43 protein-coding genes and 3 rRNA genes (1 of these 46 cut by a window edge) are annotated in these 57,671 nt (G+C 32.6%); 32 read left to right on the forward strand and 14 right to left on the reverse strand.

Going from position 1 to position 57,671, the window contains the following annotated elements:
- Nucleotides 1-97: 97 nt before the first annotated feature.
- The 4 genes from DTL3_RS06000 to DTL3_RS06015 all read right to left on the reverse strand — a co-directional run bounded on the left by DTL3_RS06000 (nt 98) and on the right by DTL3_RS06015 (nt 5,721).
- Nucleotides 98-586: a peroxiredoxin gene (locus DTL3_RS06000; RefSeq protein ID WP_045087940.1), complete on the reverse strand. Its 489-nt coding sequence runs from the start codon at nt 584-586 to the stop codon at nt 98-100.
- Between the two features lie 27 nt (nt 587-613).
- The gene (locus DTL3_RS06005; RefSeq protein WP_045087941.1) at nt 614-1,324 is read right to left on the reverse strand and encodes a hypothetical protein; all 711 of its coding nucleotides are present in this window, start codon (nt 1,322-1,324) and stop codon (nt 614-616) included.
- A gap of 83 nt (nt 1,325-1,407) precedes the next feature.
- Nucleotides 1,408-2,064: a class II aldolase/adducin family protein gene (locus tag DTL3_RS06010; protein WP_231853943.1), complete on the reverse strand. Its 657-nt coding sequence runs from the start codon at nt 2,062-2,064 to the stop codon at nt 1,408-1,410.
- Nucleotides 2,065-2,607: 543 nt separating this feature from the next.
- Nucleotides 2,608-5,721: a type 1 glutamine amidotransferase family protein gene (locus DTL3_RS06015; RefSeq protein ID WP_045087942.1), complete on the reverse strand. Its 3,114-nt coding sequence runs from the start codon at nt 5,719-5,721 to the stop codon at nt 2,608-2,610.
- Nucleotides 5,722-6,257: 536 nt separating this feature from the next.
- Here DTL3_RS06015 and DTL3_RS06020 point away from each other — a divergent pair.
- Nucleotides 6,258-7,007, forward strand: coding sequence for a DeoR/GlpR family DNA-binding transcription regulator (locus DTL3_RS06020; protein WP_045087943.1), 750 nt, complete (start codon nt 6,258-6,260; stop codon nt 7,005-7,007).
- 47 nt (nt 7,008-7,054) lie between these two features.
- Here the strand turns inward: DTL3_RS06020 and aglA are convergent, their stop codons facing one another.
- The 3 genes from aglA to DTL3_RS06035 form a co-directional block, all read right to left on the reverse strand.
- The gene (gene aglA, locus DTL3_RS06025) at nt 7,055-8,512 is read right to left on the reverse strand and encodes an alpha-glucosidase AglA (protein ID WP_045087944.1); all 1,458 of its coding nucleotides are present in this window, start codon (nt 8,510-8,512) and stop codon (nt 7,055-7,057) included.
- Nucleotides 8,513-8,997: 485 nt separating this feature from the next.
- Nucleotides 8,998-13,416, reverse strand: a complete 4,419-nt coding sequence (locus DTL3_RS06030) for an acyl-CoA dehydratase activase-related protein (RefSeq protein ID WP_052670404.1) — start codon at nt 13,414-13,416, stop codon at nt 8,998-9,000.
- A 63-nt stretch (nt 13,417-13,479) separates the two neighbouring features.
- Nucleotides 13,480-14,457 carry an alcohol dehydrogenase catalytic domain-containing protein gene (locus tag DTL3_RS06035; RefSeq protein WP_045087945.1) on the reverse strand — a complete coding sequence of 326 codons (978 nt, stop codon included), beginning with the start codon at nt 14,455-14,457 and terminating at the stop codon, nt 13,480-13,482.
- A gap of 218 nt (nt 14,458-14,675) precedes the next feature.
- Here DTL3_RS06035 and DTL3_RS06040 point away from each other — a divergent pair, with 218 nt between their 5' ends.
- From DTL3_RS06040 to DTL3_RS06175, 28 genes are all read left to right on the forward strand, one after another.
- The gene (locus DTL3_RS06040) at nt 14,676-16,430 is read left to right on the forward strand and encodes a M3 family oligoendopeptidase (protein ID WP_045087946.1); all 1,755 of its coding nucleotides are present in this window, start codon (nt 14,676-14,678) and stop codon (nt 16,428-16,430) included.
- A 34-nt stretch (nt 16,431-16,464) separates the two neighbouring features.
- Complete coding sequence (locus tag DTL3_RS06045; protein WP_045087947.1) at nt 16,465-17,037, forward strand: MBL fold metallo-hydrolase; 573 nt, start codon at nt 16,465-16,467, stop codon at nt 17,035-17,037.
- A gap of 364 nt (nt 17,038-17,401) precedes the next feature.
- Nucleotides 17,402-18,571 carry a sulfate adenylyltransferase gene (sat, locus tag DTL3_RS06050; protein WP_084217212.1) on the forward strand — a complete coding sequence of 390 codons (1,170 nt, stop codon included), beginning with the start codon at nt 17,402-17,404 and terminating at the stop codon, nt 18,569-18,571.
- Nucleotides 18,561-19,457 carry a phospholipase D-like domain-containing protein gene (locus DTL3_RS06055; protein WP_231853944.1) on the forward strand — a complete coding sequence of 299 codons (897 nt, stop codon included), beginning with the start codon at nt 18,561-18,563 and terminating at the stop codon, nt 19,455-19,457. Before sat ends, DTL3_RS06055 begins: the two co-directional genes overlap by 11 nt.
- Nucleotides 19,458-19,601: 144 nt before the next feature.
- Entirely contained in the window at nt 19,602-21,329 is a 1,728-nt protein-coding gene (locus DTL3_RS06060) for an NAD+ synthase (RefSeq protein ID WP_045087950.1), read from the forward strand.
- A 49-nt stretch (nt 21,330-21,378) separates the two neighbouring features.
- Nucleotides 21,379-22,152: a hypothetical protein gene (locus tag DTL3_RS06065; protein WP_045087951.1), complete on the forward strand. Its 774-nt coding sequence runs from the start codon at nt 21,379-21,381 to the stop codon at nt 22,150-22,152.
- A 30-nt stretch (nt 22,153-22,182) separates the two neighbouring features.
- Nucleotides 22,183-24,750: an alpha-glucan family phosphorylase gene (glgP, locus tag DTL3_RS06070; protein WP_045087952.1), complete on the forward strand. Its 2,568-nt coding sequence runs from the start codon at nt 22,183-22,185 to the stop codon at nt 24,748-24,750.
- Nucleotides 24,751-24,857: 107 nt separating this feature from the next.
- Nucleotides 24,858-27,371 (forward strand): adenosylcobalamin-dependent ribonucleoside-diphosphate reductase, encoded by a 2,514-nt coding sequence (locus tag DTL3_RS06075; protein WP_045087953.1) that lies wholly within the window; start codon nt 24,858-24,860, stop codon nt 27,369-27,371.
- A 625-nt stretch (nt 27,372-27,996) separates the two neighbouring features.
- A complete protein-coding gene (locus DTL3_RS06080; RefSeq protein WP_045087954.1) occupies nt 27,997-28,428 on the forward strand; it encodes a hypothetical protein in 432 nt (143 codons plus the stop codon).
- Between the two features lie 55 nt (nt 28,429-28,483).
- Entirely contained in the window at nt 28,484-29,026 is a 543-nt protein-coding gene (locus DTL3_RS06085) for a folate family ECF transporter S component (protein WP_045087955.1), read from the forward strand.
- Entirely contained in the window at nt 29,019-29,873 is an 855-nt protein-coding gene (locus DTL3_RS06090) for a 50S ribosomal protein L11 methyltransferase (protein ID WP_052670405.1), read from the forward strand. Before DTL3_RS06085 ends, DTL3_RS06090 begins: the two co-directional genes overlap by 8 nt.
- On the forward strand, nt 29,840-30,373 hold the full coding sequence (locus DTL3_RS06095) for a DUF501 domain-containing protein (protein ID WP_052670406.1): 534 nt from the start codon (nt 29,840-29,842) through the stop codon (nt 30,371-30,373). The genes DTL3_RS06090 and DTL3_RS06095 overlap by 34 nt, the downstream gene beginning before the upstream one ends.
- 18 nt (nt 30,374-30,391) lie before the next feature.
- Nucleotides 30,392-32,116: an excinuclease ABC subunit UvrC gene (gene uvrC, locus DTL3_RS06100; protein ID WP_052670407.1), complete on the forward strand. Its 1,725-nt coding sequence runs from the start codon at nt 30,392-30,394 to the stop codon at nt 32,114-32,116.
- Between the two features lies 1 nt (nt 32,117).
- Entirely contained in the window at nt 32,118-32,900 is a 783-nt protein-coding gene (locus DTL3_RS06105) for a DUF4895 domain-containing protein (RefSeq protein ID WP_045087957.1), read from the forward strand.
- A 214-nt stretch (nt 32,901-33,114) separates the two neighbouring features.
- Nucleotides 33,115-33,636 (forward strand): hypothetical protein, encoded by a 522-nt coding sequence (locus DTL3_RS06110; protein ID WP_045087958.1) that lies wholly within the window; start codon nt 33,115-33,117, stop codon nt 33,634-33,636.
- Nucleotides 33,637-33,909: 273 nt separating this feature from the next.
- Nucleotides 33,910-35,421: ribosomal RNA gene (locus DTL3_RS06115) — 16S ribosomal RNA — on the forward strand.
- A 127-nt stretch (nt 35,422-35,548) separates the two neighbouring features.
- Nucleotides 35,549-38,474, forward strand: a 23S ribosomal RNA gene (locus DTL3_RS06120).
- A gap of 42 nt (nt 38,475-38,516) precedes the next feature.
- Nucleotides 38,517-38,629 (forward strand): 5S ribosomal RNA (gene rrf, locus DTL3_RS06125).
- The 16S, 23S and 5S rRNA genes sit together here, the layout of an rRNA operon.
- Before the next feature lie 679 nt (nt 38,630-39,308).
- Nucleotides 39,309-39,521, forward strand: a complete 213-nt coding sequence (locus DTL3_RS06130; protein ID WP_045087959.1) for a hypothetical protein — start codon at nt 39,309-39,311, stop codon at nt 39,519-39,521.
- A 367-nt stretch (nt 39,522-39,888) separates the two neighbouring features.
- Nucleotides 39,889-40,848 (forward strand): asparagine synthetase A, encoded by a 960-nt coding sequence (locus tag DTL3_RS06135; protein WP_045087960.1) that lies wholly within the window; start codon nt 39,889-39,891, stop codon nt 40,846-40,848.
- Between the two features lie 57 nt (nt 40,849-40,905).
- Nucleotides 40,906-42,384 carry a hypothetical protein gene (locus DTL3_RS09475; protein ID WP_084217214.1) on the forward strand — a complete coding sequence of 493 codons (1,479 nt, stop codon included), beginning with the start codon at nt 40,906-40,908 and terminating at the stop codon, nt 42,382-42,384.
- A gap of 107 nt (nt 42,385-42,491) precedes the next feature.
- The gene (locus tag DTL3_RS06145) at nt 42,492-43,523 is read left to right on the forward strand and encodes a glycosyltransferase family 2 protein (protein WP_045087961.1); all 1,032 of its coding nucleotides are present in this window, start codon (nt 42,492-42,494) and stop codon (nt 43,521-43,523) included.
- A gap of 40 nt (nt 43,524-43,563) precedes the next feature.
- Nucleotides 43,564-44,484, forward strand: coding sequence for a glycosyltransferase family 4 protein (locus DTL3_RS06150; protein WP_045087962.1), 921 nt, complete (start codon nt 43,564-43,566; stop codon nt 44,482-44,484).
- A 46-nt stretch (nt 44,485-44,530) separates the two neighbouring features.
- Nucleotides 44,531-45,838: a hypothetical protein gene (locus DTL3_RS06155; RefSeq protein WP_045087963.1), complete on the forward strand. Its 1,308-nt coding sequence runs from the start codon at nt 44,531-44,533 to the stop codon at nt 45,836-45,838.
- Nucleotides 45,839-45,868: 30 nt separating this feature from the next.
- Entirely contained in the window at nt 45,869-47,005 is a 1,137-nt protein-coding gene (locus tag DTL3_RS06160) for a sodium ion-translocating decarboxylase subunit beta (RefSeq protein ID WP_045087964.1), read from the forward strand.
- A gap of 15 nt (nt 47,006-47,020) precedes the next feature.
- Nucleotides 47,021-47,230, forward strand: a complete 210-nt coding sequence (locus DTL3_RS06165) for an ATP-binding protein (RefSeq protein ID WP_045087965.1) — start codon at nt 47,021-47,023, stop codon at nt 47,228-47,230.
- A gap of 32 nt (nt 47,231-47,262) precedes the next feature.
- Nucleotides 47,263-48,420: a 2-oxoacid:acceptor oxidoreductase subunit alpha gene (locus tag DTL3_RS06170; protein ID WP_045087966.1), complete on the forward strand. Its 1,158-nt coding sequence runs from the start codon at nt 47,263-47,265 to the stop codon at nt 48,418-48,420.
- Nucleotides 48,421-48,423: 3 nt separating this feature from the next.
- Nucleotides 48,424-49,890, forward strand: coding sequence for a GGDEF domain-containing protein (locus DTL3_RS06175; RefSeq protein ID WP_045087967.1), 1,467 nt, complete (start codon nt 48,424-48,426; stop codon nt 49,888-49,890).
- A 13-nt stretch (nt 49,891-49,903) separates the two neighbouring features.
- On the opposite strand, the gene DTL3_RS06180 is transcribed toward DTL3_RS06175, so the two are convergent.
- On the reverse strand, nt 49,904-50,662 hold the full coding sequence (locus DTL3_RS06180; RefSeq protein ID WP_045087968.1) for a ZIP family metal transporter: 759 nt from the start codon (nt 50,660-50,662) through the stop codon (nt 49,904-49,906).
- Nucleotides 50,663-50,980: 318 nt separating this feature from the next.
- Between DTL3_RS06180 and cysC the strand changes: the two genes are divergently transcribed.
- From cysC to DTL3_RS06195, 3 genes are all read left to right on the forward strand, one after another.
- Nucleotides 50,981-51,586 carry an adenylyl-sulfate kinase gene (gene cysC / locus DTL3_RS06185; RefSeq protein ID WP_231853952.1) on the forward strand — a complete coding sequence of 202 codons (606 nt, stop codon included), beginning with the start codon at nt 50,981-50,983 and terminating at the stop codon, nt 51,584-51,586.
- A gap of 310 nt (nt 51,587-51,896) precedes the next feature.
- Entirely contained in the window at nt 51,897-52,508 is a 612-nt protein-coding gene (locus DTL3_RS06190) for a DUF4897 domain-containing protein (protein WP_045087970.1), read from the forward strand.
- Between the two features lie 29 nt (nt 52,509-52,537).
- Nucleotides 52,538-53,305 (forward strand): translation initiation factor IF-2 N-terminal domain-containing protein, encoded by a 768-nt coding sequence (locus DTL3_RS06195; protein WP_045087971.1) that lies wholly within the window; start codon nt 52,538-52,540, stop codon nt 53,303-53,305.
- Here DTL3_RS06195 and DTL3_RS06200 read toward each other — a convergent pair.
- The 6 genes in view from DTL3_RS06200 to DTL3_RS06225 are tightly spaced (at most 44 nt apart) and all read right to left on the reverse strand, a layout consistent with a single transcriptional unit that may run on beyond the window.
- The gene (locus DTL3_RS06200) at nt 53,292-54,098 is read right to left on the reverse strand and encodes a N5-glutamine methyltransferase family protein (protein WP_045087972.1); all 807 of its coding nucleotides are present in this window, start codon (nt 54,096-54,098) and stop codon (nt 53,292-53,294) included. The genes DTL3_RS06195 and DTL3_RS06200 overlap by 14 nt on opposite strands.
- Before the next feature lie 5 nt (nt 54,099-54,103).
- On the reverse strand, nt 54,104-54,409 hold the full coding sequence (locus DTL3_RS06205; protein ID WP_045087973.1) for a metal-sulfur cluster assembly factor: 306 nt from the start codon (nt 54,407-54,409) through the stop codon (nt 54,104-54,106).
- 11 nt (nt 54,410-54,420) lie between these two features.
- Entirely contained in the window at nt 54,421-55,425 is a 1,005-nt protein-coding gene (locus tag DTL3_RS06210) for a peptidyl-prolyl cis-trans isomerase (protein ID WP_045087974.1), read from the reverse strand.
- Between the two features lie 38 nt (nt 55,426-55,463).
- A complete protein-coding gene (locus tag DTL3_RS06215; RefSeq protein WP_045087975.1) occupies nt 55,464-56,141 on the reverse strand; it encodes a ribonuclease HII in 678 nt (225 codons plus the stop codon).
- A 44-nt stretch (nt 56,142-56,185) separates the two neighbouring features.
- Nucleotides 56,186-57,136 carry an ABC transporter permease gene (locus DTL3_RS06220; RefSeq protein WP_045087976.1) on the reverse strand — a complete coding sequence of 317 codons (951 nt, stop codon included), beginning with the start codon at nt 57,134-57,136 and terminating at the stop codon, nt 56,186-56,188.
- A protein-coding gene (locus DTL3_RS06225) for an ABC transporter permease (protein ID WP_045088657.1) crosses the window boundary here: on the reverse strand, nt 57,133-57,671 show its 3' portion. 523 nt of this gene lie beyond the right edge of the window; only the last 539 of its 1,062 coding nucleotides appear in the window; its start codon lies beyond the right edge, outside the window; its stop codon occupies nt 57,133-57,135. The genes DTL3_RS06220 and DTL3_RS06225 overlap by 4 nt, the downstream gene beginning before the upstream one ends.

The raw sequence follows: 57,671 nt of genomic DNA on the forward strand, positions 1-57,671 counted from the left end.
AATCATTTATATTATATAACAAAAAATGATTATATATAGTAATTAAATATTCCAAAATAGTAAGAATAACAAAATAAAAAGATGAAAAACCCTCTTTTTATTTATTTGAACGTATTAATTCTATTAAACTATGCAAGACATTCGAAGCATGATCTTTAACTTTTACATTCTCCCATATTTTTCTTACGAATCCATCTGGATCAACTAATATGGTTGTTCTAATAACGCCCCAATGTTCCCTACCGTACATTTTCTTTAACTGCCATACACCTAACTTTTCTAGAACAACATGATCAGGGTCACTAAGAAGAAGAATTTTTAAATCATTTTTTTCTATAAATTTTTTATGAGATTCTTCAGAGTCAGGACTAATTCCTATAATTTCACAGTTATATTTTTTAAATTCAGAAAGCTTATTAGAAAAATCAAGTGCTTCCAATAAGCAACCTTTAGAGCCATCTTTTGGATAGAAATATATTACAAGCCATTTGCCTAAGAAATCATTGATATTTATTAATTCACCGTTTGCATCTTTCAAGGAAAATGTTGGTAGTCTATCTCCTTCCTCTAACCTAAAATATTTCATCCATATCAATCCTCCAGGTTTCTATATCTAGAAAGCGAATCCACCACCACCAATTTTAATTGTTATGTATGGACCGGTTGGACCAAATTTAGGAACATTAGAAACAGAAGTGTCAGACAATTTCCATCCGCCAATTGGATCAAATGGTGCAAACACATATCCTGCTGAAATTCCAATTGCAAATCCTCCTGTTGATGAAGAAGCTTTAAAAGTTAATATATAATCTGCTCCAAAACCAATTTTAAAAATAGGAATAGGTCCTGAGATAAATAAATTTTCATGATAATCGGTAAGAAGATCTTCAAATTTTTTAGAATCTGGAAATTCTGATACTTTAAATGTCATTCCTCCAAACCCAACTCCGCCCATTCCATAGACTCTTAAGGATTGTTTTGCATAGATTAAATATCCAATGTCGAAAAGGCCATAACCAACATCTAACTCAACGGTGTAATCATCGGCTTTTTCTGACAAGGTAATTCCATAGCCTTCTCCTCCATATAATGTTTTTCCTATCAGAGCATATCCACCGCCACCTGTATAAAAAGCTGGATTTGAAAATGTTGGTAGATTGTTATCATTCAACGTTTTGTTTAACTCACCAAGATCCATCCACTTTGCTCCAAAATCTCCACCACCCAATCCACCAAATTCTCCACCAGAAAATCCTTGGGAAAATGACAAACTTGCAACGATTATGACAATTAAACTTACTAAGGTTCTTGACAGGTTTTTCATTGTTTGTTACCTCCTTCGTTGCTATTAGATTTTGGTTACTTTAAAAATGCTGAGAGGTACATTTTATAAATTTTTGGATTAAATTATCCTTTTTGCCTGTATGAAGAAAGATATTTTTCTCTTAATTTTTTGGCATCTTGTGGTGACAGCTCTGAAATTTCTCCTATTTTCAATGCTTCTATATAAATTTGGGCAGTCTTTTCTGCAATGATTGAAGTAGTTAAAGCCTCAATTTCATTTTCTCCTATTGTGACTAGTCCATGGTTTTTTAATATAACTGCATAATTCATCTCTAGCGCTTCAACTGCTTTAAGCGCCAAATCTTTTGTTCCAGGTTCGCCATACTTTGCAACATTAATTCTTTCTCCACATATCATTACCCCATCTTCTATCAAGGGAGGGATGTATTCTTTTACAAGAGAAACTACCGAAGAATATATTGGGTGAGAATGTATTATGGCATTAACGTCTTTTCTGTTTTTATATATTTCTAAATGGAGTTGATATTCTGAAGAAGGCTTTCTAAATCCTTCTAAAATATTTCCATCAATGTCAATAACCATGACATCATCTTCGTTCATTTTATCATAAGGATATCCTGAAGGTGTGATGAATATTTTATCTCCATCTTTTATTGAAGCATTTCCCCAGGTACCTTTGACAAGACCATTTTTTTCCATTGAAAGACAAATATTAATTAGTCGCTGTTTTTCATTCATATTATATATTCTTTCTAACAAAACTTAGAAAGAAGGTCAGCCTCCTTTAATTGATATTTTTGCTGTCTTTAGGAATTTTAAAATCTGCATTATACATATGTTTCGTATTTGATTTTTACGAAATACCTCCTTAATTCTAATCGCTATTAACTCTTAATCTCTTTAACTTTTCGGTACTTGTACCGAGGAAGGGGAGAGGGCTCCGCCCTGAACCCATTATAAATTCAAATGCTTTTTTTAGAAAATCTTCCCTTCTAATTCGGTACTTGTACCGAGAAAGGGGAGAGGGCTCCGCCCTGAACCCATTATAAATTCAAATGCTTTTTTTAGAAAATCTTCCCTTCTAATTCGGTACTTGTACCGAGAAAGGGGAGAGGGCTCCGCCATGAACCCATTATAAATTCAAAAAAATGTTATTCGAAAATTCTAATTTATAAACGCATATTATAATATAGTTTAAAAATTATAAAAAAATGTTAATTCAAAATCATTCAATAATAAATCTATTTATATTGTCAATTTTACCAGATAATATAAAAATATTTTTAAAAAGTTCAAAAAAACTTATTGTTTCAGATAAATTTTAGGAGAAACAAGAATACCCATTGGTTTAAGTCTATATTCGTACGACCATCGGCTTCCTGTGGTTCTCCAAGCATCTGGTCCAAACCAAAAGTATGTATCGTCACAATTATGAACAGTTCCAAAGGCGTTTATTCTGTTGCCATATGCTGTTATGTCGATATCATGTTTTCCTTTATTTACTTTACCTAATTCTAATGTGTATGGAGCAAATGCTATCTTTCCTTTTTCTTGACCATCTACACTGATAGATAATAATGGGTTTCTGAATTGAGGAACTTCAATAGTTAGGTTTCCTTCATTGCATTCAATTGTGCAATGATAAGTAACATTGCCTGCATAAAAAGGAAGACCTTGGTTAACCCAATTTCCGAAAGTGAGTGCTTTTTGGGGTTCAACAATCTTTTTGTGTTTACCGCTAACCTTTACACCAAAATCTCCAAGAAGGTAGCACCATTCTACGTTAGTTTTTGAATTAAACGGAATTTCTAAAATTATCTCTGAAATTCCTAGGCGAAGGTTTGGGATCTTGACTTTCTTAATACTTTTATCTACAAACCAACCTACAACTTCTGGTTCTACATGTTTCTTATTCACAAATATTTTTGTGTTTTCAACGTTTTCTAAGGCTAAACACGGATTTTTCAATTCTATATCCGATTCTATACTAAACTTAAGCTTCAATACATGTTCAAAAGGTTCCTCTTTTTTAATTGTCCAAGGTTGAGCTAATTTGTTCATACGTAATGGGTAATTTAAGAGTTCTCTAAACTTATTATCTATTCGAAGTATTTCGTCTACCTGTTGCCAGCCTCTACCATCAAATGAATATTCTGCCATATCAAGTAATAGAACATTTGGTTCTGAAAGAGAATAATTTACTGGATCTTCTAATCTTATTTCTTTTGTTTCTTTCTCTACAATCGATAGGTTTTCTTTCTTCTTTTCACTTTCTGTAAAATTACTTGATTCAAGTTTTAATAGCAAACTATCATGGGGATAAAATTCATAATCAACAATAGTTTCACCGTTTATTATTTTTGCTTCAGTTTCTTTAATACTTCCATTAATTGTGTCGTATATTACTGGGTTGCATTCCCCTTTTATAATAATTTTTATCCTTTCTTTTTCTGCTATGTCTGGATTTTTCATTTTATACACATGAGAAATGAACAACCATTTATTGTTCGCGTCTTTTCTCATTTGATAAAATAGATTATCAGATGGTGATCCATCTTGTTTGATTATTTCTATGTCTCTGTATTGATTTAATTCTTGCATTAATTTACCTTTTGAAAACGGAATAACTGTCGACTTTTCTGCAAGTTTTTTTGCTTTATTTGATTCAACTGCATCAACAAATCGAGGTAGTTCACCTAAAAATATAATCTTTCCCCCTGTCTTTTGAAAGGCTTCTAATCTATCTAATGTAGTAGATCTTAATGTTTCACATCCAGGGACTATTATTACATCGTAGTTCATCGCTCCAACTTGGAAGGTCTTGTTTTCTTGAATTTTCGAGAGAGAAGGTAATAATGATTCTGCTATATAATCAAAATCAATCAATCCAAATAATAACCATTCGGTAATATTTTTAAAGTTATCTTCTAATTCCTCTCTTTTAATAGCAGTCTTATCTTGAGGTCCCCAATATAGCCAGTAAGATTCAATAGGGTGTATAACTCCTACCTTTACTTCTGGTGTCCCCCGAGTTAAAACAGTGTTCAATCGCGCAAAATGGTCTTCAATCAATGAATATTCTTTGTACCAAGGAATTTGATATCCGATGCTTGGAGGATAATCCCTTTTTGCTTCCCCTTGCATTGATACCCAGGTAAGATGGTGTACTCTAACCGTAACTCCTAAAGCAGCTTGCCAATCTCCAGCTAGTTTGTACCCTCTAAAATCGAAATCCCAATTTGTAACACCATATAATTCGCTTAGAACGCCTTCTCTTGCGTATTGATGCGCAGCGCTTTGAGCTTGTTTTGCTGTTGTAAATTCTCTCCTATCACAAAGCATATCAATTCCTGGAAGTTGAAAAGATCGATACGATCTCATTGCTTCACCAACACACGCAGTTTGGGACTCTAACGTTGGTTCTTCCATTAAATGACCTGTTAGCAAGATCCCGTGATTCTCACACCAATCTCCTATAGTATCAGCAAAAGCTTGGGTAAATCTTTCGGTTAAATGGTCGTGATATCTATACCTCACTAAAGAGATTTGGTCGTTTGGTAACTCCCAGATCAATTCTGGCAAATGATCTAATATACTTTGATTGTAGGAGTTAAAATAACTTTCTTCAAAATCATCTGTGAAAGGAAGAATTATCTCACTTTCATCTTCTGAAAATTGTAGATAACTTTTGCGTGTAAATTGCGGCTCATCTGTAAAAATCGCAGGAATAGATTTACCAAAATCTTCTCCTAATTCTTGAAAATATTTTTCGTGAGTTATTTCCACAAACGTTTCTATCGCTCTTTTATTAAGAGTATCTACGTAAGCTTGATTATTAAACCAAGGATCATCTGCAGCTATTTCAAGGTATGCATACCATATTTTGGAATTGTCTTTTGATTTTTCATTGTCTTTTAACCTTTTGTAACGGGTTAGGTAACCATTTTCCAAAACAATTTCATATCTAGCTAGTAACTTTCTTTTTTTGCCTTGTTCTACTCTTTTGTTTGCTCGTAAATGTTCTACAACTATTTCGGAATCGTTATAATAAATGGGGGTGAAAACAAGAAAGCGTTGTCTATATTGATCATCTTTTGTTACATATCCGCCTGCAAAACCAGAAGGCCATCTGTCTTCATCATACAACCAGCATAGCATATCTTCTTCTTTTGCTTTTTCATTACATAACTTAACTAAACTCATAAACTCATCACTTAAATAATCAACTGCTAAACCTGTTCGTGAATGAATATGAAATCCACCTATTCCCATGATTTTAAAGTTATCTATTTGCTCAAGCAAATCTTCTTTATTTAAACTTGAGTTCCAAGCCCAAAATGGTGCACCTCTGTATTCACTTGTTGGATTTTTAAATAATTCTTGCGATATATCTCGTTTATTTTTTGGATATAACATGTTCTTTGTCTCCTTTCGTTATGTTTACTGTCTTTAAAAATTCTAAAATCAAAGTTATTTTTAATTTTTATAAAAAAGCTCTTTAACTTTTTTGATACTTGTAGCTAAGAAGGGTGAGGGCTGCGCCCTGTTACCCTCATAAATTCAAAAACAATAATTAAATTATGGCTTTTTAATACTTGCAGCTAAGAAGGGAGAGGGCTGCGCCCTGTTACCCTCATAAATTCAAAATTTTATTTTGAGATAATTTTTATTTCTAAAGTACTTATTATGTTTTAATATATTAGAGTTTCATATGTAATTAATTATTGGATTTAAAATAATAGATAGTATTTATTTGTAAAAAGTGGTCAATATATGATGATCTTATGATATAATTTCATCATAATATATCATAATGTCTTTGAAAACTAAAACGAAGCTAACTAAAGGTGTTTTGAGTTATATCAAGTTAGTCGACAATAATTTGATATATTCGAGTTTTTTGAAAGAAACACAATTATTAAAATATTTAAAAGTATAAGGAGTGAGTTGTATTGAACAAAATTATGAGGCAAGATAAAATATTAGAAATTTTACAAAATAGGAATTCTGTTAATTTGGATGATTTAGCAAAAGAACTGAAAGTATCAATGGTGACAATTAGGCGAGATGTTGCAGAGTTATATGAAAGGGGATTAATAGAAAAGTTTTACGGCGGTATAAGAAAAAGGAATCATTTTACTGAAGCATTATTTTTTGAAAGAGTGAAAATTAATCAAGATAAAAAAGAAAAGATTGCAGAATTAGCATTGAGGTTTATAAGTAGAGATAGTACTGTTTTTCTGGATGCAAGTAGCACTTGTTATCTTTTAGCTAGAAAGTTAGCAGAAAGATATGAGTTTTTAAATATAGTTACTAACAACTTATATACAGCCTTAGCACTTGCAGAAAACACGACTCATAATATAATAGTAATTGGTGGAACGTTAGATAACAAAAATGGGGTTACTATGGGAGTTATTCCAGAAAATATGATGAAGGAGATACGAGTAGAAAAAGCATTTTTCTCTTGTAGTGCATTTTCTGTGGATGAAGGAGCTTTTGAAAATCTACCACAAAGTGCTAGCATAAAGAAAATAGTTGGTGAAAATTGTGATGAAATATATATGCTAGTTGATAGTTCAAAATTTGATAAAAGATCGATCATGAAAACTTTCAGTATAGAAGAAATAGATAAGTTTGTTTCTGATTCATTTGATGAAAAGATATATAAAGTTTTCAAAGATAATTTTATATATCAATAAGGGGCTTAAGTCAAGCCCCTTATTTTCATTTAATTTTTCTAATTAAATTACTTTTTACTGTAGTGTTTTCTCATTTCTTCATTTTCTGGTAAAGCTAATATTTCATCTATAACTTTCACTACTTGTTCATAAGATCTGGTTCTAGGATCTCTTATCAAAAATTCCTCTAAAACTCTTCTATCCCCTGTTAAAAAGGCTTCTAGTGCCCATTCCATTCTTAATATTCTTGGCATTAAGTACATCTTTTTGATTCTTTCTGGTATATCGGGATCGATTTTATATGGATGGATTCCATTTTTGTCTGCATATACTGGTATCTCTACTGCCACATCATCTGCAATTCCTGGGATGGTTCCTTTGTTGAGAATATTTAATACTAAGTCAACTTTTTCATCGTTCAATAAGGCGTTTGCTAGTAAAATATGTTGTTCTCCGCTTTTCTTTTCAGGATCTAACAGTTCATAGACTTCCTTGGTATACTCTTTTTTCAAATCATCTTTTGCAGTAGATATTATCGCTTGTTGTGTTTCTTTAGAGAGTAATTTTGCTTTTGGATTTTCTTTAAAATATTTTGCAACTTGTTGGGTTATTATCGCTCTTTCTGCTTGCCTTTCTTGATACCATTTCCAGCCTAATTCTGAGTCAACACCACCCCATGGTTCACCAAACCATTTTTTCTTTGTTTCAAGATTATAATGATATTTCCAACTTCCATTTCTCACAGTATCTCCTATAGGCATCCTTCCATAAAATTCATACATGTCTTTTGCAACAAGCGATATTTGATCATCGAAAGGATTGGTTGGTTTAAAGTTTTTGAGTTCTTTTTCAAGTAATTCATCTATGAGGTGATGAGCATCTTTTCCTTCATATTTAAATCTTGTCAACCAAATCCCATGGTTGACTCCAGCAACTTGCCAATCAACCTTTTGCTTTTCTAATCCCATTTTCTCAATTATATAATCTACACCATGATGACCATGGCATATACCAACCATATTAATTGGAACAACTCTTGAAATTAAGGTTGTTAATTCAAAAACAGGGTTTGCAGCTTGAAGTAACCAAGCTTTGGGAGATAGTTTTTCGATAAGTTTTGCAACATCAAACATAAATTTTATTTGATTGAAATTTGAAATTGTGTAATAGTCAGATACCATGTTGAACTCTTGTGCATCAATCCCCCTATAATAACCATACTTTTCAGAAATTTGTCTAACCTTCTCAAAATAACTATGACCACCAACTAAGGCTGTGTTTACAACAAAGCTCGCATCTTTAATGGAATCTTCTAAGTTCATAGTAGTTTCGAATCTAAGATCAGAACCTAATTCTTCAGCATATTTTTTAGCTAATGTATGAACAGCGTTTAACCTATTTTTATCAATATCCATAAGCGACACAAGGCTTCCTGATAATCCTTTTGTTTTGCATAAGTCTCCTACTAATCTTAGTGAAAAGGATGCACTTCCTGCTCCTATAATACTTATTTTTACTCCTGGCATGTTTTATCTTTCCTCCTTGAGATTTTTTATTGGTACTTTCTAGTTTATTAAGAAAAAATTATTAACAAGATATAATTCATTATTTTCTCCTTTCAAAATGGTTATGCCTTTATTATTAAATTAAATCTCCATATATTACGCCCATTTCTCAAGTGGATTTTCTTTCTACTAATCTTGGTGGAAGTGAAACTTGATCTGAAGAACAATATTATATAGGTATTTATTGGCTTCTTCTTCAAGAGATTCAAGAATTTGTGGGAAGTAAAGGTTTGAAATTTGAGACAATATAAATCCTCTTACATAGCTTTTGTTATTAACAAAGCTTCGAGCTATTTTGTTAGGCTGATAGTTATATTTTTTGATATATTTGAGGACTTTTTTCTGACTTAAGGGTTCACATTCTTTTGTAACTTTGTTAAATATTAAGATCTTTCTTTAGCGGGCGTTCAATTTGCTTTTTAGGTAACACTGTTCTCTAAAAGCTGCTATTTCGGCTTCAAGATTAGTGTTTGCAGATTCGCCAAAAAAGCATGAATTATAGGGACAACTAAAGTTGGATTATGCTTTAACTCTTCTTTTATAATGGCATCAATTTTTGCCATTGCCACTCCCTCTTGCATGCAAGTAAATGGACCAACGTGAAATATACCTGAAACTTTTTGTTGACTATTGGAAAGTTCGCCGTTTAAAAATTTTAGGAAAGTACCGATGACTAAAGGTGATTCACCCATAATGTCGCCATGATAACGTCGGCTGTTTTGCATGTCTTCAATAATTTTTCGTGGTGTGGGGACAATATGGCGTTCTTGTAGATGGTTACCAAATATTGTTTTGAATCGCCAGTCTACGAAAGCCATATATTTTTCAACAAAACCAAATATAAAGCTTGGGTTTCTTCTATTAGTTATGTACATTACATATTCTAACCATTCGGATATAGAACCTCTTATTATTTCTAATCTTTCTTCTTCAATTTTTTGTATGACATAGTCAGCATATGGATCATGCTGTCTAGTATAAATTTCCCCTATATATAATACTAGTGGTAATGAATGTTCATTTGCACTAGGTGCTAATTCAGAGAAAATCTTAGTAGTTTCTCTGACCCATTTTTTCAAAAATTTATAAGATGCACCATGTTTTATAAGAAGGTTTTGTAGACTTTTCCATTGTTGATCACAAACCTCATCAAATTTTTTGAAATCATCACAATAAGGTCTAAATCTTCTTATTAAATCATCTCCCATATCAGCCATTTTAACTGCTCTGAAAATATAGAGAAGTGCACCTACTTTTGAAGTAAGTGTCTTGAATTGTTCTGGTACAACGATATCAAAATAGCCAACATCTGCAGAAGGGCTTATAAGATATATGCCTTCCATTCCTTCTTGTCTCAAGAATATTTTTATTACTTCTCCATATTTTCCAAATCGACATGGCCCAGCAGTGGTGGGTAAAAATAGAACAATATTTTCATTTATCCATTTTTTCCCTTTTTCTTTAGCCATTTCTTCCAATTCTGCCATCACATCTCCTACTACACCACGTAATGGAAAACATACCTCTGTTGTAAGAAATCTATCTGAATATTCCTTTGATTTAGGGGTAGCTGAGGGTATTACTTTTGATTCGATACCGTAATGTCTTAAGATTGAAACGCCCAAATTACTTGCTTCTCCCATGTAAGGAATAAGCCATAGTTTTTTACCTAGTTCAAGTTGTTTATTATGTTTTCCATTTGGAAATAAAACAAAGTTTGTCAAGTCTATATTCGTTTTAGGAGTTGCTTTTTTGACCAACCGTTCATGTGCTTCTGCACGAGTAACAAAAGGAGCATTATTAGTCTGTGCATCAGTTACTAAGTGTAAGAAAGGTTTTTCTACTCTTTTGAATATTTCATCCTCATGATAGAATTTAACTGAATCAGGGCCACATGCGAAATTCATCTGTCTTATTGGAAAAAGTTTTGGATGTTTTGCAACAAATATTGAAGCCTGAAGAATGTGGGAGTTTTGGTACCAGTATTCGTTATAGGACAGATCGTCAATTGGAATATCCTTATAATAGTTCTCTAAAAATGTTTGGGGGATATATCTCATGCCTCTTTGTTTTGTGAACATTGAACCTGATTGAGATGAAGCCTGAGGATCCAGTATAACATAATCGCGACCTAATCCTATATAACCGATTTCCCTGGATTTTTCTAATTCTTTTAAGAATCGTTCACCTTGCTTGTAGAGATCTTCTTTAAATTCAGTAACTTTTTTATCTGCAATATAGATAGCTTTCAAAATATCTTTTTTTGTAATGTTGTAACCAATGCGTGTAAACTCTTCAAAAAGAGATTGAGAAGTTCTTTCATTATCTTTCCAATAAATAATGGGCAAAATTTCTCTTTGTGGTTGAAGACCAATAATATCTTGGATTAAGTATCCCTCAGCTTCGGTATATATACAGAATTTTCTGTATGGTTTTCTTTCTCTTATTTCTTCAATTGGAGCAGGATTAAAAAGATGCTTGATTCTATTATCCTTTGCAAGTAGGTCAGCATGTCCTAAAACCAATTTCATAGCGATACAAAACTCTGTGGGGGCTATATTTATGCCTCTTTGGGCGATTTCTTCATTTGAAACCGGTGTAATAACAGGCATAAAACCTAATTCTCTTAGCAAAGCTCCAGCCCAAATTCCCATTTCTCCAAGAGTTATACCACTTCTGTGAATCCCTACTGTGGGAATACTTTTATCTTCTAATTTATTTAGTTGATCATAAGTTATTCCATTAAAATGCTTTTCAAATATATTATGATATATTTCTACGTAATCTGTTCTTGTAACATTAACCCCTTCACTGTTTCCTCTGGGGCAAAAACCTCCAGTAATTATTTCTTCATCACCGATTGTAAATATTTTTAGTTTGCAATTTCTCATTTTACAGGAAAGTTGGCCATAATGTTCAGAACATAAAATTTCTTTCTTATCAAATGACATGTTTACAAATTCAAATCCTCTAAATGCTGATTGAACAATTTTATCCTTTTTTCTTGCTTCAATTATTTCATCTCTAAGAAAAAGTCCAGCTCCCCAAGCACCAAATAATTCTCTGTGAGGGTAAGCATATATATCTTTACCTGTGACTTGTGCCATAGCAGCCAAAAAAGCCTTACCTAAAGCAGGGCCACCTTGGCATGAGCATTTGTTTTGTACATGTTGAGGCCCACCAACAAATTTATTGAAATAACTCGCTGCAGTAGATCTAACAATTGCAGCAGCAATTTCTTCTTTAGAAAAACCTTCTGAAATCAGTCTATTTTCTTCCATTTCCATGAATACGCCGCACGTGGAATCTATTATTGGTACAATCTCTGCTTTTAATGCAGCCTCTTGTAGAGTACTTTTCACATCTAAATCCAGTATTTGGGCCATATTTTCTAAAGTTTGTCCCGCTCCAGCCTGACAAGAGTAATTCATTCTTGCTTCTTTTATTTGGTCAGTTGCTTTGTTTCCATTAACCCTAAAAGAGGTAAATTTCATGTCCTGACCGCCAATTTCAAAGATAGTGTCTATATCAGGATCATGGAATTTAATGCCTTTAGCGTGACATGTAATTTCATCTACCGCTCCATCTAAAACGAGATAGCCTTCTTTTTCAAGACGTTTCTTCAAGGATTGACTAATCAAAATTCTTTCATATAGTTTTCTTGCCGATCCTGTAGTGCAAATACCTTTGACTAAGTATTTATCCGCATTTTTTGATAGATATCTAAAAACTTCTTTTAAAGCACCTTCCGGATCTCCATGTGTACTAATATAAATCTTATCAAGAAGTTCTCCAGTATTTACATCTACAACTGCAGCTTTTGTAGTGGTAGAGCCTCCGTCAACGCCAATTGTAACTTCTTTTAACTCTTGATGTGGTGATTCGTTAATTTCATGTTCAAATATGTGGACTTTTTCAAGTGACGAATGAAGAGGTCCAGCGAAGAAACGTTTTTCTTTACTGAAATCTGTAATCTTAAAAAGTTGATTGAAATCCATAACAAAGGTATTATTCTTTTCAAGAGCCTTTATTGCTATACCAATCGCTGCGACTGCTGTGTGATGTTTTGGTCTCTTAACATTCACACCACTTAAGTTTTTAACACTATTTAGAATATAGTTGCTGGAAAAAACTCCTCCAGTTGCAATCGCAGTTAAAGAAGAATCCAATTCTCTAGCTCCTAAAACATCATTTTTAAAGTTTCGTGCGACTGTTGTGTATAGTTTGGCTATCAAGTAAGGTTTTTGAGCCCCTTCATTTTGTTCATGAATAAGATCTGATTGAATAATAACTCCACATCTAGCGTTGAAACCAGATAATTTTGTAAATTCAGTAATTTCTGATTCTGCTTTTACAAATAATTGTTCCATCTGTTTTTGTTTTTGATAGGGATCTTCAATGTTGAAAAACTTAAGGTCATCTTTTAAGTATAACCTTCTTAACTGTTTTTCAATTAATATCCCTGAACCTCCACCACATTTGCTATTGGCAGACCATTCTAAAAGGTTTATTTCATCTTCAACTACTGCAAGTCTCAAAAAATAAGAGTCTTTAGCTCCAATATGAAAGACATAAGATGCGTTTGGTTCTAATAAAAAAACACCCTTTGGTATAGTTACACTTTCATAGTCAAATAAAAGATCTGGGAAGACTTTGTTGAAGTGTTGCGCACCTATGCCTGTAAATGAAGTTGAAATAATTTTATCGTCTAAGTTGGTTGTTAAATTATGCCAAATATTAGGAAGCATTTTCAAAGGTGTTCCAAAATGGGGTATGTTTTCCATCACATATACTAAATTCTTTTCCTGGTCAATAGCCGCTATTTGAATAGACGAAGAACCAATATCAATTCCTACATAATACATAAGAGTAAATCTCCTTTCATAGTTAGATATTATTACATACAATATCTAACAGGGTTTATTTAGTTATTTATTAATATATGCGGCTTTCAAGAAAGGATGTTTATTACCGGATATATATTCATTTATATCTTGTAGTGAGGCTTGATCTGTTAGTAACTTATGGAAAGGAAATTCTTTGCTGTTAATAATCTTGACAGCCTTTTGCATCGTAAACGGATTAATATAAGAACCAGTAAGGGTAATTTCTTCACTATATATTTGAAAAGGTTCTAATTCTGTAGTAGTTAATCCTTTAGGGGTTACTCCAAAAACTATAATTTTTCCTCCTTTTTTAACTAATGTATAGGCTAACTCTAGTCCAGATATACTTCCAGAGCATTCAATTACTAGATCAAATTCCTTGAATTTTTTGTATTCTTGGGGGTGTACGATGTCAAAACCGAATTCTTTTTCTATGTAGGTTATTTTATCTTGTGAAATTTCAAATATAAGTTTTATACCAACAGAAAACTTGTTAAACAACATTGCAAAAATTAATCCTATAGCGCCTCCACCTATAATTGCTATATCATCAGTAAAGGAAAAATTTGACAAATCAATTCCGTGGATTATACAAGAAAGAGGTTCAGCAAATAAGGCACTTTTTACATCTATGTTTTCGTTTAAAGGATAGATAAGATCATTTGGTACACTTAACAATTCAGCGAATCCACCATTTCTATTTACACCAACAGCTTTTAAATCATCACATAAGTGTGGTTTACCTTCTCGACAGTATTTACAATATCCACAAGGTTTGTTTGGATCAACCGTTACTTTCGTTCCTTTCTCATATTTAGATGAATTGATTATTTCCCCTACTATTTCATGTCCTGGAATGATAGGGTAAGTTGCTAATGTTTCACCTTTATAGATTTTTAAATCTGTTCCACAAACCCCACAACCTAGTATTTTAAGTAACGATTCATTTTCCCGTATTTCAGGGTCATCTTTTTCAATTAGTTCAATGTGATGAGGTTCTGTTATATATAAAGCTTTCAAAGTATTCCCCCTTTGATTTTAATATAAATAACAAAAATGACAAGACCTGTTTCAAGTTATTTTTAAACTAACACTATTATATTACATTTTTGTCAAAATAAATAGACATGATTTACATAACGAACTAAAAAACTCAAGAATTATGCTATAATGTTAAGGTAAGATCTTCTTTCATTCAAAACTGCTAAATATCAATAAAATAAAAGGGGGCAATTTTAATGCCGATATGGGATTTGACCTTTTTTTATAAATCTCCACATGATGATAAAATAAAAAAGGACTTAGAAGAAGGACTAAATAAGGCAGAACAACTTAGACAAAAATACCATAATAAACTTTCTGATCCTACTTTATCTTCTTCTCAACTTAAAAACTTCTTTGTTGAGTGTGAAGAACTTTTTAACAAAGTTTGGTTAACAATTCAGTATGCTTCTTTAAATTATGCTGCTGATACTTCCAACGAGCTATATCAAAAATTAGCAGCTATATGTGATGATTATGAATCAAAAATTGAAATGGAGCTTTCTTTTTGGAAGCCTGCTATTCTAAAACAATCCGATAGTAAATTAAAAGAGTTCATGGAATCAGAAGAATTGAAGGATTATAAGCATGTTATTGAAAACCTTTTAAAATCAAAAAAGCATGTGTTATCAGCAGATGCAGAAAAAGTTTTGGCTGCGATGTACAATTCTTCAAGAGGCGGATTCCAAGATCTCTACCAGCGCCTGACTAGTTCCTATATATTTGAAATTGAAATTGATGGAATGATTAAAACCTTAACGGAACCTCAAATGAGATCTTTAAGAATGCATCCGGATAAAGATGTTAGAAGAAGAGCTATGAAGATACTTTTTGATAGATACGAAAAAGATCAATTGGTTATTGAGAAAACCTATAATTCGATTGTGAAAAATTATGATACTGAAGCGAGCTTGAGAAATTTTCAAGAGCCGATTTCTATGAGAAATTTGGAAAATGAGGTAGATGACAAGATAGTTAGCACTGTGATTGAGGTTACAACAGAAAATACTCCTCTTGTTCACCAATATTATAATTGGAAAACCAAGAAAATGGGAATACCTTTAACGTTAGCAGATATATATGCACCTTTAGAGAAAGAACAGAAAGAATATTCGTTTGAAGAAGCTAAAAATCTTGTGTTGGAAGCATATTATCATTTTGATGAGGAGTTTGGTGAAATAGTAGATTCTTTTTTCACAGAAAAAAGGATTGATTCTGATATAAGAAAAGGAAAAAGAGGAGGGGCTTTTACTTCCTATGTTGTTCCAAATAAAAAACCCTTTATATTAATGAATTTTACAGGTAATATGAACGATGTAATGACTTTGGCTCATGAATTGGGGCATGGAATACATGGGGTATTGGCGTCTAAGCAAAATGTATGGAACTACCATCCTCCGCTAGTAATGGCGGAAGTAGCTTCAGTGTTTGGAGAAATGTTGGTGATGGATGCAGTTTTACCAACGTTGTCTGAAGAAGAAAGAATTGCTTTTATAGCTTCTAAAATTGAGGATACTTTTGCGACGATGTTCAGACAAAATATGTTTGCAAGATTTGAAATTAGTTCTCATAAAATGATCAGTGATAATGGTAGTGCAACATGGAAAGAACTATCAAATTTATATAGCCAAGAATTAAAAATTATGTTTGGAGATTCTGTAATAATTCCTGATGAATATCATTTTGAATGGTCTAGCATTTCTCACATGTTTCATACACCGTTTTATGTTTATGCATACAATTTTGCAAATTTGTTGGTTCTTGCTTTGTATGAACAATACAAGCAAGAAGGCAGATCTTTTGTTCCTAAATATAAGGAGTTATTAAGTAGTGGGGCAAATGATTCTCCAGATAGGTTATTGAAAAAGGTTGGAATAGATATAAATCAAAAGGCGTTTTGGAAAAGGGGTTTTGAGTTTATTGAAAGAGAGTTTTTAAATAAATTAGATTAATATGTTCTTTTAAAGGGTGAGGAGGAATCAATTTGTGGAAATCCAAAAATTGGTAACTAGCAAAGGATTTCAGACAAATACGTATATTATTAACAATGAGATTATTATAGATCCCGGTGAGGGTGTTGGGCAATTTGTGAGTAAAGACCATGAATTTATTGTGTTGTTGACTCATGGGCATTTCGATCATATTTTGGGACTTTCAGAAATTAAAGTAAAAGAATTATATGTACATCCATTGGATGTCAATTTATTACAAAATCCAAAAGAAAACCTATCTTTTCTCTTAGATAAGCCTTTTTCATGGCTTAAACCATGGAAAAATATTTCTGAAAATTATAGAGTAATACATACCCCAGGTCATACCCCAGGATCTTGTGTTATTCATATTGGTGATTACCTGTTTACGGGAGATACTTTGTTTTTTGATTCTATAGGCAGAACGGACCTTCCAAATTCTTCAACAGATGATATGAAAAATTCTTTAAAGATATTAAAACAATATTTTAAGTCTTTACCAAGAAACACTTTTATAGCTCCTGGTCATATGAGAACGGGAACCTTAGAAGAAGTTTTAGAAAATAACCCTTTTCTTAAAGAGATCTAGCAAGATAACAGCAAGAGAATTTTATTGGTACAAAGACATTAATAGGTTGGTTTGTTTAATAGGTAACAAAAGGATATAAGAAATTGGATCTACAAACTTTAGAAGCAAATATTAAAAAACGATGTTTTTGATTTATATAGGGTCTAGGGCGAAGCCCCCCTTCTACTTTGAGAAAAGTTTCAGATATTAAAAAATGATGTTTTTGATTTATATAGGGTCTAGGGCGAAGCCCCCCTTCTGTTTCTTTGGTAGAATTACCAAAAAGTCAAACTTTCTTTGAAACAGCAAAGTATGAAATATTTATAAATCTTTGTTTTAGAGTTTCTAAAGGCAGTAAAATTGAAATTAGTAGGAGGTTATTATATTGATTGAACCACATGGTGGAAAGTTAATAAACAGAATTGTCTCAGAACAAGAAAAGGATGAATGGTTGAAAAAGTCAAAAGAATTAAAGTCTATAACAGTTTCATATTATGATCTTTCAGAATTAGAAAATATTTCAACAGGACTATTTAGTCCTTTAGAAGGTTTTATGAATAAAAATGATTATGATTCAGTTTTAAATAATATGAGATTAGAAAGTGGAATTGTCTGGTCTATACCTATTGTTTTATCAGTAAAGAAACAAATTGCAGATAATTTAAAAGTTGGAGAAGATATAATAATAAAGTCTGAAGAAGATGGAAAAACCTATGCTGTTCTTCATCTAGAAGATAAATTTATCAGAAGAAAAGAAGAAGAAGCTAAAAAAGTATATAAAACCAATGAAGATAAACATCCTGGGGTAAAGTTTTTATATGAGCAAGGAGAAGTAGCATTAGGAGGCAAGATTACCTTACTTAGCAGAATAAATCACGAGAATTTTCAAGAGTATAGGTTTGATCCGGTAGAAACAAGAAGAATTTTTTCAGAAAACGGATGGAAGACGATTGTTGCTTTTCAAACAAGGAATCCAATTCATAGAGCTCACGAATATCTTCAAAAAACAGCCTTAGAAATAGTCGATGGATTATTTATCAATCCACTTGTGGGAAAGACTCAAGAAGAAGATATCCCTTCAGATGTTCGAATGCATTCATATGAAGTTATTTTAGATAAATATTATCCAAAAAATAGAGTATGTTTGGGAGTTTTTCCTGTCAATATGAGATATGCTGGCCCTAGAGAGGCAGTATTTCATGCTATATGTAGGAAAAATTATGGTTGTTCACACATTATAATTGGAAGGGATCATGCTGGCGTTGGCAATTATTACGGAACTTATGAAGCGCAAGAAATTTTTGATCAATTTAAGCCTGAAGAGATAGGAATTATTCCTTTAAAGTTTGAGCATGCATTTTATTGTAAAAGATGTGAAAACATGGCTACATCCAAAACATGTCCTCATGGGAATGAAGAACATGTTTTTTTGAGCGGTACAAAAGTCAGAGAGATGCTTTCACGCGGTGAAAAACCACCAAAAGAATTTACTAGGCCAGAAGTAGCAGAGATTCTTATGAAATTTTATCAAGAAAAAAATAATGTTGAAAAATAAGTTATGTGCGTTGTTTTTGATTTTACTATTAGCTATTAATATATTTTCATATGAAATATTCTTTTCTGGAGAAGAATTGGTAAGATTTCTTAAAGAGAAGATTCTTGAAAGTAATTCGTTGAGATTGGTGTCTTTTAGTCTTGATGACACCATCTCCAATGAATTATTAAAAGTGAAGAGTGAGATATTCCTGGAATATGAGGGGGGCTATTCTGGTGTACTGTTTTTACCAATTATTTATGATAAAAATATTGAAGGATACCTCCACGAAAAATTCATAGTGTTTGACGATAATTCGGTATTATTTGGGACAGGTAATTTTACAAAAAGTGGTCTTCTAACAGATTTTAATGTTTTTATATATACTGATGATCAAAAGATAGTCAACGTTTTTCTTCAAGAAATTTCGAACTTTAAGAAAGGTAAATATGCTAATGACAAGAGTAAAATAAAAGTTAACTTAAAAAAAACTGATTTAAATAATGTCAAAATAGTTACAGGGCCTTCTGATCAAATTACAAAGGAGATTCTTAATAATATAAAAAAAGCAAAAAAATCAATAAAGGTATTTTCTTATTCTTTTACAGATCCTTACTTTGTAGAAGCCTTGGAAAGGATGTCTTCAAAAGGTGTTGATGTCCAGATTTTATCGGATGATTGGAATAAACTGTATGATTCCCCTATTAAATATCTTTCCAATATTAATGTACGATATAACGATAAAATACATGCCAAAACAATAATAATTGATGAAAAAAAATCTATCATCGGCAGTTACAACTTAACGTATAGAGCCAGAGAAAAAAATGACGAGATTATTATGATTATAGATAATGAAAGCGTTGCCAATATATTGACTAAAAAATTTGATTTATTATTTCAATAATGATAAAATAATATGATTTTTAAAAAATATATACTTTATATATTTTTTGGTTAAAATTGGAGTATGAATCGAAAATTTGCCCAAAATGGGATTTTGAATTTAAAAGGAGGAAAGTACTTTAACTATATTTAAAGTACACATTATATGGAGATACGTGTCGCAATTGCGCAAATGAATTCAATAGTTGGAGATTATTATGGGAACATTAATAAAATTAAAAACAACATTAGGCAAGCATGTAATGATCATGCAGACATAATTGTATTTCCTGAGTTGTGCTTAAATGGATATCCTCCAGAAGATTTGTTATTAAAGACTCAATTTTTAAACGATTCTTTAAAAAGTATAAAAGATGTCAAAGACTTTACTGAAGATAAAGATATAGTAATAATTCTTGGAGCAGTAGAATGTGATGAATATTACAATATCTACAACAGTGCGCAAATTATTTTTAAAGGTAACCTTTTAGGGAAATATAAAAAAAGACTTTTATCCTCTTTTTCATTTTTTGATGAAAGAAGGTATTTTAATCCTTCAGATATTTTAACGCTGATAGAATTGAATGGAAGTAAGATAGGTATTACAATAGGTAATGAGATTTGTTTTCCAAATAGTAGCCTGTATTCGGCAGTTAATAACGAAACTGATTTAATTTTAAACTTGTCTGCTTCTGTATTTTACAAAAATAAGATCAATTCAATTCATAATATCCTAAAGGCAAGGGCACTTGAGCTATCTTCCTGGGTCGTGTATTGTAATATGGTTGGTGGTCAAGATGAATTAGTGTTTGACGGTGGAAGCATGGTTATAGACCCTTATGGGGTTATAGAGATGAATGCACCATTATTTGAAGAAGGAATTTACTTTATTGATATTGATGCTGAAGAAGCTAAACGAGCAAAATTAAAAAACAGTAAAAGTAGTTCTTTATGTCAAGTTAAGAATAATGTTGAGATAATTAATATTAATAAGATTGTTAGTAAAAAAAGAAAGATCAAATCTATCACTAGTAAAATTCCTGATGAAAATGAATTACTTTATTCTGCAATCAAGTTAGGACTAAGAGATTATTTGGTAAAAAATGGTTTTAGTAGCGTTGTTTTAGGTTTAAGTGGTGGAGTTGATTCTGCGTTGGTTGCATCAATAGCTGCAGATTCGATAGGAAACAAAAATGTTTTAGCTTTAATCATGCCTTCAGAATTTACCTCTAAAAAAAGTGTAGAAGATGCAGTGGAACTTTCACTAAATTTAGGGATAGAATATAAAATTATTTCAATTAGTGAATTATATAATACCTATTTAGATACATTAAAAGAAAGTTTTAAAGGAAAGACGTTTGATGAAACAGAAGAAAATTTACAAGCACGAATTAGAGGCAATATTATCATGGCTTTTTCAAATAAATTTGGGCATCTTGCTTTAGTTTGTGGGAATAAAAGTGAAGTTGCAACAGGTTATTCAACTCTTTACGGTGATACTGCTGGAGGTTTCGCACCTATTAAAGATCTATATAAAACTGAATTATACAAAGTTGCTAAAAAATATAATGAGATTCATAATAAAGAAATTATAACAAAATCAATCTTAGAAAAGCCTCCTTCTGCTGAACTTAGACCAAATCAGAAAGATGAAGATAAATTGCCTCCTTACGATATTTTAGACAAGATCTTGTTTAACTATATTGAAAGAGGAAAATCATATAATGAGCTTTTAGAAATGGGATTAAATGAAGAAATTGTCAAGAATGTAATAAATATGGTAGAAAAAAGTGAATGGAAACGTAGACAATTGCCAGCTGGAATTAAACTAAGTGAATTGAGTTTTGGAAAAGAACGGAAGATGCCAATTACAAAAAAGTACAGATTTTGGTAATTTTTTGTTATGTTATGTTGAATAAATTAAAGGTGGGAGAAACTAAATTATGAAAGAAAACAAAATTGAGGAAATATTAGAACAAAAGCTAAAGGAAACTGAAAAAGAGGAATTTGGGAGTTGGAAAAATCTTTTAATAATTATAATAGCAATGGGGCTTATATATGCTGTTGCATTACTTTTATGGAATATGTATAGTGGATACCTAGAGAATAGACATTACTATCCTTACATAAAACTAAAGGATACTGGATATGAAAAAATTTCTAAGTATCCATATAATGCAAAAGATACTAATATTATTATAAATAAAACAGATTATTCAAATATCTATTCAGTAAAAACGCCTTTTGGTGCCTTTTCTGTTCAGACTTTTGACAACAGATTTTTTTTCTTTGAAAATTCTGAAACAGCAGTTATTTCATATCCTTCATATGATTTTAGAGGTTTGGAATATTCTGTAATTAACAAAAATGGAGATTTCTTTAGATTTGTTATAGTTCCTAGTGAAGAAGTTATACCAGATATCTTTGATTTTGTTGAAAATTTATCTGAAATAAAGATTTTAGATTCATCAGAACTAATCAAGTACGAATTTCTTTCTGAAAATGACGAAGCATATATAGTTAAAACTAAATATGAAGAATTAGATTTACCCAAAAATTTGATAGAGAGTGTAGGAGAAAGTGAAAAATTTGTTTACTTAGTGTCAAAAAAGTATGGGTTGTTTAATAAAATATATTATATTGAAAAAGATACTTCCAAGCTTAGAGAACTAATAATAATTTCAGAAACAAGTTTTCCAATACGGACCATTGAATAAATTTCAAAAATTCAACCGGGAGGGAAAAAGATGAATTTTATTAATAAAATTACAGTAGTTCCAAAGTTACCAGAAGAAATAGTTGGTTTGAAAGAACTTTCAGAAAATATGTGGTGGACTTGGAACTATAAGGCTCAACAGTTGTTTAAAAAAATTGACGAAAATCTTTGGAATTCTGTCCAAAGAAACCCTGTGGTGTTTCTAAAAAAAGTTGAACAGAAAAAATTGAATTCCGCTGTAGCAAGCAATGATTTTATGAGTTTATATCAAGAAGTGATGAATAATTTCCATAATTATATGAATGAGGATCAAAAAACTTGGTTTAAAAAGACTCATAGCCACACTAATTATGGTGAAATAGCTTATTTTTGTATGGAATATGGAATGCACGAGTCATTTCCTATGTATTCCGGCGGATTAGGAATACTTGCTGGAGATCATATTAAAAGTGCAAGTGATTTAGGAATACCTTTAGTAGCAGTAGGACTTCTTTATAGAAAAGGATATTTTATTCAGAAAATCAATTCTGAAGGATGGCAAGAAAGTATATATTTAGATTATGATTTTTCTGATTTTCCTATACATCCAGCTGTAGATCAAAATGGTGAAGAGGTTTATGTTTCTATAACACTACCTGAAAGGACTGTATATATAAAAGTTTGGGAGATAAAAGTTGGAAGAGTTAAATTATATTTATTAGATACCGACTTATTACAAAACGATCCAGAAGATAGAAAAATAACCTCTACCCTATATGGTGGAGATTTAGAAATGAGAATTAAACAAGAGATGGTTATTGGTATAGCAGGTGTAAGAGCTTTAAGAAAGCTTGGCTATAAACCTTCTGTATGGCATATGAATGAAGGACATTCGGCTTTTCTGGGTTTAGAAAGAATAAGAGAATTCGTACAAGAATATAATTTATCATTTTCTGAAGCTGTTCAAGCTGTTAGAGCTGGAAATATATTCACAACACATACACCAGTTCCTGCAGGAAATGATTTATTTCCAATTTATCTGATAGATAAATATTTTGGAGATTATTGGCCACAATTAAAAGCTACTAGACAAGACTTTTTAGATCTTGGATTAGAAAAGCAAAAAAGTGGAGAAAGCCTTTTTTCTATGGCTATATTAGCTCTAAAACTCTCTGGAAGGGCGAACGGTGTTTCTAAATTACATGGAACAGTTTCAAAAAAGTTGTGGAATCACGTTTGGCCAGGAATAGAATGGGTAGAAGTGCCTATTACTTATGTAACCAACGGTGTTCATATTAATTCTTGGTTAAATCCACTATTACAAGAATCTTTTAAAAAATATTTAGGTGAAGACTGGATGCTAAAAATAGATGATCCAGATTTATGGACCAAAATAAACGATATTCCTAATGAAGAGTTATGGAAGATCCATATGTTACTCAAAAAAGAATTAATAAAGTTTGTTCGCGAAAGTATTAAAGCCCAAAGGATGAGACATGGAGAAACTGTAGAACAATTAGAAGAAGTAGAGAATATAGGGAATGAAGAAGCTTTAACAATAGGTTTTGCAAGGAGATTTGCTACATATAAGCGAGCAGATTTGATATTTAAAGATCCTGAAAGACTTAAAAAGATTTTAAACAATCCCGAAAGACCTGTAGAATTGATATTCGCTGGTAAAGCTCATCCAGCAGACAAACCAGGTCAAGAATTAATGAAAAAAATATATGAATATTCAAGAGATCCAGAATTTAAAAATAAAATAATTATTCTAGAAAATTATGACATGAATATGGCAAGATTTTTAGTTTCTGGTGTTGATATTTGGCTTAATAATCCTAGAAGGCCCCTGGAGGCATCAGGAACATCAGGGCAAAAGGCAGGAATGAATGGAGCAATCAATTTTTCTGTTTTAGATGGGTGGTGGAATGAGGGTTACAACGGGAAAAACGGTTGGACTATAGGTGATGATAGAGATTATGAAAACCACGAATTGCAAGACAAAATAGACAGTGTCTCTATTTATAACCAACTTGAAAAACAAATTGTTCCTTTATACTATGAAAGAGGCAATGGAAATATTCCACAAGAGTGGATAGAAAAAATGAAAGAGTCACTAAAGAGTGTAACCTCATTTTTCAACACATATAGAATGCTTAAGGAGTATACTCAAAAGTTGTATATGCCTGCAAGTGAACAACATAGAAATTTCTGTTCCAACGATTTTAAAGTAGTTAAAGATTTTACAAAATGGTTAAATTTATTGAAAGAGAATTGGAATTCAATAAAAATACATGTAATGTTTGATTACGAAAAGTCTCAGATCATAAATGCAGAAGAAGAAATCGAGATACAGGCAGAGATTTATATGCCCGGAATTGGCCCAGATTCAATTATTGCAGAAATTGTTGTGGCCTCACTACAAAATGGGAAAATTGAACAGCTTAAAACTTATGATATGAAGCTTGTTAAAGAAATTCAAAAAGATGCTTATTTATATACTGGTAAAATAAAGATTGAAGATAGAGGAGAGTATGGAATAAATGTGAGGGTAACCCCCAATCATCCTTACATGCCACACAAAAATTATCTAATGGGTTTAGTTAAATATCCTGAATAAAAATTAAAAAAAATTCTTTGTAAATATTTTCAGACCCCCTTGCTTCACAATATGTTGATGTGTTATCATACAATTATACTATATATTGTGAAGAGGGGGTTTTGTTTATGCGAGTTATAGATGATTGGTTAAATAAAGAAATATCCCAGAACGCTATGGCAATTCTTCAAGATAGATATTTTTTAAAGGACGCAGATGGTAATTATATTGAAAACACATGGGATGAAGTGGCAAAGAGGGTTGCAAGACATGTGGCCAGTGCAGAAATTAACTTTAGCCAAGATGTTAAAGAAATACAAAAAGCCGAGACCATTTTTTATAAACTGATACGATCAAGAATCTTTATTCCTAATAGTCCAACTTTATTCAATGCTGGGAAAACTATAGATAAACAATTCTTTAATAAAGCAATTGAAGATATGACTATTGATGATTATAAACAAATATTTAATTTACGTACTAAACACAACATGTTATCTGCTTGTTTTGTTGTTCCAATGGAAGACTCTCTAGCTTCTATATTTGATGCAGTTAAAAATGCTGCCCTAATAATGAAATATGGTGGAGGAGTGGGATATGATTTTTCTGTCTTGCGTCCTAAAGGTTCCTCTATAGCAGGTACAGGAGGCAAATCTTCCGGTCCAGTTAGCTTTATGCATGTTTTTAATGTAGCTGCTTCCACAATAGAACAAGGCGGTTCAAGAAGAGCCGCGCAAATGGCTGTACTTAGGTATGATCATCCAGATGTTTTCGAATTTATTAATTCCAAAAAGGATAACAAAGGGAACAATGTTCTAAATTACTTCAATATTTCTATTAACATAGATAATCCAAGCACATTTAAAAGACTTATAGAAAATGATGAAGAATTATTACTAAAACATCCGGACTCAAAAATTCAGAAAAAAGTTAAGGCTAGAGAACTTATTGATAAAATGGCTGAAAATGCATGGAAGACTGGAGACCCTGGAGTTCTTTTTCTGGGGAGACACAATGAGTACTACGCAATGAGCGAATATACTCCTGTAACTGCTACTAATCCATGTGGTGAAGAACCCTTACCACCTTTTGGAAGCTGTAATTTAGGATCTTTAGATATTTCAAAGTTGGTTGAAAAGATAGACCTTGGGAATCCAACATCCTCAACAGGTGAAGAATTTAAAGAAATAGTGTATTGGGCTGTTAGATTCCTAGATGATGTTGTTGAGGCTAATGTTTTTCCACTTAAAGAAATAGAAGAAATCACAAGAAGGCAACGATTTGTTGGATTGGGAATTATGGGTTTAGCAGATGCTCTTTATAAAAAAGAAATTCCGTATAATTCAGAAGATGGAAGAAAATTTATGGCAAAAGTTACAGCACAATTAGCTTATTATTCTCATTTGGCCAGTACTGGATTGGCTAAAGAGAGGGGGAACTTCCCTGATTTTGAAAAGTCAAAGTATCCAAATGGGTTTATTCCTTTTGCTATGTTAGATGACCAAATAGATAAAGATATAAAAATATGGAATGACAAAATAAGAGAACATTTTTATGGTGAAGCAAAACAGTATAAAAGAAATGTTCAAACTAACACAGTTGCTCCTACTGGTTCAATTTCTAATTTGGCCGATACTTCAAGTGGAATAGAACCTAATTTTTTACTTTCTTACATTAGATATATGACAAATAAAGAGGGAGAGAGAGTACCTCTCACATATATAAACCCTGTTTTGATAGAAAAGGTTGGAGCTCTTATAACAGATGAGATAAAAGAAGAAATAGTAAAAAAAGGAAGCATACAACATATAAAATCCATTCCCGATGATATTAAAAAAATTTTTGTGACAGCTGTAGATATTTCACCTGAAGATCATTTATTAGCTCAACATGTTATTCAAAGTTATTTAGATGCATCATGCTCAAAAACTATTAATATGCCAAATACTGCAACTATTGATGATGTAAAATCTATGTATTTAAAAGCTTTAGATTTAAATGTAAAAGGTCTTACAATCTACAGAGATGGAAGCCTTGAAACCCAGGTGCTAACGACGACGTCAGAAAATGATAAAAAAAATGTAAGACAAAATGTTACCTTTTTTGTATTGGATGAAAAACATAAACTGCGTGCAAGGCCAAGAAAAGAAACGCTTAGAAGTGTCACAAGAAAGTTTAGATACAACGGGAATACAGTTTATGTAACGGTATCTTTTGATGACTTAGGAGAGGCTATAGAAATATTTTTATCAGATGGAACTGAAACAGCAGAAGTTATTGGTAGGCTTTCTTCGATAGCTTTACGAGCTGGTGTTTCTACAGAAGAGATTATTGAACAATTAAAAAAAGTTAAAGGTCAATATTGTAAAGGACTTGCAGAAGAAATCACTAAGGCGTTAAATGACTTTAAAGAATTGTGGGGAAAATCTATAGGCGAATACGAATTAATTAGAACTGGTGTTCCAAAAACAAAGGAAGAAGTTGAAAAATTTGTTTTTGCCAATGATTTAAAATATGAAGATGGATATTATATAGATCTTGAGGGTAATAGATACTGTCCTAACTGTCTTTCAAAAAATTCATTAATTAATGAATCAGGATGTGTAAGCTGTACTACGTGTGGTTGGTCAAAATGTTCTTAATTTAGTTTTTAGTATGCTTAAGACAAATAACAAAATCTACGCTTTGATTTTAAAAGCGTAGGTTTTATTTTAACTATTTATCTATAACTCAAAAAATATATATATATTTAATTTTTACAAAAACAAAAAGAAAGCTAAAAACGTTAAAACATGGTATAATTAAAACATAGGTTGACTTAAGAGGAACTTATTTTTATTCATAAACTACTAAATTATTCGAGCGACTGTTTTTTTAATATTATGTTTTATAAAATCTGAGAAATAGAGTAATATTGAATTATAAGATTTGTTTTACTATAGTGAATTTAGAAATAATGATTTTCAAGGAAACGAATGTTTGAATTTATAATGTGTCCAGTGCCAAGCTCTCCCATCTTCTTTGGCACAAGTACCGATAAGTTTAAAGAAATTAAGAGTTAGTGAAGATTAGAAGTAGATAGACATTTTGTAGAAATAAGAAAATCCAAAACATAAATATAATGCAGATTTTAGAATTTTTAAAATGAGTAATAATAAATGTTAGGGAGGGATAATTATAAAATACCCAGAATTTCATAAATATTTAATTGATTATGTAAAAAAAACTGATTTAGTCCATGAACATCATGTTCATCCGATAATCTTTTTGTGGATTAACTTTACAGAAGAATCAAAAACTGCTTTTCTATCCGAGATAAATGGATATGATGAAGAACTTTCCAAAGAGATGAATGATTTTTTATCTACTTATGATATTGATAATCAAATTGTTCCAATACATTTTCCTTTAGAGTTTGAGTCTGATGAAGATATTGACAACTTTTTATTATTTATTGACAATATCAAAACAATAGTTGAAATCAAAGCGTACAGCATTTTAAGTGAAATAAGCTTGTTTGATGAAGAAAGTTCAGAAGTTGATGATGGATTCCCAGCCTTATTTAGTGAAGAAAAGAATGGGGAATGTTATTTGACGGTATTTGATTGGAATATACAAGAATTAGATGATTATTCTAATAAATATGATAAAAATGATGAAACAATAACGCCTTTACGATTATCTATTTTTAGTGATTAGGTAGTAAATTGATTATTATTGATTAATGACAAATAAAAAGGAGTACGATTTTTGAATGCCAGCAAGAAAATCCTATAAGTTAATATTAAATTCTTTATTTATAGTTCTTTCAATGATTTTAACTAGAGTATTATCAATAAGGATTCCTATAGGAAATGTCGAGGTTATTAGATTTGGTTTTGGTACTATTCCAGTTTATCTATCATCGTATTTATTTGGACCTTTAAGTGGAATGTTGGTAGGTTCTTTTGAAGATTTATTGGGATATTGGATAAATCCGGTAGGACCCTTTTTACCGCAATTTACCTTGACGAAAGCTTTGTATGGTTTGTTACCAGGTCTTGTATTTAAATATGGATTTAAGAAAAAGATTAATTACTGGAGTTTAGCTTTCTCCTGTGTAGCAGGAGAAATAGTTGGAATCACTTTAACTCCATTTTTTATACATCAGGCATTTGGAGTTCCATATGTTGTTCTTATGCCACCAAGAATAGGAGGCTTCGTAGCCTTATTTTTTCTAAATCCTTTAATCATACAATTGATACTAACCCGTGTTCCGCAATTAAACAGACTAATTAAGGAGAATTCAGATGGGTAAATACCGTGAAGTGATTTATAAACTAAAAGATAAAGAGGCAGAATCATTAATTATTGAAGATCTAAACATGATCGATTTTTCAAAGTTTTTTATTGAAGAAGATGCGGAACGATCTATAAACCTGTTGAAATTATATTTTAACCTTAAAGATGAGTACGAAAAAGAAGTCCTATCCAGATTAGCTAAATATAATTTGGAGTTAGTAGCTGACCAAATACTTGAGGAAAAAAATTGGCTCGATGAATGGATAAAATCAGTCAAGGTTTTTGAGTTTATTGACGGAGTTTGGATAAATCCTTATTTAGATAAAAAGGTTGAAAAACCAGGGCTTGTTCTTAACATCGTTCCAGGAAGTGCATTTGGAACTGGAACTCATACAACTACTAAGTTGGCTGCTAAATTGTTAAGTGAAATTGGCTGTGAAGGTAAGTATGTTTTAGATGTAGGTACAGGTAGCGGCATCTTAGCTGTTTATGCTAAAAAAATGGGAGCAAGATATGTAAAGGCAGTAGATAACGACATTTTTGCGGTTGAAAAAGCCCAAGAGGCTGCTAAATTAAATAAGGTAGACATTGACATTCAAAAATCAGATCTATTGAAAGATATAAATACAGATATAAAATATGATATATTAGTTTCGAATATTATAGCAGAAGTTTTAATAGAATTGATTGAAGATCCTAAGTTTCATATTATTTTAAATAACAAAGCCAATATTGTCTTTTCAGGTATAATAAAGGAAAAAGAAGATATAATGTTAACAGAGGCAAAAAAATATGGTTTAGAGCTTAAAAAAAGAATGGAGGATGTTGGTTGGGTTGCTCTTTGGTTTCAAAAAGTGATTTAGATATTATTTATAATCAGTTAAACAGAAAAGTAGATAATATTCTATCGATTACATTAAGATGTAAGTATAATTATCCCCAAGTAATACAATGTTATCCTCTTAAAGATAATAAACCTTTTCCTACACTGTATTGGGTTACGTGTCCCTATTTAGTTGAAGTTGTTTCTAAGCTCGAATCGGAAAGTTTGATAGCGACTCTTGAGAAAAAAGTATTTGAAAACTCTGAATTGAAAGAACAACTCTTTCAAGCTCATCTTGAAGAAATAAAAAAGCGGGTAATAATATTAGGAGATCAATTAGAACAATTACCTCGCAACATTAAGAAGAAAATTGAAGAAAGCGGAATTGGTGGAACTGCTGACTTTAATAAAATAAAATGTCTTCATATGCATTTGGCTTCTTTTTTATCAAAAGAACCAAATCCCATAGGGCAAATTGTAAGCAATATGATTTCTGAAAAGAATTGCTTAGATGAAAGATGTAAAAGTTTCATTAGTTAGTAAGAGGTGAAAAATGAATTGATAGATAGAATTGTTTTGAAAGATATACCTAAAAAACCCGGAGTTTATGTTTTTAAAAATATTGATGGTGAACCTATCTATATAGGAAAAGCTAAAAATCTTAAAAATAGAGTATCTTCATATTTTAATAAAAATAATTATATAGGATATGAAAAAGTTCCAATAATGCTAGAAGAGGCTGTAAATTTAGATTATATTGTAACTTCAAACGAAAATCAAGCCTTTATCTTAGAGGCAAATCTAATTTATATCCATAAACCAAAATATAACATTATGCTTAAAGACACAAGAGTTTATCCATACATACTAGTTACTGAAGAAAGATATCCTAGAATAAAGTATGTCAGAGTTAAAAAGGAAGAAAAAGGAAGATATTTCGGACCATATTCAGATGTTAAATTTGTAAAAGACGTGATAGAAGTACTTCAAAGTGTATATAAAGTAAGAAGTTGTAATAGAAATTTAGAAAGAAAAAGCAAACCATGTTTTCTATACCATTTAGGAAAATGCTATGGTCCTTGCTACACAGATGTTGATGAGGATATTTATAACAAATCCGTAAAGAAAGTTATAGATTTTCTTTCTGGAAATATAAGTGAAGTAGAAAATTATTTGAATAAAATGATGATAGAATATGCAGAATTAAAAAATTTTGAAAAAGCTGCTCAAATGAGAGATACTTTGTATAAACTTGAAAGCTTATTTGAAGAAGTAGCTGTAGAATACAAAAATGGGGTCAATATTGATATTATCATGTATGAACCTCCAGTGTATGTCGTACTTATAGTAAGAAAAGGATATTTAATATCAAAATTATCTTTTACTTTGGAAGGAAAGTTAAATGACTTTTTGCATCAATATTATATAGTAAGAAACAACGAATTGCCTACTACTATTTTGACTATGTATGAAGAAAAAGTTGATGAGGATATACTTAATTTTTTATCAGAAAAAGGATTAAAAAGGATTGAAAAAATTGGAAAAAATTCGAAGCTTTATGATATAGCCTACAAAAATCTTAATGAAGAAATCAAGAGACAAAAAGATCTAAGCAGCTCTTTAAAGTTAACGAAAGAAATACTATCTCTAAAAAAAATACCGAATGTAATTGAAGGAATCGATATTTCTCATTTACAGGGATTATATACAGTTGCGTCAGTTGTTTGCTTTGAAAATGGAAAACCTAAAAAGGAGAATTATAGAAAGTATAGGCTTGATAACATAAAAATTCCGGATGACTACGAAAGTATAAAAGCAGTTATTAAAAGAAGATATAGTAACTACTCGCTTCCTGATCTATTGTTTATCGACGGAGGCAAGGGTCAAGTAAATTCTGCAGTAGAAGCGCTGGAAGAAATAGGTTTTTCTTTAAAAGATGTTGATGTAGTCGGGATAGCTAAGGAGGACGAAAGAATAGTATTTCCAGGAGAAATTCCTGACCTACACTTACCCTTAGATCACCCAGTTTTGCGATTGTTAATTTACGTGAGAGACGAGACACACAGGTTTGCTATAGGATTTAATAGAAGGCTTAGAACAAAAAGATATGAAAGAACAAAATTAGACCAAATTCCTGGGGTTGGACCAAAAAGGAAAAAACAATTAATTCAACATTTTGGTGGTATTAACAAGATACGAGAAGCACCTATTGAAGAAATTGCCAAAGTAGTGAAAAGTCAAATAATAGCCGAACGAATAAAAGAGTATCTAGGAGAGGAATAAATTGAAAGAGCTTACACAATATGCATTAAGCTATTTAGAAAAATATAATAGTTTGTTAGCTGATGAGTTTCAACACTATTTTTTTGCTAGTGTATTTGATAAAAGTAATACTTTTCCTGTTTACACAATTTTAGTAGACAAAGAAGGAAGAAACATAGAAATTCTAGGACCAGATCATCCAAGTAAAGTTATGAGTGTTTTGTATCCAACTTTATTTCCTAATGCAATTTTTTTAGAAACAAAATACAAAGAAATAGCTCAAAAATATAAAAAAATAGTCTATCCTGAGACCTCATTTGGGATTGTTCAGTCTCCTTTAAAGTTGGTTGCCTACAGGGCATATGGTGATGAAAGATTCATTAAAAAACTAATTTTTACAGAGAAGCTAAAAGGACAAAATTATCTCTCTCTTAGTATGAGTATAAATGATAAGACTCTTCAATTTATAATTGATCATTTCAAAAAATGGGTAGATGGAGTTTTTTATTTTCCATATTTAAGTGACATCCATATTGTGTATAAACTACCTGAAAATATTGAAAGTAATAAAGTATCGATTTATATAGAACTTGGTAGGATGCTGAAAGAAAAAGTATTGAAAAAGTATACTTTTTTAGAGAATTCTTACAAACTTCCTGAAATGAAGATAAAAGAACCAGTAATTGCAGTTTTTAAGATTCCAGCAGATAAGATAACCGAGGTTGATTTTCAAGAGTTGTATGAGACAATGATTGAAAAAATATCTAAGATTGTGCTTGAAATAGATAAAATTGAGATTGATTAGAGTAGTTTTATTAATGAGAATTTTGTGGCCAAGATAGTAATTCCTTAATTTATATCAGTGAACAATACTATAATTGTATTTGATTGACAACTTGTTTGGTTGATTTTATTATTTTTGTTAAGATACAGGTATAGGTAATTCATAAATAAAGAACATCTCATCAAATGAATAAAATTATCATTTTTCAAAGGTGACTTAAAAGGAGACATTAGATATGAAGGTTGATGTAAGTTACTATTATGAACCAAATAAAAAAGAGCCACTATATAAAAAGGTAGAAAAAAAAGATAAACCTCCTTATCCCATTTTAGAGATGATTTTTGGAACATTGAATATAGTGATTGCTGTTATTTCTATGTTGATAATCGCTATAATAAATTATTTAAAGCCTATAGTTAATAGTTTGCTTGGGCAGAATTTTCCTTTTAACACAAGGCAATTACTTATCTTATCAATATTACTTTTAATTTTTGGGGTGTTATTGGAGCTTTTTTCGTTAGAACGAGCAAGAAGTAAGAATCATAAAATTATAGCTCTCATAATATTCTTTTATTCATTTTTTATGGTTTTTATGATTACCTACATAATAGTAAGATATTCTCTTGCGTGGATGGGTATTCAACTATTTGGTAATACTGAGCTTGGAGCTAATAAATGGTTTTATTTGCCTTCAATAGGATTTTTGTTTTATTCATTTTTCATCGTCTATTATTCATTTGTATTGCTTAGAAGATAAGATAAAATATAGAGTTAATTTAAGCTTAGTTTTATTAATCAACAGAGGAAAGAGATGAATTAACAGTAAATTATATATAACTTCACAAAAAAGCAATTGACAAGACAGATAGAAATATGATAAGATATAGAACGTTGAGGGAAACATAGGATGAAAGAGAAATGGAAAAGAAATAAAAAAGGACGAACAAACAAATGTGGTAAGGCCGCATATTAGATTTTTGCGGAAAAAAGTAGAGATCATTGAAAAGTAGATAGAGGGAAAAGAAGAGTTAGGATGAAGGGTTTGATCCTGGCTCAGGGTTAACGCTGGCGGCGTGCCTAACACATGCAAGTCGAACGGTTCTAAGCGCGAGCTTAGGATAGTGGCGAACGGGTGAGTAAAAGGTAGGAATCTACCCCTTGGACGGAGATAGCTACTGGAAACGGTAGGTAAACTTCGATAAGCCCGAGAGGGGAAAGTGGTGAGACAGCCGAGGGATGAGCCTACTCTCCATCAGGTAGTTGGTGAGATAAAAGCTTACCAAGCCGATGACGGATAACCGGTGTGAGAGCATGAACGGTCACAAGGGCACTGAGAGACGGGCCCTACTCCTACGGGAGGCAGCAGTGGGGAATCTTGGACAATGGGCGAAAGCCTGATCCAGCGACGCCGCGTGGAGGAAGAAGTCCTTCGGGATGTAAACTTCTGAACTAGCCGAATAAAAGGCCTGTGGACACACAGGAGAAGAAAGTAGGCTAGGAAAAGTCCCGGCTAACTACGTGCCAGCAGCCGCGGTAAGACGTAGGGGGCAAGCGTTACCCGGAATTACTGGGCGTAAAGGGGGCGTAGGCGGTAAAAGAAGTCATCTGTGAAAACCTATTGCTCAACGATAGGCTAGCGGATGAAACTGAATTACTTGAGGGCACCAGAGGTAGACGGAATTACCCGAGTAGGGGTGAAATCCGCAGATACGGGTAGGAACGCCGGTGGAGAAGTCGGTCTACTGGGGTGCACCAGACGCTGAGGCCCGAAAGCTAGGGGAGCAAACCGGATTAGATACCCGGGTAGTCCTAGCCGTAAACGATGCTCACTAGGTGTAGGGAGTGATAAACTCTCTGTGCTGAAGCGAACGCGCTAAGTGAGCCGCCTGGGGAGTACGTCCGCAAGGATGAAACTCAAAGGAATTGACGGGGGTCCGCACAAGCGGTGGAGCATGTGGTTTAATTCGATGGTAACCGAAGAACCTTACCAGGGATTGACATGTAACTGAAGGTAGAGAAATCTACTGGCCTGCTGCAAAGCGGGAGGTTACACAGGTGGTGCACGGCCGTCGTCAGCTCGTGCCGTGAGGTGTTGGGTTAAGTCCCGCAACGAGCGCAACCCCTACGATTAGTTACTAACGCGGAAAGGCGAGGACTCTAATCGGACTGCCGCCGACGAGGCGGAGGAAGGAGGGGATGACGTCAGGTAAGCGTGCCCCTTATACTCTGGGCGACACACGTGCTACAATGGAGGGGACAAAGGGAAGCGAAGCCGAGAGGTGGAGCGGATCCTAAAAAAACTCTCCGAAATACGGATTGTAGGCTGCAACCCGCCTACATGAAGTCGGAATCGCTAGTAATCGCAGGTCAGCCAAACTGCGGTGAATACGTTCCCGGGCCTTGTACACACCGCCCGTCACGCCACCCGAGTTGGGAACACCTGAAGGCAGTACGGGAGGTACTGTTGAAGGTGGGCTTGGCGAGGGGGGCGAAGTCGTAACAAGGTAGGTGTACCGGAAGGTGCGCCTGGATCACCTCCTTTCTAAGGAGATATATACACAAATAAAAATAATTTTTGTTTAACTCCCTCTATCTACTTTTGAGTGATTTATCTTTGTTCATTAAAACGCAGAATAAAAACGATTGTTCATTGACAAGTGCATAGGTTAGTCCAAAGTAATAAGGGCATACGGTGGATGCCTAGCCAGCTAGAGGCGAAGAAGGACGTGGCCAGCTGCGAAAAGCTGCGGGGAGCTGCAAGCGAGCAAAGATCCGCAGATATCCGAATGGGGAAACCTGCCGAAAGGCATCCTGAAAAGGAAGCGAAACTGGGGAAGGGAAACATCTTAGTACCCAGGCGAAAAGAAATCAAACGAGATTCCCTAAGTAGTGGCGAGCGAAAGGGGAAGAGCCCAAACACATACGATGGAAAAGCGGACAGGCGTTGTCGTATGTGGGTAGAGGGATCCAGCTACCCGACTGTCCGATAGGGGGCTGAGGAAATAAGGTAAGTGGAAAGGATTGGGAAATCCTACCGAAGAGGGTGAAAGTCCCGTACACGTAAACTTATGACACAGCTGCTGGAATCCCAAGTAGCGTGGGACACGAGAAATCCCGCGTGAATCCGGGTGGACCTCCATCCAAGGCTAAATACTCTAGCAGAGCGATAGAGGATAAGTACCGTGAGGGAAAGGTGAAAAGCACCCCGGGAGGGGAGTGAAAGAGAACCTGAAACCGTATGCCTACAGGAAGCGGGAGCGGAAGTGACCGCGTTCCTTTTGATTAATGAGCCTGCGAGTTATGTTTAATGGCGAGGTTAAGCCGGAGAAGGTGAAGCCGCAGGGAAACCGAGTATGAATAGTGCGAAAGTCATTAGACATAGACCCGAAGCCAGGTGAGCTACCCATGCGCAGGGTGAAGCTTGGGTAAAACCAAGTGGAGGCCCGAACTGGTGGATAGTGAAAAATTCTCAGATGACGTGTGGGTAGGAGTGAAAAGCTAAACGAACCTGGAGATAGCTGGTTCTCCCCGAAACGTGTGTAGGCACGGCCTCTGTAGAAGAAAGTTAAGGAGGTAGAGCACTGGATGGCGTAGGGGGGTGACCTCTGAAACCAACCAAACTCCGAATGCCTTAACTGGATGACAGGGAGAAAGACTGTGGGGTATAAGCTTCATGGTCGAGAGGGAAAAAGCCCAGACCGACAGCTAAGGTTCCGAAGAAGTGGCTAAGTGGGAAAGGAAGTGGACCTCTTGAGACAGTCGGGAGGTTGGCTTAGAAGCAGCCAACCTTTAAAGAGTGCGTAACAGCTCACCGATAGAAGGGGACTGCGCCGAAAATGAAACGGAGCTAAAGCCACACACCGAAGCTACGGTATAACCGAAAGGTTATAGGTAGGGGAGCGTTGTGCGATAGGGAGAAGGGTGATTGAGAAGTCATCTGGACGAAGCACAAGAGAGAATGCAGGCATGAGTAACGAGATGGGAGTGAGAATCTCCCACCCCTAAAGTCTAAGGGTACCTGGGGAAGGGTCGTCCGCCCAGGGTAAGCCGGGACCTAAGGTGAACTCGAAAGAGGTAACCGATGGACAACGGGTAAAGAATCCCGTGCCTGTATATAACGAGTTACAAGGGGTGACACAGGAGGTGAAGCTGCCGAGATTAAGTTGCAAGTCTTCCAAGCGACGATGCCTGAGAAGCCGGTAGGGAAAACCGCCGGTGGAGGAGGAGTCGTGATGGGGAGGCCGTAAGGCCAACGGTGGCTAATCAAACTGTCGAGAAAAGCCTCGTGTAGCGTATGAGTTATATACAGCCCGTTCTGCAAACCGACACAGGTAGACTGGCTTAGAAGGCTAAGGGGAGCGGAATAACCTTCGTTAAGGAACTAGGCAAAAAGGCCCCGTAACTTCGGGAGAAGGGGTGGACTGTGCTGGTGGAAACGCTGGTACAGAGCCGCAGTGACAAGTCCCTAGCGACTGTTTACCAAAAACACAGGTCTCTGCGAACACGGAAGTGGACGTATAGGGACTGACGCCTGCCCAGTGCCGGAAGGTTAAGGGGAGGGGTGAAAGCTCCGAACTGAAGCCCCGGTAAACGGCGGCCGTAACTATAACGGTCCTAAGGTAGCGAAATTCCTTGTCGGGTAAGTTCCGACCTGCATGAATGGCGTAACGACTGGGGAGCTGTCTTAACGAAGGATCCGGTGAAATTACAGTCTCGGTGAAGATGCCGAGGACCCGCAGCTAGACGGAAAGACCCCGTGGAGTTTTACTGTAACCTGACATTGTAATCTATCGCTGTATGTACAGGATAGGCGGGAGGCTGAGAACCCTGGTCGCCAGGCTAGGGGGAGCCGGCAGTGGGATACCGCCCTTACAGTGGTGGGTTACTAACGGAGTAAAGTGAAGAGCTTGATCCGGACAGTGTTAGGCGGGCAGTTTAACTGGGGCGGTTGCCTCCTAAAAGGTAACGGAGGTGCTCGAAGGTAGGCTCAAGTGGGTTGGTAATCCACTGAAGAGTGCAAAGGCAAAAGCCTGCCTGACTGAGAGACTGACAGGTCGAACAGGAGGGAAACCTGGACTTAGTGACCCGGCGGTTCTGAGAGGAAGGGCCGTCGATCAACGGATAAAAGTTACCCCGGGGATAACAGGCTAATCACGCCCGAGAGTTCACATCGACGGCGTGGATTGGCACCTCGATGTCGGCTCATCGCAACCTGGGGCTGAAGTCGGTCCCAAGGGTTGGGCTGTTCGCCCATTAAAGCGGTACGTGAGCTGGGTTCAGAACGTCGTAAGACAGTTCGGTCCCTATCTGCTGCGGGCGCAGGAAGCTTGAAGGGGGTTGCTCCTAGTACGAGAGGACCGGAGTGAGTATGTCACTGGTGAATCAGCTGTCATGCAAGTGGCAAAAGCTGAGTAGCCAACACATATAACCGATAACCGCTGAAAGCATCTAAGCGGGAAACGGGCCCTAAGAAGAGGCTTCCCACTCTTGAAAAAGAGGTAAGGGCAGTTCGAGAAGAGGACATAGATAGGCCGCAAGTGTAAGTGTCGAGAGGCATTGAGCTGAGCGGTACTAATAGCCCGAGGCTTTGGACGGAACCTATGCACTTATGAGTGAACAAAAATGAAAAGAATAATGGGGGGTGAAGATAACGGTACGGGACACACCCAGCTCCATTCCGAACCTGACGGTTAAGCCGTATCGTGCCGATGGTAGTACGGTAAAACGTGCGAGAGTAGGTATTGCCCCCCTTTCAATTTTAGATATGCGATGTTGAACGTAACTTTTTTCATACCATATTTCCCCATATGTCCCACCCCTTTAAATAGAAATACCGCGTTTTCATAACGCGGTATTTTTTTTTGCTATTTCGTTCGTTTTTATTTTTGTGTGTTATAATAATTAATATAAATTTTGTAAGTACCAAATTATAGAATAAAGGTATTCTAGAAATATTATTTTTGAATTTATAATGGGTCAAGGGCGGAGCCCTCACTCATTTCTTGGTACAAGTACTAAATTAGAAATAAAGGTATTTTAGAAATATTATTTTTAGATTTATAATGGGTCAAGGGCGGAGCCCTCACTCATTTTTTGGTACAAGTACTAAATTAGAAATAAAGGTATTCTAGAAATATTATTTTTGGATTTATAATGGGTCAAGGGCGAAGCCCTCACTCATTTCTTGGTACAAGTACTAAATTAGAAATAAAGGTATTCTAGAAATATTATTTTTGGATTTATAATGGGTCAAGGGCGGAGCCCTCACTCATTTCTTGGTAAAATTATTGAAGAAGTCAGATGAATTCATAATTAATTGGGATTATAGATGAAAATAATTTTAAAAAAGTAGTACAATAAATATTTGTAAAATCTAAATTTTAGAGGTTATAAAGATACTAAAAATTTGATGAGAAGGGGGTACTTAGCATGTTAAAAACTATTTTAGCTTTGTTAGGTATTGTTTTTATAGTAATCCTGTCTTTTCTATTTTTTCCTGTTATTTGGAGGGTGATAGCAATAATTGTTGGAATTGTTCTTGCTTGTTTAGTATTTTTTGGATTTATTACTATTGCTTTACCTATAACTTTAATACTTTTAGTTGTGATTCTGATTTATAGACTGATAATCTTTCTGATATAATGATTGTATTAGAGAGTTTTTAATATTATTAATATGATCTAATTCGTTAACTTGACTTTTTTCTTTTTTTATGATAGAATTTTTTCAGTTTAAATGAAAGGTGATTTATATGTTAAACGATTTTATATATGCAAAAGCAACATATAAACAGTTATCCATAGTTTTAAATAATAATAATAATAACAATACACAGCGTCGGCAATTATCGCTGTAGTATTGTTATATAAAGGTTGCCGGCGCTGAAACATAAAAAATCAGCGCCGGTTTTTATTTTTATTAATTAATATAAAAACTTAACTAATAATTAAATGTAATTTTAAAAATATTATTACTAACATATCTTAAAATTATAGGGAGGGAACATGTAATGGAGTTAGTAAAAAAAGAGGGAAGAAAGGTTGATTCTGTAGAATTAGTGGAAAAATATTTAAAAGATGAATCTTATAAAGATGCTTTAATTATTCAGTCAGGTATTATCGGCCTATCAAGACAATTTCTTCACAATGAAGGATTTGTAGAGTATTTACCAGTAATTGTATCTACAATTACTGATCCTTTAAATAGAGATGTTTTTGAAGCACAGATAGATTATTATGGTCACAAATATTATATTACTAAATCCATGATAGTTCAAAAACAGGTAGGTATTTTAGTACATGACAAAATATTTTCATTCTCTCCTAATTTGAGACTAGAAAGAGAAGAGAAGGCACAATCTGGTAGACATTTGATTGATTTTGTTCAGCTGGATTTAGAAGTGAAAAATGCTAAAAGAGAAGATATTATGAGTTTAATGGAAGATTTAATAATATTTGTAATCAATAATTTGCTTCAAGACCATTCTGAATTGATAAAAAAGTATCATCCTGGACTCAGTGTTCCAAAAAAGCCTTTTAATAGGATTTCTGTCAAAGAAGCGAAAAAAAGGTTTGGTGATGACTATGAAAAAATTATTTCTGAAAAGTCAACAGAGCCTGTTTGGTTAATTGATATGCCTATAGAAGAAAGAGAATTTTATGATAAACAAAATCCTTTGGAACCAGACACTCTTTTAGATTTTGATTTGATTTATCCTGAAGGATTTGGTGAGGGGATATCTGGTGGAGAACGTGAATATGAGTATGATCAAATTGTTAAAAGAATTAAGTTAAAAGGAAACAATTTAGATAGTTATGAAGATTATTTAAAAATAGCAAGAAAAGGTTATTTGCGGCCATCTGCAGGGTGTGGGATAGGCATAGAGCGATTTACTCGTTATATAATGGGATTGGAACATGTTGAAAAAACTAGATTATTTGCAAAAGTACCGGGTCAATTTTCTATATAAACCACAGGAGCTAGTTGCAAAAAATATATATATTCAATCTATTGGAGGAATTATTAAATGAACATAAAAAGAGCCATAATTTCCGTATATAACAAGGATAAATTAGAGAACTTTGCAAAGTTTTTATATGATAATGGTGTTGAGATAATATGTACCGAAGGTACTTCTAATTTTCTAAATGAAAAAGGTATAAAGACCATAAAAATGTCAGATTTTATTGGTTTTCCTGAAATATTAGGAGGAAGGATAAAGAGTATTGATCCTAAATTGTTAGGGGGGATTTTGGCCAAATCAAGTGACGAAAAACATGCAAAAGAGTTAATTGACTTTAATATCAAGAAAATTGATATGGTAATTGTTAACTTTCCTTCTTTTGATGAAATAATACAAGTAACAAAAAATGAAGATACTCTTTTAGATTTTATTGATATAGGTGGATATACATTAGTTAGAGCAGCAGCAAAAAATTACAAAGATGTTGTTCCACTTGTTGATCCTAAAGATTATGAAACTGTATTAGAGAATTTAGAAGATTGTGGAGATGTTCCATTGCAGTTGAGACGCAAATTGTCTTTGAAGGTCTTTTTTTCAACTTCTAAATATGATGCCACTATTCACAAAGTATTTTCCGAATTGTTCGCAGCTGAAAAATTTGATCATGAATTTTTTGAGATATTGGGAGAATTACGGTTTGGAGCAAATCCATTACAAGAAGCGATGTTAATGAAATTTCTAGGTGAAAATAGTTTTATAGATTGTTTAGAAAACCTTACTCCACATAAAAAACCTACATTAAGAATCTTGAAAGATATTAAATTGCTTTTTTCTTTAGTCAGTCTTACTCAATCGAATTTTATAGGTTTTTCTAAAAAAGGGGTTTTTATTTACGGGATAGTAGAACCTAACGATGATGAAAAAAAAGAATTTGTTAAGTTTGTTAAAAATTGGAAAGGTGGAGTAATTTATTCTGATGATGAAGATGTATTAGATGAGTTAAAATATTCTAGACATGATTGTTTACTAACCTCATTAAATATTAGTGACAAGGAACGCTTTCTGTCATTCAAACCCATGATTTTAAAAATGCATAAAAAAACAGTGTATCGAAAAGAAGATTATGTTATAGATGATGATCTGGTGGTTAAACAGAGATCAGTAAATCTTGCTTCAGATTTAGAAACCTTTTCAGATATTGAAAAAATTGCTTTTGAAGTAGCAAAAAATCACAGGTCGGATACAGTAGTCTATATTAAAGGTCATAAAATATACTGTGGTAATCAGGCTTGTGTTGATAGGGAGATTTCCTTAAATATTCTTTCAAATATTATGGAACGATTTGAAGAGAATTTTTCTCAAGGTACACTTATCTTTGATTCTTCTATTAATTCAGAAAAAATTGTCAATTTAATCCTTGAAAAAGATATAAAGAAAGTGATTATTCCTCCTCATTTACCTGCATATAGTAAATATTTAGACGAATTAAAGGAGAAGAACGTTGAACTTAAAATAACTTCTAGAAGATATCATAGATATTAATTGATAATAAAAGTCAAAAATCCCCTTCTTAATAAGGGGTTTTTTATTTTGTAATTAATTTTAATAAAATCTTGTTATATAATAGTGGTTAATAAGCATAGTATTTTATGAAAGGTGTAGATATTTTGTTAGAGAATATTGAAACTATTATTAGTGTAGTTCTAGTATGTAAAAATGAAGAAAATACAATTGAAAAATGTTTAAACTCTTTGATTAATCAATCTAGGATGCCAGATGAAATACTTGTAGTAGATGGTATGTCTACAGATGAAACTCAGAATATTGTTAGAACATTTATTAAAACTCATTCAAATATTAAATTAATAATCAACGATAAAGTTTTTACCCCTCATGGACTTAATTTAGGGATTAAAAAAAGTAAAGGGAATATTATAATGATTGCAGGTGGTCACACTATCTTTGATCAGTCTTATCTTAAGCAATCGATCGATTTTTTACTTAATAACGACGATGCATATGCGGTTGGAGGAGTGTCCTTAGCACAGCCTCTTGATCAAAAAAGTGTACTTCAAAAATCTATAGCATATTCTTATTCTTCTTCTTTTGGGACTGCCTCCAAACACAGATATTTACATGATTATCCTATAGAAGTAGATACAGTTGCATATGCATGCTATAGAAAAGAGGTTTTTGAAAAAATAGGATACTTTGATGAAAGATTATTGAGAAATCAGGATATTGAATTTAATTACCGTATGAGAAAAAACGGTTTGAAAATTTTTCTTTTGCCAGTAATAAATATTTATTACGTGCCTACTAATTATAAGAAATTTTTAAAGAAAAATTTTTCCAACGGTTACTGGAACATTCTAACTTTACGTTACACTCCTCATGGTTTATCTTTGAGACATTTTGTACCATTTTTCTTTGTTACATATTTAATAATATTAATATTACTTCTAATTATAAGTAGAAATAATGCTTTAAAAATAGTTTTTTCATTACCACTTATATTTTATTTAATTTTAGATAGCTATTTTTCATTAAATTATTCGATAAGGGAAAGAAAAATTTCATTATTTTTTTGTAGTATGGTATCTTTTTTATTGTTACATCTGTCTTATGGAATTGGAACCTTATGGAGTCTAGTAAGAAATGCTTTTGTGTTTAATAAGTAATGAACAATAATCGATTTTTCTAGTAGAGAGAGGAAAATATATGACTTTTGTTAAAATTATATCCGCATTTGTGTTATCAGTTGTTTTAACACCATTGATGATAAAAATAGCAAAAAAGTACAATATTGTTGATAAGCCTGATAATAAATTGAAATCACATAAATCTCCTACCCCTTATTTAGGTGGAATAGCAATATTTTTATCAATATTACCTTTTTATATTCTTGATATAGGTTTTATTTTACCAGCCTCTATTTTAACATTTATTGGTTTGTATGATGATATGAAAAATGTTTCTCCATTTTTGCGACTAATATCTGAGTTCTTAGTTGTTTCTATGGCAGTGTATATGGTTGGAGGAATAAGAAATCCTTATCATTTTGTCTTGCTTGTGATAACAGGTATAGCTTTAGTTAATGGAGTAAATATGGTAGATGGAATGGATGGAGTATGTGCAGGTACAGTAGTAATTAGTTTGATTTTTTTTGCTGTGATTTCAAAAAACTATGACTTATTAATTTTTGTTTCAGCAATAATGGGATTTTTATTGTATAATTTCTATCCTGCAAAAATCTTTTTAGGGGATGCTGGTTCTTATCTTCTTGGATTTATGTTATTTTATTCATTTTCATTTCTTTCTGGAAAATCTGGCAGAGGAGGTTATTTTATATCGCTTATAATAACTGGTTTTTTCTTTGTAGACTTATTTTATGCAGTATTAAGAAGACTTTTAAATAAAAGATCTCCTTTTTTGGGAGACAAAGAACACATCTATGATAAAATTCGAAAAAAATACAACATTCCTCCAATAAAAGTTTCACTTGTTACATATATAATCTCTTTTGTTTTTGGAATCATTGGCCTAATAGCTTGGGATTTTCAAGTTATAGGTGTTATAATAGTGATAGCAGTGTTCCTGTTTATTGGCTACCATTTTGAATTATATAAATATCAATTTTGATAAGTGAAAAATTACTTGAAATGTTTGATGTAAAAGAGGTGTTAGTATGATTATATTAAAGGGTGTTTATGGTGATTTTATGAAATTGCGTCCTTCCTGGGTAAAAAAAATATTTGTTGATGATACGTCAATAAAAAACGAAAAAGGTCCAGAACTTTTCGAAAAATATACATATGAAATAGAAGGCAGATTTGGAAATTATAAATGGTTAAACAACGAATTTAATCTCGAAGATGAGGGAGATAATACAAAATTACAAGAACTAAAAATAGATATTGAATATATTCCTTTAATTTTGACCATTTTTAGGATTAACACATTTTTTAAATCAAGTAAGAAAAGTGTTATCTCCTTGTTATCTACCGAACAAGAAAATAGAACTGCAGAAATAATAACAGAAGAATCTTTGGTATATGCTTTAAATGAATCAAGTGAATCAGTGTTCGTTTATTTAAAGAAATTAAAAAAAGGTATTATAGAGCACCATTTGGTTTTCAGTCACGGAAATTATGGCAATTTTTATGATTTAAATATAGAAACAGATGAAAAAGGCATAAGAAACTTTTATAAAAATCTTTTGAATGAGACAAATAATTTTCGAGTTGCGGTTCTACCGACTATAACCCAAAAATCTTCTCCTTATTACAATAAAATTTTAGAAAAACTAGAAATAGTAAATTATGAAGATATTTTAGGAATTACTGATGAATTTTTCTCTTTATTTGACATTTCTCCAAATGACATTGTTGGAAATATAACTGCTCAAAAAGATCTAGAAAGCTATGCAAATTATCTTTCTAATTTAAGAAATGAAAATGATTTCTATTATTTTGATGAAGATGTTGATGATTTAGACATAGATTTCAGCGTAAAAAACATGGAAGAACTTGAAGATGAAATTAAAGATAGCATAAATGATTCAGAAGAATTATATAGTATAGATAATACTTATGAAGATGAGTATTTTGATATTTTCTTAGAGTTAGAGGAAGAATTTATGGATTTTATGGATAGGGTTATGTTTGATGACAGTTTGGACGAAGAAATAAAAAGGAAGTATTTAATGGGCGTCAAAAATTTAATAAATGAAATCTCTGCGTTATTTAACAATCTTAAAAGTAAGAAAGAATTTGAAAAAGAAATTCTGTTAGATTTAGTAAATGCATATGGGATTGATCAAATTAAGTTAAAAAAAGAATTATTTTCTCAAATATTTGATGAAATAGATATGGAAAATGATTTAAAAGACATTTATGAGATTTCTGAAGATAAAGTATTAAATGATTATAAAAAATGGTATAAAGAAGTAATCTATAAAAAAGGAAAGAGTATGATGGAATTCATTAAAAATTAACATTCCACAATATTTTCAGGAGGTAAGCTAATGTCTCTAAATGAGATCTTTAGTTTTTTTTCTAATAGTGGCTTTGCAAGCATAAATTGGTCACAAATTGTTATGATTGCCATTGGTCTTGGTATTATTTACATTGCTATCGTAAAACATGCTGAACCTCTTCTTTTAATCCCGCTAGGTTTTGGAATGATCATGGCTAATATACCTCCTGAATTGACAGGAATCCTTTTGCCTCCTCAAAATGGTCAACCGGGTGGTTTATTGTGGTATATTAAACAAGGAATGGAATTGGGAATATACCCCCCTTTAATATTTCTTGGAATAGGTGCTTTAACAGATTTTTCATATTTGATTGCAGATCCTAGGTTAATATTGTTGGGTGGAGCAGCACAAGTCGGTATATTTATTACTTTTATTCTGGCAAGTTTATTAGGTTTTGATTTGCGTGCAGCTGCATCTATTTCTATAATTGGTGGGGCGGATGGACCTACAGCTATATATCTAGCTTCAAAATTTTCTCCTGATATGTTATCTGTAATAGCTATTGCAGCTTATTCTTATATTTCTCTCATTCCTATTTTACAACCACCAGTTTCGAAGTTATTGACAACCAAGAGAGAAAGAAAAATTAGAATGAAAAAACTAAGAAATGTTTCAAAGAAAGAAAGAATTATATTTCCAATTTTAACAACAATATTAGTTTCTATGATAGTTCCCCAAACATTACCTTTGATTGGTATGTTAATGTTAGGAAATCTTCTAAAAGAAACTGGATTGACGGGGAGATTAGCAGAAGCAGCGTCTAGGTATATTTGTGATACAGTTACAATCTTACTTATGCTTTCGGTAGGTGCTTCGGCTACAGCTGATATTTTTTTATCTCTCGGTACGTTAAAAATCATTCTTTTGGGAGCATTTGCTTTTGTTAGCTCTTTAGCCAGTGGAATTATTTTTGCAAAATTTATGAATCTATTTTCTAAGGAAAAAATAAATCCATTGATCGGAGCTGCAGGAGTTTCAGCTGTTCCTGATTCTGCAAGAGTTGCTCAACGATTAGCTCAAGAGGCAGATCCTGGGAATTTTATTTTGATGCATGCAATGGGACCAAATGTCGCTGGAGTAATAGGTTCTGCTATTGTTGCAGGTTTTTTCTTAAGTATTCTTTAAAGGAGGATAAATATAGTGCAATCCACAAAGAAATTGTATAATGTAGTAATAAACTATAATTACTGCAAGAGATGTGGAATTTGTTCTTGGATTTGTCCTGTTAAAGCTATAGTTGAAGGAGAATTTGATATTCCTCAAATTTCTGATCCTCTTAAATGTACAGGATGTCTTCAGTGTGAAAGGATGTGTCCGGATTTTGCAATTGATGTTAGATTAGTGGAATAGTAATAGATTTATTTAGAAAAAGAGGTGATTCGATGGGTAAGATGCTTTTTTTACAAGGCAACGAAGCTGTAGGCATGGCTGCGATAAAAGCTGGCTGTCGTTTTTTTGCTGGATACCCAATTACACCTTCTACAGAAATTGCAGAATATATGGCTCGAGAACTACCAAAAGTCGGAGGTACCTTTATTCAAATGGAGGATGAATTATCAAGTGCATCTGCAATAATAGGAGCTTCACTTGCTGGAACCAAATCAATGACAGCTACTAGTGGACCTGGTTTTTCATTGATGCAAGAAGCTATAGGCTATGCCATAATGGCAGAAGTACCAACTGTATTTGTAGATGTAATGAGGGGCGGTCCTAGCACAGGATCACCAACAGATCCGTCTCAAGGAGATATAATGCAGATTCGTTGGGGAACACATGGAGATCATCAAATTATTGCACTTTATCCTTCAACTGTTGAAGAGGTTTATATCTATACAATAGAGGCCTTTAATTATGCCGAAATGTATCGAACTCCTGTAATTTTAGCTTTAGATGAAACGTTGGCACATATGAGAGAAAATGTGTACTTTGATTATGACAAAGAAAATCCCAGAATAATTGAAAGGTTAAAAGAAAGGGAACTAGATGAGGATGAACTTTTTCTACCTTATGATATGAATTATCAAAGGTTAGTAAATCCTTTAGTAGAAATGGGAAAAACTAGATTTCACGTGTCGGGTTTGTTTCATGATGAAAGTGGATTTCCCACTAGTGATCCCAATCGTATTGCAAAAGTTTTAGAGCATCTTGATGCTAAAATCAGATTATATGCTGAAGAAATATCTATCTATAATGAGTATTTGATTCAAGATGCCCAGATAGTTGTTATAGCATTTGGAAGTGTTGCAAGAAGTGCTTTAAGAGCTGTTAAACAGGCGAGATCTGATAAAATTCCTGTTGGCCTTTTTAAACCTATTACACTGTGGCCTTTACCAACTTCACGATTGAAAATGCTTTTAAAAAATTCTCAAATAATTATTGTTCCAGAAATGAATAAAGGACAATATGTTAGAGAAATTTCACGACTAAATAAGGCAAACAGACATATAGAATCACTCACTAAAACCACAGGAAAGTTGATAACATCCGAAGAGATTTTAGATGTGATTGTTAAGATGTGGATTCAAATATCGGAGATGTAGAAAATGACAAATGAAATTCCAACAAAATATATAAAAAAAATAAGAAGAGCTTATATTAATCCGGGTCTTACATATGTTTTAAATAGATTTTGTGATCTATTTCTTTTTTCAATTAATGTGTATGTTGATATCAATGAAGATCCTGAAAAGGTTCCTTCTAATCTATATAAATTTTTAAAGATATGTAATTCCTTTAAATTATTTAAGATTATGAGTTTTCAAGAAATAAAAGATATTTCCCAACAGAGAATTATGTTGGATATGCCAGGCGAAGCAGGAAAAGTGATTTTAACTTATGAGATTTTAATAAAAGATGAGGTTTATCTAGTATATGAAATTATAAAGCGTTCAAAACCTATTGTATCAGTTATTTTAACCGATATTCTATTAAATTCAGCCAAATTGGGGAGTGTTTTTAAAACTTCAAAAATCATTCTTGAAAGAAGTTATGATATTGAGTCATCGGTAGATGAGATGATATATGCATCAATGACTGGAATTACCGGAGGTTTTGCAGGTGCGTTTAATAGAGCCATTCTATTTAAAGAGGATGGAAATGATTTTAGAGTACATAGAGCTCTAGGTCCTGCAGATGAATCAGAAGCCCACATGGTATATGATGCTTTTGAAACCTTAGAAATGGATATATTACCTTATTTACAAGGATATACCAACAATATGGAGTACTTTTCAAACTTAGAAAAAAATATTAAATCAATTTCTATAAGAAAGAGAGTTCTATTCAAAAATCAACTTTTAAATAAAGCTTTTGAAAAAAATGCTACAATTAAATCTCCTGTTAGTAATTTAGACGAAAGTTTGGTTCATGCGCTAGGCTTGAGAGGAGAAATTGCATTTTCACCATTAAAAATTTCGCAAGAGAACATCGCTTTTTATTTATGTGATAACAGATATGATGGTAAACCTATAACTGATGAACAATTAGAAATTTTGGATTATTTTGCTAAACAAAGTGCCATAATGTGGCAAAATAAAATTTCGTTGAATTTATTAAAAGAAGAAGCAGAAATAGACATGCTTACTAAAGTCGGTAATAGAAGAGGTTATGAAAAGTACATATCCTCGTTAAGCTATCAAAAAAGTCAATCTATCGCTATAGCCATTTTGGATCTAGATAATTTTAAAGATGTAAACGATAAGCATGGTCATCAAAAAGGTGATGAAATATTGGTAACTTTTGCAAATATTGCTAAAAAAAATTTGAGAAAGACTGATAAAATATTTAGGTACGGTGGAGACGAGTTTGTAGTAATTTTACATGATGTTTCTCAAACGAATGTTGTTAATGTTATAAAACGATTACAAAAGCAATTTTTCGCCGCAACTAATTGTACATTTTCTGCAGGTGTTAGTTATGGCGAGAGCAGTAATATTAGCCAACTTTTTGATGATGCTGATAAAAAATTGTATGAGGTAAAGCAAAAAGGGAAAAGTGATTTAATTTTCTAAGTTGTTTGAGTTATCAAAATATAACATCAAGTGCCATCATTAATAAAAAACCTATTATTAGAGAAAAGGTGGCTATTTCTTCATTTCCATGTGAATGTGTTTCGGGAATTATCTCGTCGCTTATAACGTAAAGCATTGCTCCTGCAGCAAAAGATAGGAAAAAAGGTAAAAGTGGTTCCATCAGAACAACTAATGAAGCTCCTAACAAACCTCCTAACGGTTCTACTAGTCCGGTTAATAATGTCCAATAAAAGCTTTGTTTTTTGCTGTAATTTGCTTGAAGCAATGAAAAAGCGGTTGCAGTTCCTTCAGGTATATTTTGTAGACCAATAGCTAATGCTAATGAAATTCCATTAGATATCATTCCCCCACCAAAGCTAACTCCAACCGCCATCCCTTCAGGAAAGTTATGTAGGGTTATAGCAATAATAAAAAGCCATATTTTTTTAAGTTTAGCTGCTTCAGGTCCTTCGTGACCTTTTAAAAAATGTTCATGGGGGGCAAATCTATCAAACAAATCTATAACTATTGAGCCGGTTAAAATTCCTATAATTGTGATTAATATCCCTCCTTGTTCAAGAGAAGGGACGATTAACGAAAACATAGTTGCAGAAAGCATAACTCCTGCAGCAAACCCAAGAAGAAAGTCCATTGATTTCTCATTCAATTCTTTTTTCATAAACAGAACAGGTATGGCACCAATTACTGTTGCTAAACCTGCAATAAGACTTGATATAGTTCCATATAACCATATTTGTAGATTAGTCAACATTGCCACATCCTTTTATTATTAAAATATATTATTATGTGTAGATAAAAAAATTAATGAGATAATGTACCTTATTCTGAAAGATAGTATAGCACAAAATCAAGGGAAAAATCAATAAATTTTAAAAAGATATCGATAATAATGCTGAATTTAACTGATATATTTGATATAATATATGAAGAAACAATAATGAATATATTATTCAAATGTATAATATTTAAATAATATCTATTCATTGTGTGTTTTCTACTAGTTTTTAGGTTTATTTATCAGTATTTAAAATTATTTACATAAACTCATTCTATGGATGGAGGTATAGCATTGGAACGAAACAAACCAAAAAATGTCTTTTGGCATGAAGGAAAGATAAAAAAAGAGGATAGAGAAAAACTTTTAGGTCAAAAAGGAGTTATTGTATGGTTCACGGGACTTTCGGCTTCAGGAAAGTCCACAATAGCTTGTGAAGTTGAAAGGAGGCTTTTTGAAAAGAAAAAACTTGCTTATGTCTTAGATGGAGATAATATTAGACATGGATTAAATAAAGATTTAGGGTTTTCTCCAGAAGATAGAGAGGAGAATATTAGGAGGATAGGTGAAGTTGCTAAGTTATTTTCAGATGCAGGATTGATAGCATTAACAGCATTTATTTCTCCTTACAAAAAAGATAGAGAAAAGGTGAGATATCTAGTTAAAAATGATGAATTTATTGAAGTGTACGTTAAATGTCCAATAGATGTACTAAAGAAAAGAGATCCAAAAGGGATGTATGAGAAGGCATTAAGAGGAGAAATAAAAGAGTTCACAGGAATTTCTGCACCTTATGAAGAGCCTGACAATCCTGAGCTTATATTAGAAACTGATAAAGAAACTATTGATCAGTCGGTTAATAAAGTTATGGAATATTTAAAAGCTCAAGGAATCATTTAAATATATATTATAACTATTTTTAAAAAGAGTCAATTTTAGAATACTTTTCAAAGTTATCATTAAGATTTTAGTAAAAAATAATTAAATAAATTAATGAGTGAGCAAAAGCCTAATAGTGACTTTATAGTGGGTCCAGGGCGGAGCTCCATCTGCATTATTAGTATAAGTACCAAAAAGATTAAAGAAATAAAGCGATAGAGAGTAATAGAAGTAGGATGGTATTTTGTAAAAAAATCAAATAGAAAATATATATATTACGGATTATAGGATTTCTAAAGTAAGTAAAAAGCGTATTAATAGGAGGTAATTTATGTCAGAAACTGATAAGAAAAAAAATAAAAATTTTAATTTTATTATTATAACTATAATATTTTTTCTAGGATTGTCTGTGTTTCAATTTTTCATGTACAGAAATATGAGGCCAAGGTTTCATGTTGTTTCGAGAGTTATTGACTTTAATATTTATGAAGATTTAAGTGTGGATTTTTCAACGAAAGTTGATATACAAGTCGAGCGAGAAAAGGATTTTAGTACATTGGTGTCAAGTTTTGGCACTTCAGATGAAGAAAAATTAACGATGTTTCAGGAGACTCTGGATAATTTGGAAAAGCAAGTTCCTAGAGATTTTGTCGTGTTGTCGTATGATTCCGCTGTTGAATCCGAATATCCTTTTATCTATGTTGATGAGACAGTCAAATTGAAAGGATTCGTAATTGAGAAAGAAGATGGAACTATTGAATTTTCTTTACCAAATCAACTTCTAAGCGGAGAAAATGAAAATGTTAAGGTTACAATACGTTTTCCAGAACATTGGAAGGTTGTTAGTGTCGAACCGGATCCTAATTATATTGAACAAAATACTATTGCTTATTCCTACATTGGTACGAGAAACTATCCTACGGTACAGTTTGTTGTCGAATAAAGGTTTGTATACCTAAGGGGGAATGCCTTTTGGTATTATTATTTATATTAGTATTTGTCTCGATAATATTATCTATAGTTAATATATTCTTTTTGTTCAAATTTATTAAATCTGTACAAGAAAGTCAAGTCAAGACTCAGAATAATATTAATGAGGAAGGAAATGTTTTTTTGGCTCGTTTCCAAAAAATTACCTCTACAAGGCTGAGAGCTTTAGACAACAAAATAGAAATAGTAGACCAATTATTGAAGGACTTAGATGATGCGTATGCTAAAACATACTCTTTGCTTTCTGATCTTGAGAGTAGATTAACGGAGCAGAAAAGAGAAGAAATTGTCAAAAATCGTCAAAAGTTAAATTCTGATAATTACGAAATAATACAGAAGCAGAAACATAACAAAAAAGAACTAAAAAGAATTGATAGTGGAAAGAGAGTCTACGAATTATCTAAAGAAATTAATATGGATACTAAGGATTTAATTAATTTCATAAATAAAGAAACAGAGATACAGATTTATAATCATCTACAGAAATTGTCAAAAGAAGAAGAAACATTAATCAAGGGCAAAATTTTGGGAGAACAGGCGATCAAAATAGATGAGGAAATGCCTTCTAGCAACGTTGAAGATGAACAAATAGTCGATGTTGAGCGAATAAATACTAGTAAGGGATCAGGGAAAAAAGAAAAGATTATTGATTTACATAGACAAGGATTGAGTCCTCAAGAAATAGGAAAAGAACTAAAGATTGGAGTAGGAGAAATAATGTTAGTTTTAAGTTTATTTAATCAAGATTAGAAACTAAAATAAATCTATTTTTACCAAATGAATCTTGTATAATCTTTGTTTTACCAATTTTTGACAGTATTTCGCATGCTTGATTAGTGTTAAATTCATTTGTTTCTAACAACAGACGTTTATCTTTGAGATATTTTGAATACATTGTAAGTTTTCTAAAAAAATTCAAGCCATCTTTTCCACCATCTAAGGCTATCCTGGGCTCATATTGTAATTGATGAGATTTGTCTATATAGAAAGACTCTACATAAGGTGGATTAGAAATAATTAGTTCAATTTTTGAAAGGTCCTCAAGTAAAGGTTCAAGAAACGCCCCATGTCTAAAATCTATAAAAACCCCTAATTTGTTTGCATTTAGTTTGGAGATTTCTAACGCTTCTAGAGAAACGTCAGTTGCCCATACGTTTACGTATGGGAGCTTTTTTTTAATGGTAATAGCTATTACTCCAGAACCTGTGCCAATATCTGCTATATTATTTATTTGCTTTGTTTTTATGAGTTCTAAAGCGATAAGAACTAGATCCTCTGTTTCTATTCTAGGAATTAAAACGTTTTCGTTGACAAAAAAGTCAAGTCCTAAGAAGTTAACTTTATTTGTCAAATATTCTAAAGGATAATTATCCAAATAATATTTTTTAATTTTTATGAATGTTTCTTCACTTATCTCTAACTCGGAATCTTGTAGATAATAAGAAATTTCTTTTCCTTCTATTAGAGATATAGCCTTTAAAATTTCAAAAGAGGAGACCTTGGCCTCCCCCTTAAATAGATTAATTAATTGAATTAGTTTCATTTTTATCACAATCCCAACAACATTCTCACTTCATCACTAGCCATCTCTGGATTCCAAGGAGGATCAAAAGTTAGTTCAATGTCAACGTCATTAACATTTTCGATTTCTTTAACCTTTTCTTTCGCATTTTCTACAATCAGTCCAATTAACGGACACATTGGTGTAGTCATTGTCATCAATATATGAACGTTGTTATTTTCATCTACTTCAACATTGTAAATCAAACCCAAAGAAACAATGTCAAAACCTATTTCCAAATCGTATACTTGTCTTAAAGAATTAATTATAGTTTCCTTATCAATTTTTTTCATATCAAATCACCTCAAAATAAAGCTGAATTAAAAATAATGGTTGATCTTTCCTGAAAATCTTGAAATTCCTTTGGTAAAACCTTATCAAAATATTCTTGAGCTTTCTTGTCTTTTAGGTTAAAAATAATTTGAGGGTTCGCCTCTTCAAAAGTTAATATACGAGCAGGATTCTTTTTCTCAATTTTTACTAACGCATAGGTCCCTTCAAAACTGTCATATAAAACTGGTCCAAAAACATATCCCGGGGGGTTACTTTTAATAATTTTAACCAAAGAATTTGTGTCATCATCTATTCTAATTGTTAACAAAGGATTATCTGATTGTCGATAAACTTCATCAAATGTGTAATAACCATCTATTATCCTACTATAAGTAAAGGAAGCCTCTTCTTCACTAGCAAAAATTAAAACTTTTATATCGGCAGTTGGAGGAGACATGTAATTTGATTTATTATTTTCATATTCAACTTTAACTTCATCATCAGATAATTCAATCTCTTCAAGAACCTTATTGTACAGGGCTGATATAGAATTAATGTATAAAGTTGAATAATAAGCATCATCAATATAATTAATTTTTGAAGTATAACCTAAATACAATAAATATTTTTCAATTTCATCATCTTGAATCTCCAACTCTTTAAAAGTTTCAGAAAATTTAGACTCAATATTACTTTTAACTTCATTTCGATTTAAATTTACACCCTTTTGTTCAACAAATTGGATGAAAAGTACCTCATTTGAAATCTTCATGGCTTGATCTATTAGATAAGTATTTAGAAATTCTACGCCAGTGGCAGTGTTAGTTAATCCCGAATAAAAGTCTGGATAATTGTCTTTTAAATCAAGCAAAATATAAAGTACTTGAGACCTAGAATTAAGCAATTCAGTACTAAGCTTCTCTCCGTTGACTATGGCAAAGGTATCTTGGTCTAGTGGTTCGTATAGTATGCTTGCCGAAAATAATGTAGGAATGAATAAAAATATTAACATGATTATGATGAATTTCTTTTTCATAGGAGTTCCTCCCAAACTAAAATTTAATGTAATTATTTTTAACATTGTTGATTATTAATTTCACTAGCTTCTTGTAAAATTCCATCTTTAAGGAATTGTTTAATAGGATTGAAAGTTTTTCGGTGCTCAGATATTATACCAAATTTTCTTATATTTTCTATATGTTTTTTTGTTGGATAACCTTTGTTAGTTTCAAAATCATATTGTGGATAAACTTTATGTAAATCAATCATGTATATATCTCTTTCATATTTAGCAATAATTGAAGCTGCCCCAATCAAATGAGATTTTTGATCTCCTTTTATTATACATTCATATTGATAAGGTAATTTAAAAAACTTACCATCGACAAGTGTAAAATATTTATGAGGATTGCCGTTGATTGCATTTTTTAAAAGGTTTATCATTGCTATTTGAGTTGCTTTTAAAATATTGATTTTATCAATTAGCTGAGGCGAAGAAGAGTAACTTAAACAGTTGAAATCACGTTTTAATAAAAGATATCTTTTTTCTCTTTCCTTAGGAGTTAATGCTTTTGAATCTTTACCTAAACTACTTAATAATTTTAGATCTGAAGGACTATCAATAATTACGGCACCAACAAAAACAGGTCCTGCGAGAGGACCTCTTCCAGCTTCGTCTATTCCTATCAAATAATCATAATCTTTGAAGTAAGAGTATTCTATAAAATTATCCATGTTTGGATCATTCCTCATAACTCTTCGTATAAGAGTATTCTATATTTATAAAGACAAACATACTATTCTTTTTCGTATGGAACTCCACTTGAAGCAGGAGAACGAGTTTTTCCTATAAATCCTCCAACTACTATGATTGTTAACACAAAAGGCAGTAAGTTAAGTAAAGCCTTAGTTTCTGATGGAAGTTCCATAAGAGTTTGCAGCTGTATATTCATAGCATCTGCAGCTCCAAAAAGAAGAGCAGCCCACATAGTACCAACAGGATTCCAGTTTCCTAATATCATTGCAGCTAAAGCAATAAAACCTTTTCCTGCAGGCATTAATTCTTGAAATTGTCCAACATCACCTATCGCAATATACATACCTCCTAAGGCAGCAAGCACACCACTCATTAATACACCAAAATATCTGATGCCTTTTACATTTACCCCAAGAGTATCTGCTGCTAAAGGATTTTCACCAACAGCTCGCATTCTTAAACCTAGGGGAGTTTTATATAATAAAAACCAAGAAAATAGTATTACACCAATAGCAATATAGAAAAATGCGCTAATTTCTCCAAATATTTCACCTATAAAAGGGACATTTTTTAAAGGTTCAATTTTTACCATGGGAATTTTCGTAAGAAAATCAGTTTGACCTTCTTGACCAAATATTGGCTTCATCAGGAATCCTACAATACCTTGTGCAATCAGAATAAGAGCTGTTGCGGAGACTATCTGATTTGCAGACCATTCAATTGAAACATATGCGTGTAAAAAGGCTAATACCAGACCACCGATCATTCCCATAATTAATCCAATCCATGGATTCCCAGTATAAAAGATAAAAACAGCGGCAATAAAAGCACCTAATTTCATAATTCCTTCTAGGGCAATATTTGTGACCCCGGTTATTTCACTGTATACTCCCCCTATTCCTGCAAAAACTAATGGAAGAGCGGAGAGGATTGTTAATTTATAAAATAAAGGTGTAGATAGAGCAGTAAATATAGCTTGAATCCAAGTCATGCCTCTTCACCGCCTTTGATAGCTTGAGATTTTTTATTTTTTCCTAACTTTGATGCTTTAATAATCCATGTTTTTATTATTCTGTCAGCAGCAACAAAGAATATAATAATACCTTGGACAATAACAATTATATCATCAGGAACTCCTACAGTTTGCATAGAGTTAGATCCCGCTCTTAAAGAAGAAATTAGGAAAGAAGAAAAAATTATTCCAATAGGATTATTTTGACCAATTAGTGCAATTGTAATACCATCAAATCCTCTATCGCTTGTAAAAGCGCCGAATATACGGTGGTGTACACACATAACCTCCAAAGCACCAGCTAAGCCAGCCAAAGCACCAGAAATAGCCATTGTTAAAACTACATTTTTGCTTATAGAAATTCCTCCATACTCAGCCGCATAGGGATTAAATCCAACCGCTTTAACTTCATACCCTACCGTAGTTTTATCAAGAACAATATAGATTACAATAGCTGCTACTATGGCAATAATAATGCCAGAAGGTACAGTCGATGCTTGAGCAGTAAGCAATG

Origin of the sequence: Defluviitoga tunisiensis (genome assembly GCF_000953715.1) — a bacterium.
GTDB lineage: Bacteria > Thermotogota > Thermotogae > Petrotogales > Petrotogaceae > Defluviitoga > Defluviitoga tunisiensis.

Excerpts from the sequence above, each read along its gene's own strand:
- DTL3_RS06175 (WP_045087967.1), top strand. The coding sequence starts at position 48,424 with ATGACAAATGAAATTCCAACAAAATATATAAAAAAAATAAGAAGAGCT.
- DTL3_RS06040 (WP_045087946.1), top strand. The coding sequence starts at position 14,676 with ATGCCGATATGGGATTTGACCTTTTTTTATAAATCTCCACATGATGAT.
- DTL3_RS06135 (WP_045087960.1), top strand. The coding sequence starts at position 39,889 with ATGGAGTTAGTAAAAAAAGAGGGAAGAAAGGTTGATTCTGTAGAATTA.
- aglA (WP_045087944.1), bottom strand. The coding sequence starts at position 8,512 with ATGCCAGGAGTAAAAATAAGTATTATAGGAGCAGGAAGTGCATCCTTT.
- DTL3_RS06000 (WP_045087940.1), bottom strand. The coding sequence starts at position 586 with ATGAAATATTTTAGGTTAGAGGAAGGAGATAGACTACCAACATTTTCC.
- DTL3_RS06220 (WP_045087976.1), bottom strand. The coding sequence starts at position 57,136 with ATGACTTGGATTCAAGCTATATTTACTGCTCTATCTACACCTTTATTT.
- DTL3_RS06205 (WP_045087973.1), bottom strand. The coding sequence starts at position 54,409 with ATGAAAAAAATTGATAAGGAAACTATAATTAATTCTTTAAGACAAGTA.
- DTL3_RS06160 (WP_045087964.1), top strand. The coding sequence starts at position 45,869 with ATGTCTCTAAATGAGATCTTTAGTTTTTTTTCTAATAGTGGCTTTGCA.
- DTL3_RS06200 (WP_045087972.1), bottom strand. The coding sequence starts at position 54,098 with ATGAAACTAATTCAATTAATTAATCTATTTAAGGGGGAGGCCAAGGTC.
- DTL3_RS06155 (WP_045087963.1), top strand. The coding sequence starts at position 44,531 with ATGATTATATTAAAGGGTGTTTATGGTGATTTTATGAAATTGCGTCCT.
- DTL3_RS06145 (WP_045087961.1), top strand. The coding sequence starts at position 42,492 with ATGAAAGGTGTAGATATTTTGTTAGAGAATATTGAAACTATTATTAGT.
- DTL3_RS06085 (WP_045087955.1), top strand. The coding sequence starts at position 28,484 with ATGCCAGCAAGAAAATCCTATAAGTTAATATTAAATTCTTTATTTATA.
- DTL3_RS06005 (WP_045087941.1), bottom strand. The coding sequence starts at position 1,324 with ATGAAAAACCTGTCAAGAACCTTAGTAAGTTTAATTGTCATAATCGTT.
- glgP (WP_045087952.1), top strand. The coding sequence starts at position 22,183 with ATGAATTTTATTAATAAAATTACAGTAGTTCCAAAGTTACCAGAAGAA.
- DTL3_RS06030 (WP_052670404.1), bottom strand. The coding sequence starts at position 13,416 with ATGTATTATGTAGGAATTGATATTGGTTCTTCGTCTATTCAAATAGCG.
- DTL3_RS06215 (WP_045087975.1), bottom strand. The coding sequence starts at position 56,141 with ATGAGGAATGATCCAAACATGGATAATTTTATAGAATACTCTTACTTC.
- DTL3_RS06065 (WP_045087951.1), top strand. The coding sequence starts at position 21,379 with ATGAAAGAAAACAAAATTGAGGAAATATTAGAACAAAAGCTAAAGGAA.
- DTL3_RS06130 (WP_045087959.1), top strand. The coding sequence starts at position 39,309 with ATGTTAAAAACTATTTTAGCTTTGTTAGGTATTGTTTTTATAGTAATC.
- DTL3_RS06150 (WP_045087962.1), top strand. The coding sequence starts at position 43,564 with ATGACTTTTGTTAAAATTATATCCGCATTTGTGTTATCAGTTGTTTTA.
- DTL3_RS06210 (WP_045087974.1), bottom strand. The coding sequence starts at position 55,425 with ATGAAAAAGAAATTCATCATAATCATGTTAATATTTTTATTCATTCCT.
- DTL3_RS06075 (WP_045087953.1), top strand. The coding sequence starts at position 24,858 with ATGCGAGTTATAGATGATTGGTTAAATAAAGAAATATCCCAGAACGCT.
- DTL3_RS09475 (WP_084217214.1), top strand. The coding sequence starts at position 40,906 with ATGAACATAAAAAGAGCCATAATTTCCGTATATAACAAGGATAAATTA.
- DTL3_RS06110 (WP_045087958.1), top strand. The coding sequence starts at position 33,115 with ATGAAGGTTGATGTAAGTTACTATTATGAACCAAATAAAAAAGAGCCA.
- DTL3_RS06190 (WP_045087970.1), top strand. The coding sequence starts at position 51,897 with ATGTCAGAAACTGATAAGAAAAAAAATAAAAATTTTAATTTTATTATT.
- DTL3_RS06180 (WP_045087968.1), bottom strand. The coding sequence starts at position 50,662 with ATGTTGACTAATCTACAAATATGGTTATATGGAACTATATCAAGTCTT.
- DTL3_RS06015 (WP_045087942.1), bottom strand. The coding sequence starts at position 5,721 with ATGTTATATCCAAAAAATAAACGAGATATATCGCAAGAATTATTTAAA.
- DTL3_RS06090 (WP_052670405.1), top strand. The coding sequence starts at position 29,019 with ATGGGTAAATACCGTGAAGTGATTTATAAACTAAAAGATAAAGAGGCA.
- DTL3_RS06170 (WP_045087966.1), top strand. The coding sequence starts at position 47,263 with ATGGGTAAGATGCTTTTTTTACAAGGCAACGAAGCTGTAGGCATGGCT.
- DTL3_RS06060 (WP_045087950.1), top strand. The coding sequence starts at position 19,602 with ATGGAGATACGTGTCGCAATTGCGCAAATGAATTCAATAGTTGGAGAT.